The organism is Paenibacillus artemisiicola, assembly GCF_017652985.1.
In the GTDB taxonomy this organism is placed as follows: domain Bacteria; phylum Bacillota; class Bacilli; order Paenibacillales; family Paenibacillaceae; genus Paenibacillus_Z; species Paenibacillus_Z artemisiicola.
In genome coordinates, this window is sequence record NZ_JAGGDJ010000005.1 from 173,014 (window position 1) to 230,684 (window position 57,671).

Annotated in this window: 47 protein-coding genes (1 of these 47 running past the window's edge); 38 read left to right on the forward strand and 9 right to left on the reverse strand. The window is 64.4% G+C overall.

What is annotated here, in order from left to right:
* Window positions 1-138 precede the first annotated feature (138 nt).
* Both I8J29_RS10985 and I8J29_RS10990 read left to right on the forward strand, forming a co-directional pair.
* Entirely contained in the window at window positions 139-909 is a 771-nt protein-coding gene (locus I8J29_RS10985; RefSeq protein WP_208847656.1) for an ABC transporter ATP-binding protein, read from the forward strand.
* The gene (locus I8J29_RS10990; RefSeq protein WP_208847657.1) at window positions 893-2,137 is read left to right on the forward strand and encodes an ABC transporter permease; all 1,245 of its coding nucleotides are present in this window, start codon (window positions 893-895) and stop codon (window positions 2,135-2,137) included. The genes I8J29_RS10985 and I8J29_RS10990 overlap by 17 nt, the downstream gene beginning before the upstream one ends.
* A 234-nt stretch (window positions 2,138-2,371) precedes the next feature.
* On the opposite strand, the gene I8J29_RS10995 is transcribed toward I8J29_RS10990, so the two are convergent.
* On the reverse strand, window positions 2,372-3,097 hold the full coding sequence (locus I8J29_RS10995; RefSeq protein ID WP_208847658.1) for a sulfite exporter TauE/SafE family protein: 726 nt from the start codon (window positions 3,095-3,097) through the stop codon (window positions 2,372-2,374).
* Window positions 3,098-3,491: 394 nt separating this feature from the next.
* Complete coding sequence (locus I8J29_RS11000) at window positions 3,492-4,013, reverse strand: GNAT family N-acetyltransferase (protein WP_208847659.1); 522 nt, start codon at window positions 4,011-4,013, stop codon at window positions 3,492-3,494.
* Window positions 4,014-4,115: 102 nt separating this feature from the next.
* Between I8J29_RS11000 and I8J29_RS34185 the strand changes: the two genes are divergently transcribed.
* The 11 genes from I8J29_RS34185 (at window position 4,116) to I8J29_RS11050 (ending at window position 14,540) form a co-directional block, all read left to right on the forward strand.
* A complete protein-coding gene (locus tag I8J29_RS34185; protein WP_276316276.1) occupies window positions 4,116-4,247 on the forward strand; it encodes a hypothetical protein in 132 nt (43 codons plus the stop codon).
* A 53-nt stretch (window positions 4,248-4,300) separates the two neighbouring features.
* The gene (locus I8J29_RS11005) at window positions 4,301-5,179 is read left to right on the forward strand and encodes a LysR family transcriptional regulator (RefSeq protein ID WP_208847660.1); all 879 of its coding nucleotides are present in this window, start codon (window positions 4,301-4,303) and stop codon (window positions 5,177-5,179) included.
* A 254-nt stretch (window positions 5,180-5,433) separates the two neighbouring features.
* On the forward strand, window positions 5,434-6,312 hold the full coding sequence (locus I8J29_RS11010) for a transporter substrate-binding domain-containing protein (protein WP_208847661.1): 879 nt from the start codon (window positions 5,434-5,436) through the stop codon (window positions 6,310-6,312).
* Window positions 6,313-6,333: 21 nt separating this feature from the next.
* Window positions 6,334-7,119, forward strand: coding sequence for an amino acid ABC transporter permease (locus tag I8J29_RS11015; RefSeq protein WP_208847662.1), 786 nt, complete (start codon window positions 6,334-6,336; stop codon window positions 7,117-7,119).
* Window positions 7,120-7,830 carry an amino acid ABC transporter permease gene (locus I8J29_RS11020; protein ID WP_208847663.1) on the forward strand — a complete coding sequence of 237 codons (711 nt, stop codon included), beginning with the start codon at window positions 7,120-7,122 and terminating at the stop codon, window positions 7,828-7,830.
* Window positions 7,827-8,579, forward strand: coding sequence for an amino acid ABC transporter ATP-binding protein (locus I8J29_RS11025; protein ID WP_208847664.1), 753 nt, complete (start codon window positions 7,827-7,829; stop codon window positions 8,577-8,579). The genes I8J29_RS11020 and I8J29_RS11025 overlap by 4 nt, the downstream gene beginning before the upstream one ends.
* 21 nt (window positions 8,580-8,600) lie before the next feature.
* The gene (locus I8J29_RS11030; protein ID WP_208847665.1) at window positions 8,601-9,632 is read left to right on the forward strand and encodes an LLM class flavin-dependent oxidoreductase; all 1,032 of its coding nucleotides are present in this window, start codon (window positions 8,601-8,603) and stop codon (window positions 9,630-9,632) included.
* Between the two features lie 122 nt (window positions 9,633-9,754).
* Complete coding sequence (locus tag I8J29_RS11035) at window positions 9,755-10,930, forward strand: amidohydrolase (RefSeq protein ID WP_208847666.1); 1,176 nt, start codon at window positions 9,755-9,757, stop codon at window positions 10,928-10,930.
* 220 nt (window positions 10,931-11,150) lie between these two features.
* The gene (locus I8J29_RS11040) at window positions 11,151-11,630 is read left to right on the forward strand and encodes a DinB family protein (protein ID WP_208847667.1); all 480 of its coding nucleotides are present in this window, start codon (window positions 11,151-11,153) and stop codon (window positions 11,628-11,630) included.
* A gap of 42 nt (window positions 11,631-11,672) precedes the next feature.
* Window positions 11,673-13,004, forward strand: coding sequence for an LLM class flavin-dependent oxidoreductase (locus tag I8J29_RS11045; RefSeq protein ID WP_208847668.1), 1,332 nt, complete (start codon window positions 11,673-11,675; stop codon window positions 13,002-13,004).
* Between the two features lie 291 nt (window positions 13,005-13,295).
* Complete coding sequence (locus I8J29_RS11050) at window positions 13,296-14,540, forward strand: acyltransferase (protein ID WP_208847669.1); 1,245 nt, start codon at window positions 13,296-13,298, stop codon at window positions 14,538-14,540.
* Between the two features lie 270 nt (window positions 14,541-14,810).
* Here the strand turns inward: I8J29_RS11050 and I8J29_RS11055 are convergent, their stop codons facing one another.
* Window positions 14,811-16,115, reverse strand: coding sequence for an aminotransferase class I/II-fold pyridoxal phosphate-dependent enzyme (locus tag I8J29_RS11055; RefSeq protein WP_208847670.1), 1,305 nt, complete (start codon window positions 16,113-16,115; stop codon window positions 14,811-14,813).
* Between the two features lie 221 nt (window positions 16,116-16,336).
* Between I8J29_RS11055 and I8J29_RS11060 the strand changes: the two genes are divergently transcribed.
* On the forward strand, window positions 16,337-17,122 hold the full coding sequence (locus tag I8J29_RS11060) for a helix-turn-helix domain-containing protein (protein ID WP_208847671.1): 786 nt from the start codon (window positions 16,337-16,339) through the stop codon (window positions 17,120-17,122).
* Window positions 17,123-17,218: 96 nt separating this feature from the next.
* Here the strand turns inward: I8J29_RS11060 and I8J29_RS11065 are convergent, their stop codons facing one another.
* The gene (locus I8J29_RS11065; RefSeq protein ID WP_208847672.1) at window positions 17,219-17,854 is read right to left on the reverse strand and encodes a pyridoxamine 5'-phosphate oxidase family protein; all 636 of its coding nucleotides are present in this window, start codon (window positions 17,852-17,854) and stop codon (window positions 17,219-17,221) included.
* A gap of 133 nt (window positions 17,855-17,987) precedes the next feature.
* Between I8J29_RS11065 and pdxR the strand changes: the two genes are divergently transcribed.
* Entirely contained in the window at window positions 17,988-19,481 is a 1,494-nt protein-coding gene (pdxR, locus tag I8J29_RS11070) for a MocR-like pyridoxine biosynthesis transcription factor PdxR (protein WP_208847673.1), read from the forward strand.
* Between the two features lie 112 nt (window positions 19,482-19,593).
* On the opposite strand, the gene asd is transcribed toward pdxR, so the two are convergent.
* Window positions 19,594-20,382 carry an archaetidylserine decarboxylase gene (gene asd, locus I8J29_RS11075; RefSeq protein ID WP_208847674.1) on the reverse strand — a complete coding sequence of 263 codons (789 nt, stop codon included), beginning with the start codon at window positions 20,380-20,382 and terminating at the stop codon, window positions 19,594-19,596.
* A 151-nt stretch (window positions 20,383-20,533) separates the two neighbouring features.
* Between asd and I8J29_RS11080 the strand changes: the two genes are divergently transcribed.
* The 14 genes from I8J29_RS11080 (at window position 20,534) to I8J29_RS11145 (ending at window position 44,378) form a co-directional block, all read left to right on the forward strand.
* Window positions 20,534-20,827: a hypothetical protein gene (locus I8J29_RS11080; protein ID WP_208847675.1), complete on the forward strand. Its 294-nt coding sequence runs from the start codon at window positions 20,534-20,536 to the stop codon at window positions 20,825-20,827.
* A gap of 100 nt (window positions 20,828-20,927) precedes the next feature.
* Window positions 20,928-22,079, forward strand: coding sequence for a glycosyltransferase family 4 protein (locus I8J29_RS11085; RefSeq protein ID WP_208847676.1), 1,152 nt, complete (start codon window positions 20,928-20,930; stop codon window positions 22,077-22,079).
* Window positions 22,080-22,456: 377 nt separating this feature from the next.
* On the forward strand, window positions 22,457-23,383 hold the full coding sequence (locus tag I8J29_RS11090; protein WP_208847677.1) for a copper amine oxidase N-terminal domain-containing protein: 927 nt from the start codon (window positions 22,457-22,459) through the stop codon (window positions 23,381-23,383).
* Window positions 23,384-23,970: 587 nt separating this feature from the next.
* Entirely contained in the window at window positions 23,971-30,246 is a 6,276-nt protein-coding gene (locus I8J29_RS11095) for a hypothetical protein (RefSeq protein ID WP_208847678.1), read from the forward strand.
* Window positions 30,247-30,585: 339 nt separating this feature from the next.
* The gene (locus tag I8J29_RS11100) at window positions 30,586-36,429 is read left to right on the forward strand and encodes a WIAG-tail domain (RefSeq protein ID WP_208847679.1); all 5,844 of its coding nucleotides are present in this window, start codon (window positions 30,586-30,588) and stop codon (window positions 36,427-36,429) included.
* A gap of 267 nt (window positions 36,430-36,696) precedes the next feature.
* Window positions 36,697-37,983, forward strand: a complete 1,287-nt coding sequence (locus I8J29_RS11105; protein WP_208847680.1) for a glycosyltransferase family 2 protein — start codon at window positions 36,697-36,699, stop codon at window positions 37,981-37,983.
* A gap of 4 nt (window positions 37,984-37,987) precedes the next feature.
* Window positions 37,988-39,073: a glycosyltransferase family protein gene (locus tag I8J29_RS11110; protein WP_208847681.1), complete on the forward strand. Its 1,086-nt coding sequence runs from the start codon at window positions 37,988-37,990 to the stop codon at window positions 39,071-39,073.
* Entirely contained in the window at window positions 39,070-39,837 is a 768-nt protein-coding gene (locus I8J29_RS11115; protein WP_240546091.1) for a glycosyltransferase family 2 protein, read from the forward strand. The genes I8J29_RS11110 and I8J29_RS11115 overlap by 4 nt, the downstream gene beginning before the upstream one ends.
* Before the next feature lie 19 nt (window positions 39,838-39,856).
* Complete coding sequence (locus I8J29_RS11120; RefSeq protein WP_208847682.1) at window positions 39,857-40,579, forward strand: sugar phosphate nucleotidyltransferase; 723 nt, start codon at window positions 39,857-39,859, stop codon at window positions 40,577-40,579.
* Window positions 40,576-41,745, forward strand: coding sequence for a GT-D fold domain-containing protein (locus tag I8J29_RS11125; protein ID WP_240546092.1), 1,170 nt, complete (start codon window positions 40,576-40,578; stop codon window positions 41,743-41,745). The genes I8J29_RS11120 and I8J29_RS11125 overlap by 4 nt, the downstream gene beginning before the upstream one ends.
* A 26-nt stretch (window positions 41,746-41,771) precedes the next feature.
* Entirely contained in the window at window positions 41,772-43,109 is a 1,338-nt protein-coding gene (locus I8J29_RS11130) for a glycosyltransferase family 2 protein (protein ID WP_208847683.1), read from the forward strand.
* A gap of 165 nt (window positions 43,110-43,274) precedes the next feature.
* Window positions 43,275-43,562 carry a nucleoside-diphosphate sugar epimerase gene (locus tag I8J29_RS11135; RefSeq protein ID WP_208847684.1) on the forward strand — a complete coding sequence of 96 codons (288 nt, stop codon included), beginning with the start codon at window positions 43,275-43,277 and terminating at the stop codon, window positions 43,560-43,562.
* A gap of 25 nt (window positions 43,563-43,587) precedes the next feature.
* Entirely contained in the window at window positions 43,588-43,926 is a 339-nt protein-coding gene (locus I8J29_RS11140; RefSeq protein ID WP_208847685.1) for an alpha-helical endospore appendage domain-containing protein, read from the forward strand.
* On the forward strand, window positions 43,926-44,378 hold the full coding sequence (locus I8J29_RS11145) for a hypothetical protein (RefSeq protein WP_208847686.1): 453 nt from the start codon (window positions 43,926-43,928) through the stop codon (window positions 44,376-44,378). The genes I8J29_RS11140 and I8J29_RS11145 overlap by 1 nt, the downstream gene beginning before the upstream one ends.
* 298 nt (window positions 44,379-44,676) lie before the next feature.
* Here the strand turns inward: I8J29_RS11145 and I8J29_RS11150 are convergent, their stop codons facing one another.
* The 3 genes from I8J29_RS11150 to I8J29_RS11160 all read right to left on the reverse strand — a co-directional run bounded on the left by I8J29_RS11150 (window position 44,677) and on the right by I8J29_RS11160 (window position 47,052).
* Complete coding sequence (locus tag I8J29_RS11150) at window positions 44,677-45,120, reverse strand: VanZ family protein (protein WP_208847687.1); 444 nt, start codon at window positions 45,118-45,120, stop codon at window positions 44,677-44,679.
* Between the two features lie 677 nt (window positions 45,121-45,797).
* Window positions 45,798-46,379, reverse strand: a complete 582-nt coding sequence (locus I8J29_RS11155; RefSeq protein WP_208847688.1) for a metal-dependent hydrolase — start codon at window positions 46,377-46,379, stop codon at window positions 45,798-45,800.
* Window positions 46,380-46,839: 460 nt separating this feature from the next.
* Window positions 46,840-47,052, reverse strand: coding sequence for a cold-shock protein (locus tag I8J29_RS11160; RefSeq protein WP_240546093.1), 213 nt, complete (start codon window positions 47,050-47,052; stop codon window positions 46,840-46,842).
* Window positions 47,053-47,275: 223 nt separating this feature from the next.
* Here I8J29_RS11160 and I8J29_RS11165 point away from each other — a divergent pair, with 223 nt between their 5' ends.
* From I8J29_RS11165 to I8J29_RS11200, 8 genes are all read left to right on the forward strand, one after another.
* Window positions 47,276-48,367 carry a CgeB family protein gene (locus tag I8J29_RS11165; RefSeq protein WP_208847689.1) on the forward strand — a complete coding sequence of 364 codons (1,092 nt, stop codon included), beginning with the start codon at window positions 47,276-47,278 and terminating at the stop codon, window positions 48,365-48,367.
* Complete coding sequence (locus tag I8J29_RS11170) at window positions 48,361-49,545, forward strand: CgeB family protein (protein WP_240546094.1); 1,185 nt, start codon at window positions 48,361-48,363, stop codon at window positions 49,543-49,545. The genes I8J29_RS11165 and I8J29_RS11170 overlap by 7 nt, the downstream gene beginning before the upstream one ends.
* A gap of 184 nt (window positions 49,546-49,729) precedes the next feature.
* Window positions 49,730-51,253 carry a glycosyltransferase family 4 protein gene (locus tag I8J29_RS11175; protein WP_208847690.1) on the forward strand — a complete coding sequence of 508 codons (1,524 nt, stop codon included), beginning with the start codon at window positions 49,730-49,732 and terminating at the stop codon, window positions 51,251-51,253.
* Between the two features lie 41 nt (window positions 51,254-51,294).
* On the forward strand, window positions 51,295-52,392 hold the full coding sequence (wecB, locus tag I8J29_RS11180) for a non-hydrolyzing UDP-N-acetylglucosamine 2-epimerase (protein WP_208847691.1): 1,098 nt from the start codon (window positions 51,295-51,297) through the stop codon (window positions 52,390-52,392).
* A complete protein-coding gene (locus tag I8J29_RS11185) occupies window positions 52,382-53,365 on the forward strand; it encodes a polysaccharide biosynthesis protein (protein ID WP_208847692.1) in 984 nt (327 codons plus the stop codon). The genes wecB and I8J29_RS11185 overlap by 11 nt, the downstream gene beginning before the upstream one ends.
* Complete coding sequence (locus tag I8J29_RS11190) at window positions 53,362-54,195, forward strand: dTDP-4-dehydrorhamnose reductase family protein (protein ID WP_208847693.1); 834 nt, start codon at window positions 53,362-53,364, stop codon at window positions 54,193-54,195. Before I8J29_RS11185 ends, I8J29_RS11190 begins: the two co-directional genes overlap by 4 nt.
* The gene (locus tag I8J29_RS11195) at window positions 54,192-55,172 is read left to right on the forward strand and encodes an NAD-dependent epimerase/dehydratase family protein (protein WP_208847694.1); all 981 of its coding nucleotides are present in this window, start codon (window positions 54,192-54,194) and stop codon (window positions 55,170-55,172) included. Before I8J29_RS11190 ends, I8J29_RS11195 begins: the two co-directional genes overlap by 4 nt.
* A 55-nt stretch (window positions 55,173-55,227) precedes the next feature.
* A complete protein-coding gene (locus I8J29_RS11200; protein ID WP_208847695.1) occupies window positions 55,228-56,022 on the forward strand; it encodes a glycosyltransferase in 795 nt (264 codons plus the stop codon).
* An 832-nt stretch (window positions 56,023-56,854) separates the two neighbouring features.
* Here I8J29_RS11200 and I8J29_RS11205 read toward each other — a convergent pair.
* A complete protein-coding gene (locus I8J29_RS11205) occupies window positions 56,855-57,232 on the reverse strand; it encodes a VOC family protein (RefSeq protein WP_208847696.1) in 378 nt (125 codons plus the stop codon).
* 177 nt (window positions 57,233-57,409) lie between these two features.
* On the opposite strand from I8J29_RS11205, the gene I8J29_RS33750 reads away from it, so the two are divergent.
* On the forward strand, window positions 57,410-57,671 hold the 5' end (the start) of the coding sequence (locus I8J29_RS33750) for a GIY-YIG nuclease family protein (protein WP_240546095.1). It continues 1,115 nt past the right edge of the window; the window shows 262 of its 1,377 coding nt (coding positions 1-262); its start codon is at window positions 57,410-57,412; its stop codon lies off the right edge, out of view.

Here is a 57,671-nt window from a genome sequence, read left to right on the forward strand (position 1 = left end):
TACCGACCGGCCGGATTCGTTTCCGTCCGGTCTTTTTCATGGCCGGAAGGCGGGAGGGCTTCGTCCGCGACCGCGCGTTCGTTTTTCATTTCTTCGAAAATTTGGTAGTATTCAGGGTAGAACGAAGAGGTGATCGCGATGAAACCCGTATTGGAGGTCAAAGGGCTGACAGGGGGCTACAGTCCCCGCCGGCCCGTGCTGCACGATTTGAATTTCGAGGTCGCCGAGGGCGAGATGGTCGGGCTGATCGGGCTGAACGGCGCCGGCAAAAGCACGGCGATCAAGCATATTCTCGGGCTGATGCAGCCGCATCAAGGCGAGATCCGCATCGGCGGGCATACGCTCGCGGAGCAGCCGGAGCAGTACCGGCAGGCGCTGGCCTACGTGCCGGAGTCGCCGCTGCTGTTCGACGAGCTGACGGTGGAGGAGCATTTGCGCCTGACCGGCATGGCGTACGACGTCGAAGAAGCGCTGTACGAGAAGCGGACGGAAAGCCTGCTGGACGAATTTTACATGCGTCCGAAGCGGGGGGCGTTCGCGTCGCATCTGTCGAAGGGGATGCGGCAGAAGGTCATGATCATGAACGCCCTGCTCGCGCGTCCGTCGCTGTACGTCATCGACGAGCCGTTCCTCGGGCTCGATCCGCTCGGGATCCGCTCGCTGCTCGACAAGCTCGTGGAGGTCACGAAGGAAGGCTCGTCGGTGTTCATGAGCTCGCATATTTTGTCCACGGTGGAATCGTACTGCAGCCGCTTCATCGTGCTGCACCACGGCGTCGTCGTCGCGCAGGGGACGCTGGCGGACGTCTGCGAGGCGGCCGGCATGACGCGCGGCGCCGGCGCCGGCTCGCTGGAGGAAGCGTTCTACCGGCTCGTGACGGACGGGGGATCCGATGGATCGGTCCGTTGAGGCGCTGTGGCGCCGGCGGGCGGGCGCGTTCTGGCGCGAAAGCATCCCCTATTTCCGCGACATGACGCAAAGCGGGCTGCCCGGCGTGGTCATCATGCTGCTGCTCGCGGGCTTGGCCGGGTACGCGCTTCTGCTGCGCGACATGCCGGCGAATTTTCCGTTCACCCTGGTCGGGGTGATCGTCCTGACGCCGGTGCTGTGCTGGAGCCCGCTGCGCACGTGGCTGCGCGAGGCGGACATCGTGTTCCTCGTGCCGCGCGAAGCGGAGATGGGGGCGTACCTCCGCCGGTCGTTCCGCTATAACGGGCTGGCCTGCTTCGCCGCGGTGCTGCTCGTCTGCGCGGTCTACATGCCGCTCTATCTCGCCGGGCCGGCGACGACGCCGGCGCTCGTAATCGGCCTCTTCGCGCTGCTGCTCAAGCTGATGAACAGCGGCGCGGCCTGGCGGGAACGGCAGCTGGCGGGTCTCGCGGCGCGCCGGACCATCCGCGTGCTCCGCTGGGCCGCGACGGCGGTGGCCGCCGGCGCGCTGCTGCAGACGGAGCTGTGGAAGACGGCGGTCTACCTCGTCGTCGTCGGCGGGCTGTTCGCGCTGCTCTATTCGCGCCTGTCGCGCTATCCGGTGCCCTGGCTCACGCTGATCGCCGAGGAGCAGACGACCCGCCGCCGGTACATGGCCTTCTTCAGCGCGTTCGCCGACGTGCCGACGGAATCCGCCGCCGTGCGGTCGCGCCGCTACGCGTCCTGGCTGACGCGGTTCGTCCCGTACGGCAAAAGCCATGCCTTCACCTATCTGTACGCGCACACGCTCGTGCGGACGGAGCTCGGCGGCATCATCCTGCGGCTGACCGCCCTCGGCATGGTGTCCGGGATGCTGTCGGCGTACGCCGGGCTGTGGCAGGGCTGGGGCTCGGCCGCGGTCTGCCTGCTGTTCGTCTGGCTGAGCGGCATTCAGCTCGGCTCGCTGGCGCAGTCGCACAAGCACTCCGTCTGGCGGCTCGTCTATCCGCTGCCGGACCGGACGCGGCACGACGCCGTGCTGCGCGTCGACCGCGTCGCGTCGCTGATCTGCGCCGTGCTGATCTGGCTGCCGCACGGCATCCTGCTGCCGGAGCGCGGCGGCCTCGCGCCGGCGCTCGCCGCGCTGGCGGTGGCGCTCGTCTACGTGCTCGCGCTGCGCCCGCGGCGAATCCGGAAGCTGCTGACGTTCGATCCGGACGACGACTAAGGCTCCGGTGTTTGCGCCGGAGCTGCAGCGGCGCTCCGCACCGAAGCCGCGTTGTGCACGGCGCTGCCGATGTGAGGGCGGCCCTTTCGAAGCGAGAGGCTCCGGTGTTTGCTCCGGAGCTCCCGAGGCGCTCCGCGCCAAAGTCGCTCCCGACCCGAAACCTGCGCGGGATGCGCAGGCCAAGAAGCCCCGAGGCTAAGCCTCGGGGCTTCTTGGCGCGAAACGCGGCGCGGCCTATGTCAGCGCCGTCCATAGCATGGCCGCGCCGGAGCATAGGAGCAGCAGCTCCAGCACGTGCCGGAAGGAGACGGCGCTCATGCGGTTCACGAAACGCTTCGATACGAACGTGCCGAGCATGAGCGAGCTCCCGACGAGGAGGCCTTGCAGGACGACGCTCGGCGGCAGGGCGCCGAGCTCGCGGAACGTCGCCGCTTTGCTCAGGTAGAGGGCGAGCGAGCCGGCGGCTTCCGTCGCGAGGAACGCGCCCTTCGCCAGGCCGTAGGCCGTGAACGCCGGGACGCTGAGCGGCCCCGTCGAGAGGACGATGCCGGTCAGGAAGCCGATGACGGCGCCGGCGGCCGCGAGCTGCCAGAGCCGGATGCGCAGCCGGCGCTTGTCCAGCCAGCGCTTCGCCGGAATCATGGCGAGGAAGAACGCGCCGAGCCCGATATCGACGGCGTGCGCCGGCAGCGTCCACAGCGTCCGGGCGCCGAGCGCGGCGGCGGGAATGCCGGCCGCGGCGTAAGCGCCGCACGCTTTCCAATCGATCTCGCGCCGCCACGCCCATACGCGCGAGACGTTCGCCATGGTCGCCGCGACCGCCATGATCGGCACGGCCTGCTTGGGCCCGAAGGCGATGACGAGCACCGGCAGCAGCATGATGGACGAGCCCGTCCCGATAATGCCGCTGATCGCGCCCGCCGCGAGGCCGACGAGCAGTACGAACACATACGTTTCCAACCTTCAGCACTCCCGTTTCAACCGTCGGCGCCGCCGACGGTTCTTCGATATCTACGCTCTCCATCCTACCACAGGACGCTTGTCGGCGAGAGGGGAAAATCGGCGAGGCCTGTCGGGAGGCGCCTGCCGCAGACAGCGGGACGCCAACGATCGGGCGGACAGCGCCGCGAGGATGCCATGCGGGGGACAGCACCGGGATGCCAAATCGTGAGGACAGCACCGCGGCGCCAACGAATGAGCCGCAATGCTAGCATGCGGGCGGACTTCGTCGGGGCGCCAACCGTGGGCGGACGGCACGGCGCCGCCAACGCGCGAGCAAGCAAGCCGCCCCGCGAAAAAAACCGGCCAACCCGTCGATCGGTTGGCCGGCGCATCTTCGGCCCTGGCCGCCGCCTCAGAGCGTGGCGGCTTGTTGTTTCACGTTCAGCCGGTAGCCCTTGACGAGCGTCTCGCCGTTATGGATGTCGGTGTCGAAGGCGCGCTCGAAGCCGAGCCGCTCGTAGAGCCGGACCGCGGACGCCATCATGTCCGACGTGTGCAGGTTCAGCCAGTCCGCGCCCTGCCGGGCCGCCCGGGCGGCGGCTTCGCGGATGAGCGCCGTCGCGATCCCTTTGCCCCGGTGCTCGGGCGGCACGGCGATAAGGCGGATGATCGGGTTCGCAATGCCGAGCCCCGGATTGCCGTAGGCGGAAGCCGAATCGAGGAAGAGCTGCGCGGAGCCGACGATGCGGCCGTCTTCTTCCGCGACGATCCTGGCCGCGACGCCCGGATTGTCGAAGGAGGCGAGAATGGAATCGCGGTACGCCTCCCACCTCTCCGGAGACAGCGTCTCCGAATATTGCGCATACGCCTCGATGCTGACCCGGACGACCGCGTCGCGGTCCGCTTCCGCCGCATCCCGAATCGTGATTCCCATGGCGAATTCCCCCTGTTCGTTCGGCCCCGCAAGGCGCCTTGTCGTGTAACCCCTACGATACGCTTAAATCCCGAGTAACATAATGGGATATACAAAAATTCGATGCACCGATCGAAAATCCTGATCGATCTCGCCGCCGGAACGACTGCCGACCTGGAGCCTTTCTTCGTCAAGGTCCCGAAAACGCAAGCCGGAATTGACGCCCGCGAAGCAATGGGCTTAGAATACAACTAACTAATTCCAAGTTCGCGCATGCGGATAATAAGCAATGAGGAGATGATACGGCAATGAACATCGAGAATATCGAGGCCTTCGTCTACGTGAACCATTACGGGAGCTTCAATAAGGCGGCCGAAGTGCTGTTCCTGTCCCAGCCGTCCGTCACCGCCCGCATCCAGACGCTGGAGCGGGAGCTGGACTGCAAGCTCTTCGACCGGCTGGGCAAGCAGATCGCGCTGACCGAGAAGGGGAAGCAGTTTCTGCCATACGCCCAACAGATCATGCAGACGTTCCAGAAGGGCAAGCTGCATATGCAGCAGCGCAAAACGATCCCGCACGAGCTGCGGATCGGCGCGACCGTCTCCGTATCGAACTACCTCATTCCGAGCCTGCTTCCCCGGCTCAAGCAGCGTTTTCCGGAAATCCACATCAAGCTGACGACGGCGGGCACGGACGATCTCGTGAACAAGCTGATGGGCAAGGAGGTCGATCTCGCGTTCGTGCGCAAGGTGGCGCATCCGACGCTGATTTCGTACAAATTTTTCGAGGATCCCATCAAGCTGTACGTCTACGAAGGGCATCCGTTCACGCGGAAGGCGGCCGTGCCGATCGAAGAGATCAGCGGCCAGCCGCTCGTCTTCTTCGAATGCGGGTCGCTCGACTGGATGCGGGTGCACCGGGTGTTCGACAGTCTCGACCGCCAGCCGAACATCGAATACTTGGTCGACAATTCCGAGTCGGCGAAGAAGCTGGTGCTCGAGCGCGCCGGCATCTGCTTCCTGCCCGGACTGTGCGTAGAGGAGGAGGTGCGCGGGCAGCGGTTGTTCCCGATCGAGTTCGAGGAGATGAACGGCATCACGCTGCAGACCAATCTCATCACGCGGGGCGGGGAACATTCGCTGTTCGCGGAATCGCTGCTCGAGATCGGCCGGACGCTCTTCGGCTGATCGCCGGCAGGATGGATCGAGGGCACAAGCGACCGATCGAATCTCTCCATCGACGTATAGAAAATCTCTATTGAAAACCGGATTGACCGGCGGGAAGCGGAAATGATAAATTAGTTTCAACCCAATTCCGATTAAATCGATTGGAATTATAAAGTTAAGCATGGACGGCGATCTACCATACCTGTGGAGGTCCGCGAACGGCTTTATGGCCGGCATGGCCAAGGGAACTTTCAAACACGCGGAGGTAGAGGGACATGAAAAAGACATGGGTCGGCACGGCAGGATTGGCACTGGTGACGCTGGCGGTCGCGGTCGCGGGCTGCGGCTCGAAGAACGGCGCGAACGAGGCGGGCGCGAACGCGTCCGGCGGCGATAAGCAGACGGACCAAGCGGCGGCGGGCGGCGGAAATGCCGCGGCGGGCGTCAAAAAAATCATCGTCGGCACGGGCACTCAGTTTCCGAAGGTGTGCTTCCTCGACGAGAACGGCAAGCTGACCGGCTTCGACGTCGAGCTCGTGAAAGAGATCGACAAACGGCTGCCCGGCTACGCATTCGAGTTCCAAACGATGGATTTCTCCAACCTGCTGCTCAGCCTCGAGACGAAAAAGATCGACTTCGTGGCGCACGAGATGGAGCAGAACCCGGACCGGGCGGCGAAGTACCTGTTCAATAAAGAAGCCTATGCGCATTGGAAGACGAAAATTATCGTGCCGAAGGACGCCAAATCGACCTATGCCAATTTGGACGACCTGAAGGGGAAGAAAGTGCTGACGACCGCGACGAGCGCCGAAGCGACGCTGCTCGAGACGTACAATCAATCGAACGGCGACGCGATCAAGATCGTCTATACGAACGGAGCGGCCAACGATACGGTCAGCCAGCTGACGACGGGCCGCGTGGACGCGACGCTGGGCGCGGACTTCACGCTTTCCCTCATCGATCCGCAGGGCAAGCTGCAATCGGTCGGCGACGCGCTGGAGGAAGCGGACGTGCAGTTCGTGTTCCGCAAGGACGATCCGGACGAACGGAAGCTGGCCGACGCCGTGGACGGCGCGCTCAAGGAAATCAAGGCGGACGGCACGCTGAGCAAGCTGAGCGTGCAATGGCTCGGCGCCGACTACACGCAAAACTAAGGTTGGAGGAGGGAACGGAAGATGGGCGAGAAGTTCGATATCGGCTTTATCTTCACCTTTATCCCCAAGCTGGCGGGCACGCTGCAGACGACGCTGCTGATCGTGGCCGGATCGCTGCTGACGGGGCTGATCGTCGGCCTGCTCGCGGCGCTGCCCCGCCTGTACAAGGTGCCGGTGCTGCAGCGGATATCGCAGCTTTACGCTTCGTTCTTCCGCGGCACGCCGATTCTGATCCAGCTGTTCCTGTTCTATTACGGCCTGCCGGAAGCGCTGAAGCTCGTTCATCTCGACCTTAGCCGGGCACCCGTGCTGCTGTTCGTCATCCTGACCTACGGGCTGCATACCGGCGCCTACGTCTCGGAGACGATCCGCTCGGCGGTCGCCTCCGTCGACCGGGGACAGGTGGAAGCCGCGTACGCCGTCGGCATGTCGGGCTATCAGGCCTTCACCCGCATCGTAATGCCGCAGGCGCTCGCGATCGCGGTGCCGGTGCTCTCGAACGTCATCCTGGCGCTGCTGAAGGACACGTCGCTCGCCTTCTCGCTCGGCGTGATGGAGATGACGGGCAAGTCGCAGTCGCTGGCGTCGCTGACGAACCATTTCGTCGAAAGCTACATCTCGCTCGCCCTGATCTATCTCGTCATCAGCATCGTGCTGGAACGGCTGCTGCTGATCCTGGAGCGGCGCCTGCTGCGGCATGAAAGCAAACCCGCCGATTCGTCGCCGCGGCGGGAACGGGCGGGCCGTCTGCGGTGGTTTTTCGCCCGCGAGCGGCGCAACGTCCGATTCGGAGAGGAGGCACGGTAAATGAAGCTCGATCCTTCGTTCATCTGGGAGGCGTTCCTGAAGCTGCTTCCCGTCATTCCGACGACCCTGCTCATCACGGCGGTGTCGGTCCTGTGCGGCTTCGTCATCGGCACGGCGGTCGCGTTCATCCGCATCTACAAGGTGCCCGTCCTGCATCCGATCGCGGCCGCGTACGTCACGTTCATCCGCGGCACGCCGATGCTGACGCATCTGCTGATCCTCTATTTCGGGCTGCCGCTCCTCCTCGACGGCGTCAGCGCGCAGCTCGGACTCGGGTTTCGGTCGGCGTCCATCCCGATGATCGACTTCGCGTTCCTCGCCTTCTCCATCACGGCAGGCGGGTACATGTCCGAGGTCGTGCGCTCCGGTTTGCTGACCGTCAATCGCGGCCAACTCGAAGCGGCGTATGCCGTCGGCATGACGACGCCGCAGGCGATTCGCCGGATCGTGTTTCCGCAGGCGCTGGCCGCGAGCATCCCGAACTTGGCGAATTCGGCCATCGGCATGCTGCACGCGTCGACGCTCGCGTTTACCGTCTCGGTCGTGGAGCTCTTCGCGAAGGCGCAGATCGTGGCGTCGACGAACTGGAAGTTTTTCGAGGCGTATCTGGCGGCGGCCGTGATTTTCTGGGGATTGACGGTGCTCATCGAACGCGCCGCGCTGCTGCTGGAGAAACGGATCAATCAATACAATCGAGGTGGCGTCGCATGATCAAGCTGACGGGCATTACGAAATCGTTCGGCAAGCAGCAGGTGCTGCAGGGCATCGATCTGAAGGTGGAGAAGGGCGAGGTCGTCGTCATCCTGGGGCCGAGCGGCTCCGGCAAAACGACCCTGCTGCGCTGCATCAACTACCTGGAGCGTCCAGGGGACGGCCGGATCGCGATCGGCGATTTCGAAGTCGACTGCGCCCGCGCCGGCAAGAAGGACATCCACGCGCTGCGGGGCAGGACGGCGATGGTGTTCCAGCATTACAACCTGTTCCGGCACAAGACGGTGCTCGAGAACGTGATGGAAGGGCTCGTCGTCGTGCAGCGCATGCCAAAGGAGACCGCGCGCCGGCGCAGCGTCGAGGTGCTGGAGAAAGTCGGGCTCGGCGAGAAGCTGGACGCGTATCCGAGCCAGCTCTCCGGCGGCCAGCAGCAGCGGGTCGGCATCGCCCGGGCGCTCGCGCTGAACCCGGAGGTCATCCTGTTCGACGAGCCGACGTCGGCGCTCGATCCCGAGCTGGTCGGCGAAGTGCTGGCGGTCATCCGCCGCATCGCGAAGGAGGGCATTACGATGATCGTCGTCACGCACGAGATGGGCTTCGCCCGGGACGTGGCGAACCACGTCGTGTTCATGGACGGCGGCGTCATCGTCGAGGAAGGGTCGCCGAAGGAGATGTTCAACCATCCGCGCGAGGAGCGGACGAAGCAGTTTTTGAAACGGATCATGCCGGAGCCGGCCTATTCCATCTAACGTCATCAGGAGGGGAAAGCAATGGGCATTATTTTGAGCATCTTGGATCAAACGCCGATTTATCCGGGGGAGACGGCGACGGAGGCGTTCCGGCATTCGGTGGCGCTGGCGCAGCGGGCGGAGGCGCTCGGCTACCGGAGGCTGTGGGTGTCGGAGCATCACGATTCCGAGCATGTCGGCGGGTCGTCCCCGGAGGTGCTGATCTCGCATCTGCTGGCCAAGACGGAGCGGATCGCGATCGGCTCGGGCGGCATCATGCTGCAGCATTACAGTCCGTACAAAGTCGCGGAAAACTTCAACGTGCTGTCGTCGCTGGCGCCGGGCCGCGTCGATCTCGGCATCGGGCGCGCCCCGGGCGGGCTGCCGCGGTCGACGCAGGCGCTGCAGCGCGGCATTCAGGACCCCCCTTCGCTGACGGACAAAATCGTCGAGCTCGAGAAGTTCATCCACGACCGGCTGGAAGCGGACCATCCGCTCGCGGGGCTGAAGGCATCTCCATCGCCGGAGACGGCGCCGGAGCTGTACGTGCTCGGCACGAGCGTCGGCAGCGCCGAGATTGCCGCATCGCTCGGCTTGCCGTACGTGTTCTCGCAATTCATCAACGGCGACGAGGAGGTCGCGCTTGCCGCGTTCGCGGCTTACCGCGGGCAGTTCAACCGGGAGAGCGGGCGGGAGCCGCAGGCGATCTTCGCCCTGGCCGCCGTCGTCGCGGACACCGACGAGGAAGCGGAACGGCTGGCCGGCGATCATCAACTGGTCAAGATTCATCTGGCCAGCGGCAAGACGCTGACCGTCGGCACGATCGAGCAGGCGGAGGAGTACGGCAAGCAGTCGAACGAGAAGTACCGGATCGAGGTGAAGGCGCCCGAGATTACGAAGGGCGCCAAGGCAACGGTGCGCGCCAAGCTGCTCGAGCTGCAGCGGAAATTCGGCGTGGAGGAGTTCATCGTCACGACGAACGTGCCCGATTTCGGGAAGCGGCTGCGCTCGTTCGAGCTGTTGAAGGAAGCGTTCGCGGAGGTGCCGGCCGCGCCCGCGTCGGAAGCGGTATAGCCGGCGAACCGGCGCAGACCGCAGACGGGAAAGGTGCCGGCCGAAGTTCGGGAGGCGTGCGGCGCGGCTGCGGAAGCGGAAGCGATCGGGCGGCCGATGCCGATCGTAAGGAGGAACGGAACATGACGGAACCATTGATTGATTATAGTCCGAACAAACTGGAAGCCCGGCTGGTCGCGATCCGGCGCGAGCTGCACCGGAATCCGGAGCTGTCGCTGGAGGAGTACGAGACGACGGCCTCCATCCGGCGCTGGCTGGAGGACGCGGGCGTCCGGGTATTGGACTACGGCTTGCGGACCGGCGTGATCGCGGAAGTCGGCGGACTGCGGCCGGGGCAGGTCGTGGCAGTCCGCGCGGATATCGACGCGCTGCCGGTTCAGGAGGAAACCGGCCTGCCGTTCGCTTCGGCGACGCCGGGGCGGATGCACGCGTGCGGCCATGATTTTCATGCCGCGGCGGTCGTCGGCGCGGCGCTGCTGCTGAAGGCGCGCGAGTCCGAGCTGCGCGGAACGGTCCGGCTGCTGTTCCAGCCGGCCGAGGAGAAGGCCAAGGGCGCACGGCAGCTGATCGCCGCCGGCGCGCTCGCGGGCGTGAGCGCGGTGTTCGGCATGCACAACAAGCCGGACCTGCCGGTCGGCACGGTCGGCATCAAGGAAGGCCCGCTCATGGCGGCCGCGGACGGGTTCGTCGTGGAGGTCGCGGGGCGCGGCTCGCACGCGGCGGTGCCGGAAGCGGGCATCGACCCGATCGTCGCGTCCGCGCACATCATCACGGCGCTGCAGACGATCGTAAGCCGCGGCGTGGGTTCGCTGCAGAGCGCGGTCGTCAGCGTCACGAAGCTGCGCAGCGGCACCGCCTGGAACGTCATTCCGGACAAAGCGGTGCTCGACGGCACGATCCGCACGTTCGACGAAGGCGTCCGCGAGCATGTGCTGCGGCGGTTCCGCGAAGTGGTCGAAGGCGTCGCGGCGGCTTGCGGCACGACGGCGGAGATCCGCTGGGTGCAGGGGCCGCCGCCGGTGAACAACGACGCGTCGCTCGTGCCGCTCGCGCTGCGGGCCGCCGCGGACGCCGGCTTGGAGACGGTCGTGCCGACGCCGTCGCCCGCGGGCGAGGACTTCGCGTTCTACCAGCGGGAAGTGCCGGGGCTCTTCGTCTTCATGGGCACGTCGGGGAGCCGGGAATGGCATCATCCCGCGTTCGACCTCGACGAACGGGCGCTGCTGCCGAGCGCGCGGTACTTCGCCGGCTTGGCGGAGTCGGCGCTGCTGGAGCTTGGGGCGCGCGGGGAAGCGTGAGCAGGGACTATATTTTAGAAGCGCTTGTTGTTAACGGGCCGATGACCGGCTCTGGCTATGCCGAAAAACGAAGTTTATGCTTTCGTTTCGCAGCGTTTTTCTCAATGAGCTGAGATTCGCGGCTCTAGCTTCGCCGAAAAACCAAGTTTATGTTTTCGAAGCGTTTTTCTTAACGAGTCGAAATGATCGGCTCTAGTTCAAACTTGAGGAGGGCCCCACTATGACCGCCAACCCCATCGAAACGCTGTTATTCGACTATTCGGAGCTGCACAAGCAGCTGAAGGCGAAGATCGCGAATTTGACCGAAGACCAGCTCACGTGGAAAGCCGCGACGGGCGTGTGGAGCGTGACGGAGGTGCTGTCGCATCTGACGGACCACGCGATCGTCGTCGGCTTCCGGATCCGCGAGATTTTAGCGGCGTCGGAGGCGAAGCTTCCGGCCTTCAATCAGAACGCGTGGGTCGCGTCCACGCGCGCGAACGAAAGCGCAGCCTCGGAAATTCTCGCGTTTTACGACGCGTATCTGACGTATAACCTGCATCTGCTGAAGCGGCTTGCGCCGGAGGATTGGGCGAAGACGGGCTTGAACGCCAAGGGCGAAACCGTCTCGCTGCGCGACGTCGTCTGGGGCTTCGTCAAGCACGTGCTGAACCATATCGGACAAATCGAACGGATCGCGCTGGCTTACGTCGTCGTGTGATCGCGCCGCGGTCCGTCCGCGAACATGAAGGAGGAGAATACGATGAGCAACTCCCGCAAGCAATTGAAGCTCGGCGCCCTGCTGCACGGCGTCGGAGGCAATCCCGCCATGTGGCGGCACCCCGATACGCTGCCGGACGCCAGCGTCAATATCGAGCTGTACAAGAGATGGGTGCGGAAGGCCGAAGAAGGCAAGCTGGATCTGATCTTTATCGCGGACGGCTTGTACATTAACGAGAAATCGATCCCGCATTTCCAAAATCGCTTCGAGCCGCTAACGCTGCTGAGCGCGCTCGCGTCGGCGAGCACGAACATCGGACTTGTCGCCACGCTCTCGACGTCCTACAGCGAGCCGTTCACGGTCGCGCGCCAGTTCGCTTCGCTGGATATGCTGAGCGGCGGCCGCGCCGGGTGGAACATCGTGACGTCGCCGCTCGAGGGCTCGGCGCTGAACTACGGCAAGAAGGAGCATCCCGAGCATGATCTCCGCTACCGGATCGCGACGGAATATTTGCAGGTGACGCGGGGGCTGTGGGATTCCTGGGAGGACGACGCGTTCGTGCGGGATAAGGCGTCCGGCGTGTTCTTCGATCCCGCGAAGGTGCATCCGCTGAACCACGAGGGCGAGTTCTTCTCGGTGAAGGGCCCGCTCAACATCGCGCGCTCCAAGCAGGGCCAGCCGGTTATTTTCCAGGCGGGCGCTTCCGAGGTCGGCAAGAACTACGCGGCCAAGGAAGCCGACGCGATCTTCACGGGGCATGAGACCATCGAGGACGCGATCGCGTTCTATCAGGACGTGAAGTCGCGGGCGGTCGCGTTCGGCCGCTCGGCGGACGAGGTGCTCGTCTTCCCGGGCATCGGCCCGATCGTCGGCGCGACCGAGGAAGAAGCGGAGCGCAAGTATCAAGAGGTCGCGGGCCTTGTCACGATCGACACCGCGCTTAATTACCTCGGCCGGTTTTTCGAGCACCACGACTTCTCGCAATATGCGCTTGACGAACCGTTCCCGGAACTCGGCGAGCTTGGCCGCAACAGCTTTCAGAGCGGCACGGACAAGATCAAGAAGGACGCGAAGGAACGCGGCCTGACGCTGCGCCAGGTCGCGCTTCAGGCGGCGACGCCGCGCAGCACGTTCATCGGCACGCCCGAGCGCGTCGCGGACCTCCTCGAAGAATGGTTCGTGCGCGGCGCCGCCGACGGCTTCATGCTGGCCGAGGCCGTTCCGAACGGGCTGTCGGACTTCGTCGATCTCGTCGTGCCGATCCTGCAGCGGCGCGGGCTGTTCCGGACGGCGTACGAAAGCGGCACCCTCCGCGGCAATCTCGGCCTGCCGATTCCGGAGAACCGGTACGCGAAAGCGAACGCGCCGATCTAATCAGATGATCGACTACAATCGGCAAGCAAGCAGCTTCGAAGGCCGAACGGCCGCCGGAGCTGCTTGTTTGCGTTCGGCGGCATGCATGCCGCCATTCAGCGCCTTTGCAGCCTGCGCCCAGCCAGCTTTCAGCGGGCGCTCAGCCTTGCTTCACGCGCGGAAGGTAAGCCGATGAAGCGGATGAAGCGATTTTTCGGCGAGATTCCCATAATCCGCCTGCCGCTCATAGTTTCAAATCATTATTGAAACAGTATAAATAGGTAGTCCGGAAAATCGCGCTGCGAAACGGAGGTGGCTGACCTGCGAACGACAACAAGAACGATTCCCGCTGCGGAGGCGGTCCGCAAAGAGCGGCTGCCGGAGCTGGAAATGCTGCGCGGCCTCGCGATCCTCGGCGTACTGACGGTGCATGCCACGTCTTCGGCGGTGGTCGAGGTGCAAAATTCCTGGGTCCGGGAGGCGTACGTCGCGCTTAACGCGTTTTCGCTGTTTTGCGTGCCGGCGTTTATCTTTTTGACGGGATTCGTGCTCTTTTACAATTATTTCGACCGGCCGATGACGCGGTCCGGGCTCGGGGCATTTTACGGGAAGCGGCTGAAACAGCTCGTCGTGCCGTACATCTCGGTCTCGCTCGGCTACGAGCTGGCCGTATCGGCGCTGAAGCACCGGTCCTGGGAGCCGGCCGACATCCTGGGCCGGTTCGGAAAGCATTTGCTGAACGGCGGCGCCTACCCGCACTTGTATTACGTGATCATTACGATTCAGCTGTACGTGCTGTTTCCGCTCCTGCTGCTGCTGTTCCGGAAGCTGCGCCTGCCGGCCGCGTGGGCCGTGCCGCTCGGCTTCGGCGCGCAGTGGGCGTTCTATCTGCTGCACCTGAACGTCTGGCACCTCGAGGCGAAAGGCAGCTGGTCATTCACGTACTTCGCGGCCTTCCTGCTCGGCGCCTACGGGGGCATGCGGCCGGACGCGCTCAAGTCATGGCTCGGCGTCGGCGATCAAGGCCGCGGCCGCGGCGGAAAGCTGCGGTTCGGGCTGATCGCGGCGCTGTGGCTCGCCGTGTCCGCCGGCTTCCTCCGGATGCATGTCGCGTACCGGTCCGGCGGAACGGTGCCGGAGGGCTACTGGTTCGAGATCGGCTACAACCTGTTCACGCTGCTGACGACGCTCGTGCTGCTCGGAGCTTGCTTCCGGATCGTTAAAGGACGAATGGCGGGGAAACCGTCCGCCGTCCTCGCGGATCTCGGCGCGTTGTCGTTCGGCGTCTATCTCGTTCATCCGTTCTTCCTGCTGCTGTATCACCGGCATCCCCCGGCGAGCGCCACGCCGCTGGTCTATCATCTCTGGACGGCCGGAGGATTCGTCTTCGCGCTGGGCGCGTCGCTCCTCGTCCTGCTGCCGGCCCACCGCTATATCCGCGGCGCCTGGCTCGTCCTCGGCCCGGCGCCGCCCAAATTCGGCCCGAAGCCGAATGCCGAAGCCGCGCAGGAAGGGACTGCAGCTCCCGAAGTGAGGCTGAAGGAAGCGACGGAATAGCGGACTTTAATACGAAAAAGAAGCAGTCGCGAAATGCTCGCGACTGCTTCTTTTCATGCTTTCGCTTTGTTGGCGAGACTACCATACGGCGAGCCCCAAAAACCCTAGCGTAGGTTTTGCGAATGGGAACGACTTTGGTGGAACACCACGGGAGTGCCCATCGCAAAACCGGAGCCGCGCTCGTCTGCAGACCTGCGCATGCGCAGGTTTTGAGGTCGGGAGCGACTTTGGTGCGAAGCACCACGGGAGCGCCCAACCCAAAACCGGAGCTTATTGGCTCGCCACCGCTACCTCTTGCACGGCCTTATGAATCGTATCGAACAGCTCTTCGAGATGCTCTTCCTCGATGCACGAGAACGCCACGCGCAGGTCGGTTTCGCCGAGCGCGATCGTGCCGATGCCGTACGCGTCGAGCAAGCGCGTGCGCACCGCTTCCGCGTCGGTGTCCTTCAGCTTCAGGCACATGAAGTAGCCGGAGTTGAACGGGTAGTACGTCCAAACGTCGCCGTAGCGGCCGCCGTCGAGCAGCGCTTTTACTTTATTGGCGCGGCCCTTCATGATCGCGTACTTCTCTTCCTTCTGCGTCTCGAATTCCGGCGACTGCAGCGCCTTCAGCACGAACGTCTGCGACGGGTGCGGCCCGCTCGAGATCGTCGCGCGGATGATGCCGAGCGTCTTCTGCTCCAGCGCGCTCAGAATCGCTTCGGATTCCGTCGCGTACGTGATGAAGCCGACGCGGAAGCCCCAGACGTACTCTTCCTTCGTCGCGCCGTCGACCTTGATCGGCAGGATGCGCGGGTGCAGGCCCGCCAGCTGGCCGAACAGCGATTCGTGCATCGAGCCCTCGAAGAAGAGGCCGAAGTAGGCATCGTCGGTGACGACCACGACGTTGATGCCGGCTTCCGCCGCGTCCCGCAGCGCCGCCATGATCGCCTTGCCCTCTTCCGCGCCCGGCGTGTAGCCCGTCGGATTGTTCGGGAAGTTCAGCACGACGATCGCCTTGCCCTTGCTCTTCTGCGCCAGCAGCGCTTCGCGAAGGCCGTCGCTATTGAAACGGTTCTCGCCGTTGTACAGCGGATATTCCACGATGTCCGCCCCGCGGCGCACGCCGAAGGTCAGCTCGTAATTTTCCCAGTTCTTGTTCGGAATGATGACGGGGTCCCCTGCGTCCGCGAACAGGTCCGCAACGATGCTGAGGCCGTGGGTCAAGGCGTTGGTCGCGATGGGATTGCCGTACGTCTTGTTCGCGAGCGACGGGTTTTCCTTCAGCATTTTCGTCCGCCATGCCGCGCGCAGCTCGGGCTTCCCGGCCGGAGGCGCGTATTCGTACAGATCCTTCGGATTGTACGCGGACAAGGTGTCTTGAATGACCTTCAGGTGCATCGGCTGACCGTTCTCGATCGCGATGCCGATCGTTGCGTTGAATTTCTTCGCCTTCGCTTTTGCTTCCGCGGATTGGCTCAAGATGCCTTCTTTCGGAAAATAAATCGCTTTGCCGAGTGCGGACAACATGGAGAAAACGTGACCGTTCTCGCGCTCAATCGTCGCGTTCAATTGCTGGGCAAGTGGGTTCATGGACTTCATTCATCCTTCCGGGAGGTCTCGTAACGGATTTCCGGGCGGAAACCGTTTAGTCGCTATTATACCACTCTTCGCGACGGATAGGCCACGCTCGCCGCGGAAATTCGGAACATTATTTGAAAATGACAAGACCGGCTTTCGGGACGAGTTGGCAAAGGATTCGGCGGTATTGTATGATGTCTTCGACATTGTTTTCGAGGGGAGGACGTCTGCGGATGCTTCACGTGTCGCCGACTGCGTTGCAATTAAAGCCCGCCTTCGCCAAAATCGTCTGCGAGCCGGGGTGGAAGTGGCAGAAGCGCGAGAAGCCGCTCGCCAATTACGACCTGTTCTACGTCTGGAGCGGCAGCGGGGAAGTGCTGCTGAACGGCGTGCCGGTGCCCGTGGGCAAGGGAAGCTGCTTCCTGTTCCGGCCGGGCGACTTCACGAGCGCGACGCACAATCCCCAGCGGCCCTTGGTGCTGACGTACATTCATTTCGACGTCAAAGAGCCGGTGGACCTGATCCCGCAGCCGTACCGGGTGCTTCAGGAAACCGTGGACTTCGAATACCTGCTCTCCCGCTACGTCCGGTTGTTCCTCGTGAAGACGTACGCCGCCGAGGAAGAGGCGCAGCTGATCCTGAAGCAGTTGATCATCCACCTGCTCCGCGAGGACCGGGAAGGGCCGGTGGAGCGCAAGGCGAGCAACCAGCTGACGGAAGCGATCCACGAGATCGCCAACTTCATTCGCCAAAATCCCGGGGTCGCGCACCGCGTCGAGGACTTGGCCGCGCGGGCGCAGCTGTCGCCGCGGTACTTCTCCATCAAGTTCAAGGAAATGATCGGCTCCTCGGTGCAAACGTACATGATCAAGACGCGGATCGAACGGGCGCAGCATCTGCTCATGCACGCCGGGATGAACGTGACGGAGGTCGCGGACGCGCTCGGGTACCGGGATATTTTCTTCTTCAGCCGGCAGTTCAAGCAGTACACGGGCAAAAGCCCGTCGGAAATCCGGTAGGCGGTGCCTACCCGATTGGCCGGCGGGCTTTTCTGCTGCGTGGCGCGTGGCGGGGCTGCGCCGCAACCGTCGCGGCCATTGGGAACGGGAAGCGGCTCAATCGCCGAGCGTGCCTTTCGCGTGCGGGCAATACCGTTCCATCAGGGCGGCCGTCTCCGCGTCGAGGGGCAGTCCGCGCGCCGTCAGCCGATCCGTCACGGCTTCGCGGACCGGCTCCTTCAGGTTCTGCCCGAACTTGAACTTGCCGGTGACCCGATCGGGGTCGATGCGCACGACCGCCACGCCCTTCAGGCGGGGGACGTAATCGGGATCCGACGCGTCGATCGTCTTGTAGCCGCCTTCGGGCTGAATCTTCCGCATGAACGCTTCCAGCGCGGCCGCTTTCTCCGCGGGGTCCTGCACGACGGCGGCTCGTCCGTCGATCCGCACTGATTTGAAATACGCCGTCGCCGGGCACGCCATCAGCGGATCGGTGAAGTAGGACGGGATGATCGCGTATTCCTTCGCGACCATGAACGTCACGCGCGGGTCCGCCTGCAGCCGCGCCATTTTCTCTCCGATCCGGCTGCCGTGAAAGTACAGCTTGCCGCCGTCGTACACGAAGTTCAGCGGCGTCATGGACGGCGCGCCGTCCGGCCCCGCCGTGCCGAGAAAGCCGAAGCTCATCTCCGCGAGGAAGCGCTCGATTTCCTCCCGCTCGTCGTCTTTGATTTCGAATTCCGTTCTGCGCATGGGGCAGGCCTCCGTTTTCCGTAAGATAGCTCTTAGCATACCGCGCGCATTGACAATCAAAAAGATCCAATTATGATTAGTTTTATTGGACCGATTTAGAAGCCGTGAGCGGAATGGAGGCGGGCAGGACGGCATGAATCAGGATTTTCGCATTCCGTACGACCGGCATTACGAGGAGCTGGGGCGCAAGACGGAGGCGCTGTTCCAGGCGCTGCGGGAAAGCATCGTGAACGGCACGCTGCCCGGCGGGACGCGTCTGCCTTCGAGCCGCAAGCTCGCGGAGCTGTACGGCTTGTCGCGCGGGTCGGCGAACGCGGCCTACGAGATGCTGGTCGCGGAAGGCTTCGCGCGGACGGAGACGGGCAGCGGCACCTTCGTGGAGCCGCTTGCTTCCGCGCCCAGGGCCCCACGGCAAAAGGGCGCGGACGCGGCGATCGCGCTGTCGGCCTGGGGCGAGCGGCTCGTCGCCTCGCGGGACCGGTTCGGGTTCGTGGAGCGGCATCCCTTGCCGCCGCTTGGCGACGGCGCGGGGCCGATCAGCTTCCGGCTGCGGGAGACGGACGCGGAGCTGTTCCCGGCGGAGGCGTGGAAGTCCGCCCTGCATGCCGAGATTCGCGAGATGACGGCGGCGTTCCCGCGCATCGCGGCCCCGGCCGAAGGCTATCTGCCGCTGCGCGAGGCGATCGCGCACGAGCTGCGGCGGGAACGCGGCATTCGCTGCGGCGCCGAGAACGTGTGCATTACCAACGGCTCCATGCAGGCGATCGCGCTGCTGTCGATGCTGCTCGTGCGGCAGGGCCTGCCGGTCGTGGTGGAGAATCCGGGCTACGCCGGCTTCCGCCGCGCCGTGACGGCGCAGGGCGGCGCGCTACTCGCGGCCGGCGTCGACGACGACGGCATCGTGCCGGAGGACTGGGACGCGGGGCTGCTGCTCGTCACGCCGACCCGGCAGTTTCCGACCGGGGCGGTGCTGTCCGCGAAGCGCCGGGCGGCGCTGCTCGCCTGGGCGTCGCGGCGCGGCGCGGTGATCGTCGAGGACGATTACGACAGCGAGCTGCGCTGGGGCGGCCGGCCGGTCGAGCCGCTGAAGGCGCTCGACCGGGAGGAGCGGGTCGTGTACATCGGCACGTTCTCGAAGACGATGTTCGTCGATCTGCGCATCGGCTACGTCGTGCTGCCGGATGCGCTGGCAGAGCCGTTTCGGCTCGCGAAGGCGCTGCTGGAGCCGCATCCGTCCGCGCTCGTCGAGCAGCGCGCGCTGGCGCATTTTATCGGCAGCGGGGCGTACGCGAAGCATGTGCGGCGGATGAAACGGACGGTCGGGCGCCGGCTGCTGGCGTTCCGGGAAGCGGTGGAAGCGCGGCTCGCGCCGTGGTTCCGGTTCGTGCCGGCGGACGCGGGACTCCACATGTACGCGGAGTGGCGGGGCAATCCGGCGGATTATGCGCGGCTGCGGGCGATCTGCGCGGAGAGAGGCGTCGACTGGTCGTTCGGCGACAGGCTGTGGGAAGGGGACGGCGAGCGCCCCTGCACGGCGCTGTTCGGCTTCGCGCATTTGAAGGAGGCGGCCATCGCCGCGGGCGGAGCGGCGATCGAGGCGGCGTGCCGGGAGCTCGGCGGCGAATGAACGCAAAGAAGCGGCAAGCCTCGGGGCTTGCCGCTTCTTTGCGTTCATCGTTCTGACTGCGATAGAGGAGATAGTCGGATGAGCGTCCCCGCGAAGGCTGGTGCGCGCCCGTTCAGCCTTCGACCAGCGTGCCGAGCTTCTCGCCCATGCGGACCTTCAAGCCGACGACGAGATCGCTCCGCGGGACGAAGCTGTCGTCTTCCGTGAGCAGCACGACGGTGGAGCCGAATTCGAAATAGGCGAGATCGTCGCCCTTCTGCATTTTATCGCGCAGGGGCAGGACGTATTTGATGCTGCTCACGTTCAGGGCCCCGACCTTGACGATGGCCGTTTCGGCGCCGGCGTGGCGCATGTAGGTAATGAGCCGTTCGTTGCGGCTCAGCACCCGCCGCATGTGGCGCAGGCCGAACTCGTTGACGGGATAGACTTTGCCGGGCACGTGCTCGCGTTCGACGACGGTGCCCGTGACGGGCGTATGTATGCGATGGTAATCGGTCGGGCTTAAGTAGAGCACGATGAAGTAGCCGTTCTTGTAATTCTCGGTGCGCGGCGAACGGTTGAGGAGCTCCTCGATCGTGTAATCCTGGCCTTTGACGTTCAAGATCGTCCCTTGGCGAATGGGGCCGCAGCCGGTGATCAGCGCGTCGACGGGACTGACGACCGCGTCGGAGTCGGCGTCGACCGGACGGGAGCCGGGCTTCAGGCGCCTCGTGAAAAATTCGTTGAGCGTGCTATATTCGTGCAGCTGCTTCTCCGCCTCCTGCACGGCGATGCCGTACATGCGGGCGAATCTCGGTATAAAGGGCCGGCTGGCGGGCGATTGTGCGAAGCGGCCGGTTATGCGCGATATCCATTTGCGCGAGCTAAGCTCGGTCATGGATCGGAGCAGCCATTTGCTCATGCCGGTAGTTCACGTCCTCTCTCGGATAAAGGGCAGTTTCTGGTTGGTCTGCGACTAGTGTGACATATCGCGGGGTAATTATCAATAGAATCCATGCCCGCGGGTTTAAGGGCGGCGGCGTCTGCGAAAGCTGGAGATGAGGTGATGGAACATGACGTTATGGGTGCTATTGGGTACGGCTGCCGGAGGCGCGCTGCTTGCGTGGCTTCGGCTGAAATCCCGCGGGGCGCGGCGGCTGCTGGACGTGGCGGCGGTGCTCGCGTATTTGGCGTTCTTCGCGGAGGCGGCGCATGCCGTCATGCGGACGCTGCTTGACGATACGGTGTTCATGACGCAGGTGCACGAGGTGCTGCTGAGCCCGCTCTTCATGGCCGGCGGCGGGTATTTGGGGGTCTACGCGCTGAGTTTGCTGGCGGCCCGGGCTTGGACGGGGACGGATAGTTAGGCTGGCGGAAACCGGCGAAGACAGGCAGATGGCGGTTGCCGGCTTGCCTCCCTTGCGTATGCTGTAACAGCACATTACAGGAGAGGCGGTCAGTCGCGCCATGGAGAAACCCAGAGTCGCCTTCGTGACGCCGGGTACGTTTCCTCTGCCATCCCCGGGCAGCAGCTCGGTCGAGCGCGTCGTCGAGAAAATCGTCCCGCTGCTCGTTCCCCGCATCGAAGCTCATATTTACGGCCGCATCGGACGCTCCCTCGGCAAGCGGGGGCGGTTGGGCGGAGCGACCGTCGTCCGCTTCCCGGCGGCCAGCAAACAGCGCTACATCGCCTCCGTCCGGCGCGCGGTCGGCCGGCTTCGTCCCGATCTGCTTCAGGTGGAGAACCGTCCCCGCTACGTGCTCCGGCTCAAGCAGGCGCAGCCGAACAAGCGGATCTGGCTGAACCTGCATTCCAACACGTTCATTCAGGAGCGGGCGATTCCCGTGCGCACGTTGACGCAATGCTTTCACGCCGCCGAACGCATTATCGTGAACAGCGAGTTTCTGCGGGAGGATGCGGCGAAGCGCGTCCCCCAATGCGCGGATAAGCTCCGGGTCGTCTACCCCGGCGTCGACGTCGAACGGTTCCCGTCGCAGTATTCGGCCGAAGGCGCGAACCGGCGGGCGGAGCTGCGCGCGAAGCGCAAATGGACCGGACGCAGCGTCGTGCTGTTCATGGGCCGGCTGCAGCCGATCAAGGGCGTGCATCATCTGCTGAAGCTGATGCCGCAGCTGATCCAGGAGCACCCGTCGGTGCTGCTGGTCATCGTCGGCGGGGCGTTCTACGGCTCCAACCGGACGACGGCGTACGTGCGCGAGCTGCACCGCCTCGGCCGGAAGCTGCAGAACCACGTCGCTTTCGTGCCGTACGTGCCGTACTCCGAGGTGCCGAGCTGGTTTCTCGGGGCCGACGTGGCGGTCGTCCCGTCCGGCAAGCGCGAGGCGTTCGGGCTCGTGAACGTGGAGGCGATGTCCTGCGGGCTGCCGGTCGTGGCCACGCGGGCGGGCGGCATGAAAGAGATCATCGTCGACGGGACGACCGGGTTCCTGGTCGATCCCGAGAACGTCGCCGCGGAGATGCGCCTGCGGCTGCTGGAGCTGCTGCGCAACGACCCGCTGCGCCGGCAGATGGGATTGCTCAGCCGCGAGCGGGTGGAACGCTACTTCACGTGGCAGCATTCCGCGAACCGGTGGCTGCAGATGCTGACGGAGTCGTAGGCGGCGCCCCAAGGACCCAGAGGCCGTAAAAATAAGGTTGAAATTTGTCGGCGATCTGGCTAAAATAGGAAGAGATTCGAGGACGTTCGTGCCTCATATGCAGCAGGAAGCACCTGTTTGCAGGCTGGTTTATTCAGCTTGCAGGCAGGTGCTTTTTGACGTTTTCGCGCGCTGGGGAGCCACGAAAACTTAGGGGGATCTTTAAGGGGAGAGGGCTCGTCGAAATCTAGCGAAAGGTGGTAGAATATGTTAATCGGCAGGACTTTGGGCGGATGGCGCAGGTCGCTCTGCCTGAAGGTTTCGCTGATAGGAAGAAGACAAGGAAGCCGGGTGCTCCGATAGAGATGATCTGGCGGAATTAATAGGAGGGTATAGGTGTGAAGAAGAGGAGATTGGCGGTCTTGGCGGCCGCGACGGCTTTGGTTGGGAGTTTGATCGGAGGGGGAGCGGCTTCGGCGGAGAATCCGCGCATCGTATCGGTCGACATGCCGATCGAAGTGTTGTTCGATGCCAGAAAACTGGCCTCCGACGTGAAGCCAAAACTCGTAGACGGCACCGTATTGGTACCGCTGCGGGTCATTGCGGAGAAAATGGATGGTACCATCGTGTTGAACGGCAATAACATCACGGTGACCAAGGGAAAGAGTAAGATCGAGCTGACGATCGGTTCGAAAACGGCCGTGATGAATGGCAAAACAACGACGCTGCTGCAAGCGGCAACCGTTGAAAACGGCAGAACCCTTGTGCCTCTTAGAGTGATTAGCGAAGGGTTGAATGTTGCCGTTGAGTGGGATGGCATTTTGAAGTTTGTGTGGGTGGGGAGTAAGGAGGTACCCAGTTTAAAAGATGTGAAGCAAGCTGTTGATTTTAAGCCTTATCTGCCTTATTTCAAAGGCGACGAAATTTTAACTAATAGTGGATCTGGAACGTATCAAAAGACATTTGTGGTAGATTCATCTGAGTTTCCTTTTAAAGATGATGTAAATACTTATAACCGGATGGACATTGCTTTTGATCAAAACAATCATCCTTATTTACAAACTATCATCAATTCGCGTGCATCAATGCCTAGTGACTATTATTATCTTTCAAGCCAGACTCCAGCTGTTGGTTATGGTCTTACATATTTAACCAATATTCCTATTAAAGGAGTTCACTTTTATTATAACGACCTGAAAAAAATAGGTGGAAACTTAAGTAGTCTTAGTAAAATTAATTTTTTTGATATAAGGAGTTCTATTATGATTTCTAGCAATACATATGCCAAAATTATGATTAAGAACCCATGGAGGTATACGGGTTGAGTAGATATGCAAAAGTATTAGTTGCATTCATTGGAATTGTAATATTGTTTAACGCTATATTTTCAAACAATTTCCTTGAAATTGCAGTCGCGGATAATGCCAATCCGAGTATAATTCCTGTTCGTGAAAAAGTAAGCTATCCTGATGGAGCTCTCCTAAATTCAAATAAACGCTATGCGGTAGGATTTGTATACGAGGATATTTGGTCAGATTCCTCCGGTGGTAACTGGAGCCCTGATTCTCCTGGTAAAATTGGAGTAACAATAAATAACCCTTATTCTTTTTCTTTTCCTGGTAGAACTGTAAAGAACGTAAGTGTTACAACGTTTGATCCCAACTTAGATAGAGATAAAGCCTTTTTTAGAGAATCAAGGGGGCAAGATTGGGTGCAATATATTAAGTGGGTTGGTGATAATTCTTCAGTCCCCACCATGTCTTCTCTATCTGGAATTGGATCTAGCAATGTTACATATAATGTTCTACTTACTGGGGATTTAACAACTATTGACCCATATAACATAAGGGATCGTGATAACGCCTGCGGCAACTGTTCCCCCAACGTCAAGGGCTACCGGTACTTCTTCCCGGTGCTATTCACGTTCGAGCTCAACGGCTACATGGAAGTCCACCACTACACCACGGACGGCGCGAACATCGACAGCGCGTTCCCGGATCAGTCCGCGGACTTGGCCGGGAGCCCGAAGACGCTGATTCCCGCCGCGAGTCCGAGCTACGAATACGTCGGCTACAAGAAGAGCACCGTCGGGCCGCCTTCGGGCGGCAGCATCGCGACGGGCAGCCCGCCGACGGTGACGTACGACGCGACTTACGATACGTACTACCTCAACCTGTATTACGCGAAGAAGGCCGACGGACAGGCTATCGTCCGGCATGTCACCCGGGACGGGAACAGCCTGGACGGCACGATTTTCGCCGAGAAGACCGAGCCGCTCACGAGAGGGGAACCTTACTCGCCTTCACATCCGAGCGCCAGCGGGTATACGTACGCCGGCTACGTCAAATCGACAGCCGGCTCGCCGCCCTCGGCGTTCGGCAATCCTACGAGCGGCGAATACGGCATCGGCGCCTTCGACGGTTCGTTCAAAACGCTTTACTTGTACTACGTGTACGACGCGCCGCTCGCGGCCGGCGAGATCAACATTCGCCATATGGTACGGGAAGGACCGGGCGGGACGTATGCGCTCGCGAAGCAGCAGACGATTCCCGTCGCCTCGCTGCCGCACAGCGCTTCTTACAGCTACGACGCTTCCTACGGCACGTTCATCGGCAGCAATTTATCGTACGTGGCCTACTCCGCGACCGAGACGCCGAAGACCGGCCAGTCCGTCAGTCTCAATGCGACGACCAGCAAAGCCTATGTATCGTTTTTCTACGTGAAACCCCTCTCGTTCACCGGCGACTTCGACGTCTTGCCGCCCACCCTCCCCTATAAAGCTTCGTTTACGCTGCATCCCAAAAACTTTCAGCTGAAGGGCTGTACCTATCTATCCCACCGCTTCAAAATCGAACGAAACGGCACCTGGACCGGCAATCCGGTGAGCGGCCAAACGGCGGATTCGACCTTCTCGTTCGGCAATTACCCGTGGGTCATCGGCGTCGGCGTCCATGACGTCTACATGCAGATCGTCACGAGCTGCGGCACGTCGGATTGGATCGGCCCCAAGCCGCTTACCGTGACGGGACCGGAAGTCAATAGCCCGCCGACGTTCGCGATCGGCTTCGTCGATCCGGGCCAGCCTGCGAAGCCGCTGCATCAAGCGGTGGAAGGCACAACGCTCGATCTGATCTACATCAACGATCCGACCGTGCCGACCCCGAGCGATCCGGACGGCGACACGATCTATTTCATGGGTTTCGACTTTGCCGCCGGCTCGCCTTTCGTCCAGTCGATTCCGTCCAAGAGCATCGCGTTCGTCGACGGCCAGCATCACCTGAAGATGGACACGCTCGGTTACCAGTATGTGTGCGCGCAGATGCGGGACGAATGGGGAGCGACGGCCAGCGCCTGCACTTACATCGAAGTCGTGCCGAAGAATCCGGTGCCGGTCATCGATTGCCCGCCTACGGTCATCGCGAACCACCCGATCGCCGCGGGAGCGATAAACGGCAGCCGGAGCTACAGCCCGATCTCGTACCTCCAGATCGACCATAGCCGCGACGAATGGGCGAACAAGCAGACCAGTTACCCGAATCCGGGCATGACGGATATTACCGTACAAGTCTCGCTGTCCGTCTACGACGATACCGGTTTGAAGTCGCTGGCGCCGGCAACCTGCACGATTATCGTGAAGCCGGATATGCCGCCCGTCGCCAAGCTCGTCGTGCCTCCGCTCTCCGTCCGCGGCACGCAGCTCGACCTGCTGAACAAGTCGACCAGTCCGGATGCCGACGCTATCGTGACCGCGGTTTACCAATACAAGTATGACGCGAACAACAACGGCTTTGCGGACGAGGCGTGGAAGACGGTCGGCGGCACGCTGGCCAAGCTGACGTTTACCCCAACGAAGGTCGGCAAGTATCTGTTTTATGTGAAGGTGACGGAGGAATACGGGCAGTGGGACGACACGGCTTCGGATCCGCCAGCGTCGCTGACGCTCGATGTCGTGAACAACGCGCCGGAAGTGTCGTTCGCGATGGAAGGGAATAACCCGAACCCCAATCTCGATCCGTACACGCGGATCCAGCCGGTGGAGATGGTGAAGTGGCCGGTGTACGTGCCGGGCACGAACACCCTCGTCTATAACGCCAGCAACCTGTGGCGGACAAGCGCGGGCAGCATGATCGGCGGGGAAGGGCGAAACTTCGGCAGGCAGTCTGACGAGGCGTATACCTACAATGTCACGCGCTACAGTCAAACACTGTCATCGTTTCAAGCGTATCCGTTGACAAACAATGGATACGGGTCCAATGAGTTAAACCCGTGGAGATCCACGCTGCAGTCCGCCGTCGTTACCAATCTCTTAAATAAAGAGGGAAATGGCTTACTGACGTGGTACAATGATCCGCCAAAGATCCGTTCTACAAAGAAACTGTTAATCTATGACTATCACTATAGGACCAGCAGCTACAATAACGGCCATGTGACGTATTATTACGACGACGAAATTATCGCGCTCGATCCCCATAAACTCTCGCCGATCAAAGACGTTTTCGGGCAATGGGGCTCGGTTTCGCAGGCGTATACCAATGGGGATCCGAATGCGTACGTCTTGACCAATTCCAGCTTTAATAGCCGAACCGTCAATTTTTTGAGCGCCGGGACCCTGAAGACGAACATCCCCGTCATCGTGACGAGCGTGCCGGATTTCGAACTGGCGGATCAGTACCTCTACATGAAACGAAACTGGTCCTATGGCAATGGGCAAAGCGTTACGGACATCGGCGTCTTCGATGCGCGGACAGGCCAAGAACTGTCCAGCACGTTCGCGAATCCTACAATCGATCAAGGCGAACAGAATACGAGCATCGGCAACATGGACTTTTGCGGCGTTCAAGGCAGCAGCGTCGTTTTATGCAACAACACTTCGACCGCGACCGAGCGGCATTACAAGCTGACGCGCGATATGGCGCTCATGGAACTGCCGGCATGGACGCCGCCGGCACCGGTCAATCCGGCGATCAAGACGATGACTAGTCCGTCTTATACGTCGATTGCATCCATGACGGATGCAGCCGGAAATAGCTATCGTTACGAGGCCTATTACAATCAAGGGTATAATTCGGGTTATTACGATCTGAACGTCACGAAATACAACGTGGATTATACGTTAGCTTGGCGGCAGTACATCGGGGATTCCATTCGGAACGACGCAGCGGTTCAAGGGCAGCAAATCGGCACCACGCCGCAAAACTCCTTCTTAACGGCTTACTCGTATCCGGAAATAAAAAGCGGGTTTTATTTTAACCCCGCGAAGAACGAGCTCTACGCAAAAGTGTATTACGACCACACCCGGCCGGGGGACGTTCTTCCGATGCTGTATGAACGCGTGTATGTGCTGAATACCGGAACCGGCGCGGTCAAGCGCAAAGCGGACTCGCTTAATGGCGACGATCTGAGCATGTACCACTACGGCGGCAGCGATTTTGGAGCGTACACGCAATACTCAACGGATTTCGCCGGGAACCTTACGCCGAAGAGCAGGCTCAGCCAGACGGCGGACGGCTATCGGACCAGCTTGGACCGGAGCAACGGGGCGACATGCGATGCGGGCGGCGGCACCATGTATTCCATCTATGGACGAAGCAAGGTAATCGATTCGGCAGGCAATACGGCTGGCAGCGTTTTGACCGGCTGCAATTATTCCCCGTCCCCGATCTATGGCGCCTATTACATGGACGGCGTGTACGTGACGCTCTCGCAGGGCCGACCGACGACGGGCTCGGATTCCGGCACCTATTCCAATACCATGAGCATGACGGTATCGGTCGGCCCGCCGACGACGAATCCGCTTATCGTCAAGCCGTTTACGAGCGGCCAGTTCTATTCGCCGTTCTCGCTCTCGGATGATGAAGTGAAATTCAACTTCAAGATCGACGACGTGGATTACGATAATGAATGGCTGGGCTTCTCTTTCCGAATGAAGGATCGGCAGAATGGTTACGCGCTCGAGACGGACGCGAACAAGATCGAGCTGGTGAAGTACGCCGCGGGGGCGCGAACCGTACTGAAGTCGCAGTCGTACCCGCTGCTCAGCCAGAAGACGTACGCGGTGAAGCTGCAGATGAACGCAAGCCGCTTCGCGGTCTTTTTAGACAATACGCCGCTTTTTGTGGCGGACGACGACACGTACGCCGCGGGGCGCTTCGGCTATTTCTCGAACAAGTCGTTCGTGACGTTCAGCGGGCTTGCTTACAAGCCGCTCGAGCAGAGTGACGTCTGGTCCGATCAGTATGCGATATGGGATGAAGGCTCGGCTAAAGCGGAGATTCAGTACAACAACATCGCGTTCAGCGATCCGGAGAACGACCCGCCGGCAGGGGGCGTCTACGACTGGTCCGTGAAGCACACCGTACGTTTCATTCACAACCAAGGCGTCTCGACGCTGAACGGCAAGACGTTCCACAACGCGCAGCTGACCTTCGATAAGGTCGGGGATTACGTCGTTGCCTTGAAGGCGAAGGACGACCCGAATCCGGATTACCTCTGGCCCGATGACACGTTCGCCGAGTACCGTAAATCATCGAACGAATTCACACAGAAGATCACGGTTCACCGCCGACCGCTAGCGAAATTCACGCTGGCCAGCGATGCGCAGCACAAGATCCTATGGACCGATTACAGCTACGATCCGGACCGGTACTTCAGCAGCACGGATTACTCGGCCGAAGCGACCGGAATCGACTACAAGGCGACCAAAGGGATCTTGCAGAAACGGTTCTACTACGTGACGCCAAGCGGCGCCTACAAGGAGACGAAGCTGACCGCGCCGCAGGAGCTCGGAACGTACGAGGTCGGCATGGCGGTCGCCGACGAATACGGCGCCTGGTCGGATTGGTACGTCGTCCTGCTGCCGGTGACGGACTTGGCGCCGCCGAACGCGCCGCCGGTTCCGGGCTTCACGTCCGATCGGGTGAATACCTTCCGCGGCGTGCCGGTCACGTTCGATTCCGCCGCTCATGACGCCGAGGACGGCGACCGCACGAAGCTACCGCATGCCTATTATCTCTCGAACGCGGCGGCCGGCGGCGCGGAGACGTTCGCGAACGACTCGCGGACGAGCTGGACGAAGAGCTTCAGCAGCTTGGGAAGCTTCCGGGTGCGGCAGGTCGTGACGGATTCCGAAGGCGCGTCGGCGGAGTACAGCCTGCAGGTGAACGTCGTGAACCAGAAACCGGGCGCCGCGATCGGAGTCCCGGAAAGCGCCGACCAGAGCAATCCGACGAAGCTGACCGTGCTTCGGCCGGATTTTCAGTGGGACTACCGGGATGCGGACGGCGACGGCCAGGCGCAGTTCCAAGTGAAGATTTATCAATACGGCGGCGTGCCGCAGTACGATTCCGGCGTAAAATTCTCCGGCGCGGAGGACTGGGTGCCGGGCGCCGATCTGCCGGAGCATGTCAATCTATACGTCATCGTCCGCGTCTTCGACGGCTACGATTGGAGCGACTACAGCGCGCCGCGTTATTTCTACATCGAGACGAACCGTCCGCCGTCCGCGGACTTCGATTGGTCGCCGAAACCGGTTTATGAAGGCGATGCCGTGACCCTCTCGCAGACGGTCGACGACCCGGATCGGGATTCGCTCAGCGTGCAGTACGCGGTAAAGGATCCCGGCGGCGCGGAAACCGCGTATCCGTATACGCTAAGCCCGCCGTACGCATCCGCCGGCCCACGATTGAACGGGATGAAGCCCGGCACGTACGTCGTGCGAATGACGGTCTCCGACGGCAAGGCGCCGCCGGTCACGGTGACGAAGAGCATCGTCGTCCTGCCGCTGGCGGTTACGGGGCAGGTGAAGCACACGGACGAGTGGAACGAGCGGCGCATCGCGAGCAACCTGAAAGCGGGCGGGGACGCGGAGCATCCGCGTCCGTACCGGGTGTTCTGGTCGGGCGAGCGGTTTCTGCTCGGCGCCGCCACGACGGATACGTTGACGACGACGGACGCGGTCGAAGTCAAGGCGACGATGGGCGATACGACCGTAAGCCTGACGCCCCGGGATGCCGCGCGGACCTCGTGGAGCGGGGACATGTGGAAGTCCGAATTCGAACGGCTTCCGGACGGTCCGCTCACCTTTGCCTTTAAGGCCGTCTACAGCAACGGCACCGTCAAAACCGCGACGGTCACGGTCGAGATCGCCGGCAGCGTGCAGCAAACCGTCGGGGTCCACCGGCGGAATTAACGGAATCTTCACTAACGGAATCTTCATGATCGGCATTAATCTCCATTCATGAACGCTCCATCGCGCATTGCGCCGGCGACCATGCCTGCGCTTCAACCGGCCCGCATACGATCGCGAAGGGCGGCAATCCCGCCGTGCACCGCGGAAGATGACCGGCCATTACCGCTCGCTTTAACCACCGCTTCGCTGCGGGAAGAACGCTGAAAATGCCCGTTATTTTCCTCGTTCTTTCCGCCGGGAGCGGTTTTTTGCGCAGAAAATGCGTCTCGGCCATGTGACCTGCCCATGGGTGAATGCATATGCTACCTATGACTATTCAGGTGGAAGAAGGAGAGGGCTATGGCGAAGAGCAGCAAGGGTAAGAGTCCGAAAGGGCGCAAGCCGTTATTTTACGTGGATAATCCGAACGCCTCGGAGTTGAAATGGCTCGAGGAATTGAAGAAGAGCAAGCCAGCGGACAACACCGGCACCAAGCGCAGCGTTCAGGTGAACGCGGCTCCCCCGGTGCTGGAACCGCAAGTGAAGCAACCCGCCGAACCGGTTCCGGCCGAACCGGCGGAGTTGGCAACCCTTCCGCAAGAACAGCCCGAAGCGCCGGAGGCCGAGCGCATCGACGCCGTCGCCGTCGCGGAACCGATCGGACCGGCAGAGGTCCTTGAAGTCGAGGCAGAGGCGCCGGGAATGCCGGAAGAGCCGGCTGCCGATCCGCAAGAGGAAGCCGCGCTGACGCCGGAAGCGGCGCCGCAGGAACAGCCGGAGGAGGAAGCCGACGAGCCGGAAGCCGTCATTTCGCCGGAAGCGTTCGTCGAAGAGCGCCGCATGCCGCACTCGCCGCTTCCTTTCGTGCACACGGACGATATCGCGGATGACGCGGTAACGTCGGAGAAGCTGGCCGTCGGCGCCGTCGATACGAGGAGCATCAAGCTGGGCGCGGTAAAGCCGCAGTCGATCGCGGACTTCGCCGTCGAAAGCATTCATATCGCGGAGAATGCCGTGACCGCCTCCAAGATCGCCTCGGAATCCATCACGGGCGAGCATTTGGCCAAGAACGCCATTTCCGGCGCGAAGATCCGCGACCGTTCCGTCACCGGCGACAAGCTGCGCGACAGCAGCATCACGTCGGAGAAGCTGGCGGACCGGACGATCAGCGCCGATAAGCTCGCGGAAGGCTCGATCGAAGCGAAGCATCTGAAAGAGCTGGTCATCACGACGGACCTCCTCGACGATCAATCCGTCACGACGGCGAAGCTGCGAAGCGCGGCCGTCCGCACGGAAAGCATCGCGAACGAGGCGATCAGCACCTCCAAGCTCGCGGAAGGATCGGTGACCCGTTCCAAGCTGCGCGACGGCGCGGTGACGGGCGAGAAAATCAGCCTGGGGGCCGTGGAATCCGGCCATCTTCAGCCGGGCCTGCTGCTCGCGGACCACGTCGCGCCGGGCGTCCTGACGGGAAAGCACATCGCGCCGGGCGAAATCGCGTCAAGCCATCTCGTCAAAGGCGCGGTCGGCGCTAAGGAGCTGCAAGCCGAAGCGGTGACGTCCGAAGCCATCGCGCCGGAAGCCGTCGGCTCCCGGGAGCTGCAGGAAGGCGCGGTGCGGTCGCGGCATGTCGCCGCCGGCGAAATCGGGACCGAGCATCTGCAGGATCAGGCGGTCACGACCGCCAAACTGACCGACTTGTCGATCTCGACGATCAAGCTCGTCGATCAGGCGGTCACGTCCTCGAAGATCGCCGATAAAAGCATCACCTCGATGAAGCTGTCCGACGACGCGGTCCAAGGGAAGCATCTGAGCCGCCTGAGCATCAACGGCGACAAATTGGTCTACGACAGCATCGAAGAACGACATTTGAGCGAAAACTCGGTCGGCTCCAAGCAGCTGATCGACGGCGGCGTGCTGGAGAAGCATCTCGGCGAAGGCGTCGTCGCCGAAGGCAAAATCGCCAAAAACGCCGTCCGCGAAGCGCATATCGCCAAAGCGGCGGTCGGCACGCCGCAGCTGCAGGACGGAGCGGTCACGGAGCCGAAGCTGGCGGAAGGCAGCGTCTCCGGCTCGAAGCTGGCGGAGCAGGCGGTGCAGACGAAGCATGTGGCCGACGAGTCGATTACGTTCGACAAGATCGCGCCGGAAGCCGTCCGCGCGTTCCATCTGTCGGCCGGCGCGGTGACGGAGGAGTCGATCACGCCGGAATCCATCTCGTCGGAGCATCTGCAGCCGGGGCTGATCGACGCCTACCACATCCGCAAGGGCGCGGTCGAGACGAGCGCGATCCAGGACGGCGCTGTCAAAGCGGCGAAGCTGGCGAACGGCGCGGTGACGGAGCGGCATCTGGCCGCGGGGTCGGTTTACTCGCACCATTTGGCCGATCATGTGGTCAACGCGCTTAAGCTGTCCCCGGAGAGCGTGTCGACGGATAAGCTGACGGACTGGGCCGTCACGGGCGAGAAGCTCGCGGACGGCAGTGTCACGACGGCGAAGCTGGCGGGCGGCGCCGTGACGGGCGCGCAGCTGGCGGACGGCACGGTCGGCGCGCGCCACTTGGGCGAGCGCACGGTGGATGGACGCCATCTGACGGAAGGCGTCGTGCTCGAACGCCACCTGGCCGCCGGAGCGGTCGGCGGCGACGCCATCGCGCAGGGCGCCGTCACCGGCGACAAGATCGCCCAAGGCCACGTGAACGGCGCGCATTTGGCGAACGAGTCGGTCGGCAGCCGGCACTTGGCGGAGCAGTCGATCTTCGGCGCGCATCTGTCGCCGGGCTGCGTCAAAGACGTGCATCTGAGCAAAGATGCCGTCACCGAAGACAAAATCGCCGAGGGCAGCATCGCCAGCCATCACCTGCAAAATGAATCCGTCGGCTCGCGGGCCATCGAGCCCTCGGCGGTTCAAGGTCAGCACGTCGCGGCGGCGGCGATCGACGCCAACCATTTGGCGGACGGCTCCGTCGGCAGCTCGCACCTGAAAATCGACAGCGTCCTGCAGCTGCATTTGGCGCCGGAATCGGTCGGCACGGAGCAGCTCGGGGACGAATCGGTAACGGGCGGGAAGCTGGCCCAGCTCTCCGTCAGCGGGGAGCATATCCAGCTGGAGACGATCGCGGGCAAACATCTGAAGCCCGAATCCGTCCAAGGGTATCACATCCGCAAAGGCTCGATCACGCAAGCGCATCTGGCGGCGGAGTTCTATACGTTCGAGAAAGCGCCGGACGGCATCATCCACGGCAGCAAAATCAAGCGCGGCACCATCGGCGGCGAGCTGCTGGCCGACGGCGCGGTCGGCGGCGCCCATCTGACGGGCGGAGCGGTCGGCGCGAGCGCCATCGCGGGCGGAGCGGTCGGCGAGCATCACCTCCAGGCCGGCTCGGTCACGATGGGTAAAATCGCGGCGCGTTCGATCGCGAGCGCTCATCTCCTGACGGGCGCGGTCGGCAGCGACGCGATCGCGGACGGCGCGGTCGGGGCCTCGAAGCTGACGAAGGGCGCGGTGGGTACCGACGTCTTGGCCGACGGCTCGGTCGCCGGCGCGAAGCTGGCGGACGGTTCGGTCAGCGCCACGAAGCTGGCGGGCGGAGCGGTCGGCAAGCACGCTTTGGCGGACGGTTCGGTCATCGGCCCGAAGCTGGCGAAGGCCGCGGTGGATACCGATGCGCTGGCGGACGGTTCGGTAGCGGGCACGAAGCTGGCGAACGGCGCGGTGGGCACGAAGGCACTGGCCGACGGCGCGGTGAGCGCCGCGAAGCTGGCGGACGGCGCGGTCGGTGCCAAGACATTAATCGACGGCTCGGTGGTCGGCGCGAAGCTGGCGAAGGCCGCGGTGGGCACGGACGCGTTGATCGACGGCGCGGTGAGCGGCGCGAAGCTGGCGGCAGGCGCGGTGAGCGCGAAGGCGTTGGCCGACGGCGCGGTCACCGGCGCGAAGCTGGCGAAAGGCGCGGTAAGCACGGATGCGCTGCATGACGGCGCGGTGGCCGGCGCGAAGCTGGCCGAGGGCGCGATCGGCGCGAAAGCGTTGGCCGAAGGCGCGGTCACGGGCGCGAAGCTGGCGAAAGGCGCGGTGAGCGCAGACGCGCTGATCGACGGCGCGGTAACGGCCGCGAAGCTGGCGGACGGCGCGGTCGGCGCGAAGGCGTTGGCCGAAGGCGCGGTGAACGGCGCGAAGCTGGCGAAAGGCGCCGTAGGCCCGGATGCGCTGATCGACGGCGCCATAACGGCCGCGAAGCTGTCGGACGGCGCGGTCGGCGCGAAGGCGCTGGCCGAAGGCTCGGTCATGAGCGCGAAGCTGGCGAAAGGCGCGGTAGGCCCGGACGCGCTGCTCGACGGCGCGGTCGGCGGCGCCAAATTGGCGGACGGCGCGGTCGGCGCCAAAGCGTTGGCCGACGGCTCGGTCATGAGCGCGAAGCTGGCGAAAGGCGCGGTGAACACGGAGGCGATTGCGTTCGGCGCGGTGGACGGCACGAAGCTGGCGCTGGATTCGGTCGGATCCGAAGTCCTGATCGACGGCGCGGTGGACGCCACGAAGCTGGCGAACCACGCGGTGGCGGAGCGGCATCTCCAGGACGGTTCGGTGACGGCGAGCAAAATCGCGCTGAAATCGATCGGCGAAGAGCATCTCGCGCCGGGCGCGATTACCGGCCGCACGTTGGTCGACGGCACGATCGGCACGGCATCGTTGGGTGACGGCGTCGTGACGGGCGCGAAAATCGCGAACGGCGCCATCGCCGAAGGGCAGCTCCAAGCCGGCGCGGTGACAATGAGCAAGATCGCCGCGCGATCCGTAACGACGACGCATTTGATTCCCGGAGCCGTCGAAACCGGCGTGATTTGCAACGGGGCGGTCACGGCCGATAAGCTTGCGGTAGGCGCGGTTACGACCGATAAGCTCGCGCTCGGTTCGGTCACGGCCGATAAGCTCGCGGTCGGCGCGGTTGGCGGCGCCGCGATCGCGGACGGCTCGATTACCGCCGATAAACTCGCGCCGGGCGTGCTGAAGGAAACGGAAATCGACCTGCCGGACGGTGCGGTGGACGCAAGCAAGCTGGCGGACGGCGCGGTGGACGCGAGCAAGCTGGCGGACGGCGCGGTAGACGCGAGCAAGCTGGCGGACGGCGCGGTAGGCGCGAGCAAGCTGGCGGACGGCGCGGTAGACGCGAGCAAGCTGGCGAACGGCGCGGTGGACGCGAGCAAGCTGACAGATGGCGCGGTGGACGCGAGCAAGCTGGCGAACGGCGTGGTGGATGCAAGCAAACTGGCGGACGGCGTGGTGGACGCGAGCAAGTTGGCGGACGGCGCGGTGAGCGCGAGCAAGTTGGCGGAAGGCGCGGTGGACGCGAGCAAGCTGGCGGAAGGCGCGGTGGACGCGAGCAAGCTGGCAGATGGCGCGGTGGACGCGAGCAAGCTGGTGAACGGCGCGGTAGATGCAAGCAAGCTGGCGGACAGCGCGGTGGATGCAAGCAAACTGGCGAACGGCGCGGTGGATGCAAGCAAACTGGCGGACGGCGTGGTGGACGCGAGCAAGTTGGCGGACGGCGCGGTGAGCGCGAGCAAGCTGGCGGACGGAGCGGTCTACGCCGATAAGCTGGCGGACGGAGCAATCGTTGCCAGCAAGCTGGCGGACAGCGCGGTCTACGCCGATAAGCTGGCGGACGGAGCAATCGTCGCGAGCAAGCTGGCAGATGGCGCGGTCATCGCCGATAAGCTGGCAGAAGGCGCGGTAGACGCAAGCAAGCTGGCGGACGGAACGGTCAACACCGATAAGCTGGCGGACGGAGCGGTGACGGGCAGCAAGCTCGCGCCGGGCAGCATCACGGAAGCGCATTTGGCGCCTGGCTTGCTCGCCTCCCGGAAGACCGAGGACGTCAACGGCGGCACCTTGGCGGACGCCAGCGTCGGCGCGGAGAAGCTCGGCTTCTCGCCGGTCGCGACCGTGAAGCGCGCAGCCCCGGCGCTGCAGCAATTCGGGCTGGCGCCGTACAATTTCCAAGGCCAGGGCGAGCAGCTCGACATCACGATCAGCTTCGAGCAGCCGTTTCCGAACAGCGCCTACGTGTTCGTGGCGACGACCGACCAGCCGTCCTGCTACGCGGTCGTCAAGCAGAAAACGGCCGCGGCGGTGCAGCTGACCATCGTGCGCACGCGCATCAGCCCCGAACCGATCGGGCTGGCGAACTGGATCGCCATCGGTTAACGATCGCCATGAACGAACGACCCCGGTCGTTTCCTTGAACAAAAGCACCCTGCCGCGGCAGGGTGCTTTTTTGCTTTGTTCGCGTATTCTATCATTTCGCATGTATCGCTCTTTTCGGCGAGCGCACGCCGGCCGCTAGATTGCGCCTGCGGAAACGTGGGGCAACGTCAGGCAAGGCGAGCGCCTTGACGTACAACAGCCGTTCCTCTTACTCTCATTCGTCCATACACTGACTGGTAACAAGAAGATTTAGGGCAGGTGAGAGGGATGCTGCAGCCATTCGGCACGAAATCAGCGCCGTCGAAGGGAGGCGCTCCGCTATTTCCGAAAAGGGGAATTTCCGTCTCGACACCGACAGGCGCCGCGAACCGGCAAACGCCCGAGGCGACCGTGACGCAGGCTTCGCCCCAGGAACCGGCCCCCGCGCAGCCGCCGGCCGCCGCGAAAGCCGCCGTTCGGCCGCGCGGCAGGACGAAGCGGGAGCGGCGGGTTCACGCCTCCGCGCTGGCTCCGAAGCGCGCCAAGACCCGTACCGCGGCGGCTTCCGGAATCGCGAAGCGGCAGCCCCGTGCCGCGGCGAAGCGGCGCGCGTCCGCCGAAGCGAAGGCGCTCCGCGCCGGCAGCCGGGCGGCGAAACGGCAGCCCGCGGCGAAACGGCAGCCCGCGGCGAAGCGGACCGGCAGGGCGAAGCGGCCGGAGGCGGCGCCCCTGACGACGCCGTGGCCGTCGGCGACGTGGCCGGAAGCGCCTCAAGCGCAAGCGCAGCCGCCGGCCGCAAGTCTGCCGGAAGCGCAGCCGCCGGAAGCGCAGCCGCTCGGGAACGAGCCGGCCGTATCGGTCATCGTGCCGGTCATGAACGAACGGCGCACGATCGGCCGGGTCATCGATCAGGCGCGGCGCGTCCATCCGCAGACGGAGGTGATCGTCGTCGTGAACGGCTCGACGGACGGGTCGGCCGCGGTCGCGCGCGGCAAAGGCGCGCGCGTCCTCGTCTACCCGGAGCCGCTCGGCCATGACGTCGGCCGCGGCGTCGGGGCGATGGCGGCCAAGGGCAGGGCGCTGCTGTTCATCGACGGGGACATGGTCATCCCGGCGGCGCAGCTGAAGCCCTTCGTGCAAGCCGTTCTGACGGGCGAAGCGGACGTGGCGCTGAACGATTACTCGGGACCGACGAGCAAACCGGTCGTGCACAGCGTCGTGCTCGCCAAGCATGCGCTCAACGCGCTGCTGGGACGCCCCGACCTGCAGGGCACGTCCATGACGGCCGTGCCGCACGCCATCAGCCGCCGGGCGCTCGACGGCATCGGAGCCGACGCCCTGGCCGTGCCGCCGCTCGCGCACGTCAAGGCGGTCCGGCTCGGCTTCGCGGTGAAGGCGGTCAAACATATCAACGTCGGCAAGCTGAATCTCTTGCGCAAGAAGAGAGAACGCACGAATCCGCTGGAGCGGCTCATCGTCGGCGACCACTTGGAAGCGATCGACTGGCTTGCCGGCCAGTCCGACGACCGCGGCGGGTACGGCGACGCGGAGCGAAAACGCGAATTTGCGAGGTGACGACATGCAAGCGACGAGAAGAGGACGTGCAGGCGGGCGAGGAAGCGGCCGCGGCCGCAAGGGCGGCGCGAAGGCCGCGCCGAAAGCCGCCGCGCTCCCGCGCCGGACGGGCCGGAGCGGATACGCGGGGGCGCAGAGGCCCGCGTACATGGCAGGCTTCGCCGATGCCTCGGCGCTTCATAGGAGCGGCGGCGCGCCGGCCGGCCCGGACGCCAAGCTGCGGATGAACGAGCATTGGACGCGGTACTGCCAGCGGGGCGGCCGGCGCGCTCGGGGACCGGCGCAAGGCCGGGCCTACGCGGACGGCTTCGCCGACGGACTGCGCTTGCCGAGACGCGGCTGGGTGCCGGTGGCGCTGGCGAGGGCCGCTTCGGCCGTCGTGCTGGCCGGGAGCCGCGCGTCGGCCGAAGCGGTGGAGCAGCTGCTGCGCCTGCCGTTCCAGGACGTGATCGTGGTGCTCGAAAACGCCGGACCGGACGCGTTCGCGCGGCTGCGGGCTTTGCCGGACGTGACGATCGTCCATACGCGGGAACGGCTCGGCGCGGACGTGGGCCGGACGGTCGGCGCGCGGATGACACGGGCGGAGCTGGTGCTGTTCGCCGACGGGGAAGCGGCGGTGCCGGCGGAGCAGCTGGCGGTCCTGCTGGCGGAAGCCCATGCCGGCTGCGACCTGGTGCTGGCCGACGTGAGCGGGCGGCTTGGCCCGTTCCGCGGCTGGGACGACGCGGCGCGCATCCGGGCGTTCGTGAACTGGTCGCTCGGCCATCCCGAGCTGAACGCCAATTCCGTCGCCGTGCTGCCGCATGTCTGGTCGCGCGCCGGCCTGGAGCGCGTCGGCCTGCCGCAGCTCGCGGTGCCGCCGATGGCGCAGCGGGCGGCGATCGAGCTGGGGCTGCGCATCCGCTGCCGCCCGGTCGCCGCGCCGAAGCCGGGGGCCGGCGCGGATCCCGCCGGTGCCGCGGCGAAAGCGAAGCTGGCGGCGGGCGATCACATCGAGGCGCTGCGGGCCGCCATGCGCGCGAAGGGCGCGCGCCTGTCGCTGCCCGATCTTGCGCGGCGCCGGTCCGCGGCGGGAGGGAGAATGCCATGAACGGAATGAACGCCGCGTCCGGCATGACGAGCATCATCATTCCGACCTACAACGCGTTGGAGCTGGTCAAGACGGCGGTCGCGTCCATCCGGCTGTACACGGAGCCCGCGCAGACGCCGTACGAGATCGTCGTCGTCGACAACGGCTCCGCCGACGGTACGGCGCGCTGGTGCGCCGGCGAAGGGCTGACCTGCGTGTCGCTGGCCCGGAACGCCGGCTTTCCGGCCGCGTGCAATCTCGGCATGCGCGCCGCGGGCGGCGATTATTTCCTGCTGCTGAACAACGACGTGACCGTTTCGTTCGGCTGGCTGTACGGGCTGCTGCAGGCGCTGAACAGCCGCGAGGACGTCGGCATCGTCGGGCCCGTGACGAATTACGCGAGCGGCCGGCAGCAGGTCGGATACCCGTTCGAGTCGCCGGCGGATTTTCACCGCGCCGCCGCAGAGGCGCGGGTCCGCGAAGCGAACGCGTGGGAGCCGATTCTCCGCCTGGTCGGCTTCTGCATGCTGTTCCGCCGCGCGCTCTACGACCGGATCGGGGAGCTCGACGAGCGGTTCTCGCCCGGCCATTACGAGGACGACGATTACTGCTTCCGCGCCCGGATGCACGGCTTCGGCCTGCTGATGTGCCGGGACGTGTTCGTCCACCATCAGGGCAGCGCGAGCTTCAAGCGGAACGACGCCCTGGAGCTGCAGCGGCTCGTCGAGCGCAACCGGTCCCAATTCATCGCAAAATGGCAGGTCGATCCTGCGAATTTCATGTAACCGTTAGGAGGTCGTTCATTTGAAAGCTGTAATCTTGGCCGGCGGGACGGGGACGCGGCTTCGGCCGCTGACGAAGCTGCTGAACAAGCATATGCTGCCGGTGGGCAGGCTGCCGATGATTTGCTACGGCCTGAACAGTCTGCGGGCCGCGGGCATTACGGACATTTTGCTCGTGACCGGCCCGGACGCCCTCGGGGATTTCGCTTCGTTCCTCGGCGGCGGCAGGGAGTACGGCGTGTCGCTCACCTACCGGGTCCAAGAAGAAGCGGGCGGCATCGCGCAGGCGCTGGAGCTGGCGCGGCCGTTCGTCGGCGAGGACGGCAAATTCGTCGTGCTGCTGGGCGACAATCTGTTCGAGGAGCCGCTGAAGCCGCATCTCGACGCGTTCCGGGCGCAGGCGGACGGGGCGATGGTCCTGCTGAAGCGGGTGCCGGATCCCGAACGCTACGGCGTTCCCGTCTTTGACGAGGCGGGCCGCATCGCGCACATCGACGAGAAGCCGGCGGCGCCGCGGACGGACAGCTGCGTGACGGGCATTTACATGTACGACGGAACCGTCTTCGATCTCATCAAGCAGCAGACGCCTTCGCAGCGCGGCGAGCTGGAAATCACGGACGTGAACAACGCCTACGCGGCCAAAGGAAAGCTGGACTACCGGCACTTGAGCGGCTGGTGGACGGACGCGGGAACGTTCGGCTCGCTGCTCGAGGCGTCGCACAAGCTCATGGGGGATGCGCCATGAAGCGCGGGGGAGCCGCAAGGCGCGTCGTAACCGCCGCCGCCCCCGCGATGCCGGAGGCCGGCGCGCCGGAAGCGCCGCAGGCGGCCGGGGCCGCGGACGCCGCCAAGCCGGCGGCGAAGCGCTCCGCCGCGGGCAGAAGCGCGAAAGCCGCCTCCGCTTCCGCCGCGGGCGGGACCAAGGCTCGCCGGTCGGCCGGCAAGAAGCGGACAAGAACGCGCAAGGGCGCGTCAGGGAAGCGCCGCGGGCGCGGACGCGGCCGGACCGGGCGTTCGTCCGGACGCCCGGTCCGGCCGGGAGAAGCGGAGCTGCTGGCGAACGGAGGGCCGGCGCGCGAACCGTACAATGAGAACGCCTACATGGCAGGCTACGACCTGGGGCTGTACGAAGGCGGCGAGCTGCTGCTGGAGCAGGCGACGCCGATCCAGCGGCTGCTGCCCGAGATCAGCCTGCGCGACGTCATCGCGCTCGGAGCGGAGCAAATCGCGCACCGCTGCCTCCCGCTGCTCGACGTGAGCGAAGTCTACGAAGAGATGGAAGCCGCGATTCGGGAGCGCCGCCCGTGCGCGGTCGTGCGGCTCGGCGACGGCGAGCTGCTGACGCTCGCTCAGGACGCCGTGCACGACATGGAGACCATCCGGCGGGAAGGCGGTTTTCTGCCGTACGCCGGGGTGCATCCGCCGGATCTGCGAGCCCGGGACGAACTGGCCGCCGCGATTCGGCAAGCCCATATCGTCGGCGTGCCGCTGTCGCGCCGGAAGCATTTTCAGCCTCTGCTACATCCGGTGCTGCGCGCCCATCGGATTCCGCCGGAGAGCCTGCGCATGACGCATTCGGCCGTCAATTACAGCCTGCATCAGACGGGGCTGCTGGGACGGCTGCTGGCGGGCAAGCGGCTGCTCGTCGTCGGCAATTTGGCCCCGGCGCTCGGCCATGCGCTGAATCAGCGGGGTTATGCGGTCACCGGGGCGGTCAGCCCCGTGAACGGGGTCGGCGACGTCGAGCGCGTGCTGCAGGAGATCCGCGGATTCGACTTCGACCTCGCGCTCGTCTCCGCGGGCATCGCGGCGGTCATGCTGTGCACCCGGATCGCCGGGGAGCTGGGCCGCGCCGCGCTGGACTTCGGGCACATGGCGGACGGCATCGCCAAGGGCAAATACGCGCTGTAACGGCAACGACGAAAGAGAGGTACGCCATGAAAAAACAAGCGCAAGCGCGCCAGCGCCGCGTCCTTAAGGGCCTGCCCCGCAAGCGGACCGGACGGCGGACGGCCCGTTCGGGGAACCGTTTCGACGCCGGCGCGAACGCGGGCTATTCCGAGGGCGTCCGGGCCGGGCTCGAAACCTTCGGGACGGTGTTCGACGGCACGAGCATCATCATTCCGAGCTATAACCAGCTGGATTACTTAAAGAAATGCCTCGCGAGCATCAACGTGCACACGTCCGTTCCGTACGAGATCATCGTCGTGGACAACGCGTCCTCGGACGGCACGGGCGCCTACCTGCAGTCCGCCGGAGCCGGCGGCGTCGTGCGCTGCCGGGTGCTGGAGCGCAACCGGGGCTTCGCCGGCGCGGTCAACGTCGGCCTGATGATGGCGCGGGGATCGAGCCTGCTGCTGCTCAACAACGACACGATCGTCACGGAGCGGTGGCTGGACAATCTGCTCGCCTGCCTGAACAGCGACCCCGCCGTCGGCATGGTCGGGCCCGTCACCAATTACATCAGCGGCGACCAGCGCATCGAGGTGTCCTATACGGACGAGCGCGGCATCGCCGCGTTCGCGCGCCGATTCAACGTCGCCGATCCCGCGAAGTGGCAGCCGACCGACAGGCTGACGGGCTTCTGCCTGCTGTTCCGGCGCGAGCTGTTCGAGCGGACGGGGTATTTGGACGAAGGGTTCGAGATCGGGAATTTCGAGGACGACGATTACAATATCCGGGTGCGGCTGCAGGGCTACCGGCTGCTGACGGCGCGGGACACGTTCATCCATCATTTCGGCAGCGTCAGCATGAAGGCGCTCGGCGAGAAGTTTCAGGAAGTGAACGACCATAACCGGGACGTCTATACGGCGAAATGGGCCAATCCCCACGAGCTGATCCAAGCGTCCCGGCTGCCGGAAGCGGACCGGCCGGCCCAGGGCGAGACGGCGTTCTACCCGCAGGGCGTCGCGGTACGCGGCGCGACGGCGACCCGCTACTGGATCGAAGGCGGGCTGCGCCGGCCGATCGCCGGCGAGACGGGCATGCCCGTCGTCCGCCTCTCGCAGATCGACGTGCGCCGCTGGCCGCTCGGCGAGCCGATCGCCGCGGACGCGGCGGACGCGGCCTGGCTCGCGCTGCCGCCGGTCTGGGAAGACGGCGGCGCGCTCTATCTGGCCGAGAACGGCTTGCGGCGCCGGCTGCCGACCGCGCGGGCGGCGGAAGCCTGGGGTCTGCAGCTTCGCCGCGGCGAGGCGCTCGCGCCCGAGGAGCGGGCCTTGCTCGGCGAAGGGCTGCCCGTCATCGTGCCGGCCCGGGTTGCCGAGCGGCTGTAGCGCGAGGGGCAAGCGGGCAAGGCCGCGGGGGCGCATGCGCGCCCCGTTCGCGTTCCCGGCGCGTCCCGCTGTACCGCGCGGCGGAGGCCGCGCATATGCTGGTAGTGACCGAAGCGGCAGCGCGCCGAGCGGCGCGGCATGCGATAAGGCAAGGAGGACGGAGCCATGCAGCATACGTTAACGGAAATGATCGAGCATATGTCGCATTCCCACGAACAAATCTCGCGCATCCTGGAGGGCAAACGGCATGTCGCCGTCAGAATGGCGCAGCTCGTGCACGCGCTTCCCGACCAGCATCCCGGATTCGGGGGCTTCGACGAATTAATGGACAATTCCAGAGCGGTGACGGGCAGCGTCGTCGCTTATTTGAACAGCATCGCCGAGCTGCAGGAGTCGCTCGCGGCGACCTTGAGCGCGGTCATGAAGGAGTTTGCGGTCGAGGACGAAGAATAAGGCGGAGGAAGGGGAGCGAACGTTCATGAGTCGGGAATCGGCATACGCCAAAATGCTGGACGCCTCCGCCAAGGTGCAGCTGAACGTGGCGATGATCTTGGAGGCGAAGGCGCTGGAGGCCGAAAAAGTGCGCTCCTGGATGATCAACCACGTCACGCCGGACGCGTTCGGCGATCAGCAGGAGCATTTGAAGGCCGCGCTTCAGATCCACGAGCAGCTGGTCGAAGTGATCGACGGGCTGACGAAGCTGAACATGGGCATGACAAACGTGCTGAAGGCCGCGCTGCGCCACGAGGTCGACGCGGAAGGCGGGTTCGAGGGCATGCTCGGCGGCGGCTCCTTCGATATGGGAGACAAAGAATAGTGGACCGGGACCGCCTGGAGCGCGAGGCGCGCATCGCGCTGATCGGCGCGCTGTCCCGCAGCCAGACGGCCGTCGCCCGCATCTTGGAAAGCGTCGGCGACATGACCCGGCACGACCCGGCGATGGCCATGTCCATCCGGCGCAATTTGAAGTCGCTCGCCGTGATGCAGCGCACGCTATCGGAGATGGTGCGCGCCATGGAGCGCCGTCCGGCGCGGCCGGCGTCCGGCAGGAGCGCGGCGAAGCCCTGGCTGACCCGCGGCGCGGCGCTGCCGGGAGGAGCCGGGGAACCGCCGAAGCGCAAAGGAGGAAACCGAAGTGGTCGCACCAGCCGTCAGAACGAAACGGCGCACAGCGGCGGGGAAGAAACGCGCGAGCAGCGCGGCGCCGCGGCAGAAAGGCAATCGGACCAAGTCCCGCGCGGGCTCGGCCGCGGGCAAAGGCAGAGGTAAGGGCACGCCGGCGGCGCGCAGGCGCCGTCAGGCGACCCGGCGTTATAACGCGGCCTTCGACGCCGCTTACAATCAGGGGTACAACCTCGGCTTCGCCAAGGGCTTCGAGGACGGCCACCAGATTGCCTACGAGCAGCAGAACGGTTGAAATCGAAAAGCGCCCGGGGCACGGAACGTGCCCGCGGGCGCTTTTGCGATGCGGGGGAGGACAAGCCGCTCATCCTTCGCCCGCGCGAGACGCGACAAGCGGCGCGCGGCAAACCGCCGCAACGGCACACGCGGCAGAAGCAGCGACGGTTTATTTCTGGAGGCTTCTTCGGCCGCGGCGCTTGGCCGCCGGACGGTTTGGCTCGGCGAGCAGCGTCCAGGCCAGCACGATGCCCGCGCCGTCGATCAGCACGTCGAAGAGCCGGCCGTCGCGGCCGAAGAACAGCTGCAGCACTTCGGTCAGGACGGCGTAGCCGAAGGCAGGGACAAGGCCGAACCGGCTGCGGCCGAAGCCGGTCAGGATCGCCGCGAGGATGCCGAAGCCGGTAAAATGGCCGAGCTTCTGGAACAGGTACCATTTCATTTGGAAGCTGTGAATGTCGGCGAGCGGCAGCTGGAACAGCTGATGCCAGTCCGGATGCTTGTTCAGATGAAAGCTGACGGTCCGGTGTTTGATCATGCGCTGGAAGCTGTACGTGCACGTGCAGACGAACAGAAATAAGCCCCACAGGAGCGCGAAAACGTATCGAATCATGACGCACCTCGTTCGCTAACCAAGTTCGGTACATTATGGTTCAATCCGTCCGCGAAGTCAAGTCGGCGGGGCGGAGCTGCCGAGCGGCCGCGGAGGCGGTGCCGGCAGGCGCGCCGTCGCACTCGCGCGGGGAACCGCGGGTGCCGGAATGGCGAACTGCCCCGCACCGGCACAGAGGCGCGGACCGGAGCCGCCTAGCGAACGGGCTACCGCCGGCGGGGCGGCGGGTCGCCGAAGCGAAGCGGCGAAACGCAGGCGTAGATACGTAGGTGGGCAGAAGCGCAGGTGCCTCGGTCGGTGCCTCGGTGCCTCGTGTGCTGGGTTAGCATTTGCAGGGCTGAACGCTTTCGCGGCAGCCCTCCGGGCTCCGCGGCCAGGAGCGCCGCTATTTGCGCGTTTTGACGGTTCGCCGGCTTTTGGCGGACATGCGTTCCGCTATTCGTCCGAAACGATGCCGCGGGCTCGCTACGGCTAGGCAATAACGGATCTGGTGGCCGCGAAACCAGCCAAACGGCTGAATTTCGATAAATAACGGCTCTCCTGGCCGCATATCGATCGTTGCGCGATTTCTGTTCGGGCGATTTCTATTCGGCGGAGGCGTTCGCGCTGCGTCTCACCCGCGTCCGGCTTCCGCACCGCCCCGACCGGATCCGCCGGTCATTCCAGCCCGACCCGGGTCAGCCGAGCATATCGGACAACAGCGAGCCGAGCAGCAGCAGGCCCAGAACGGCGGACGACCAGTAAGGCCACGCCCTCCCCGATCCGGATCCGGCCGACTTGGAACGGGCGAGCGCGGATCGGAAGTAGAGCAGGAAACCGCCGGCGATCAACGCGCCTTCGAGCGCGGCGCTCGCCGCGGGATGCGTCCAGAGCCCGAGGCCGAGCAGCGGCAAGCCGCCCGGGTTGCCCGGCAATATCGGCAGGTCGGGACGATGGACGAGGAGGTCGAGCAGCCAATGGCTGAACACGACGAGCCCGACGACGATGCCGGAGCGCCGGCCGAGGAATCGGCCGCCGAGCCAGGCCGCGAGCACCGCGATGAGCAAGGCGCCGGCAAGCGAATGGGTATAGCCGGCATGAATGAGACTGCTGCCGTAACCGCCGCCTTCGACGACGGTATCGATCGTTTCCCGCCCGCTCAGCAGCAGCGGCACGAACGCGACGTCCAACAGCTGCGTGCCCAGCATGAGCGCCCACATCGGCGTCCGTTTATCCGCGGCTTTCACGGCAGCCGCAAGCCCGAAATGTCCAGCGAACATCAGCGCATCCCTCCCGTGCGCGAACGACCTCTCGCCATTCCCCCGACCCGGGCGTCCAGCAGCCCGCAAACAACCGTAAACAGCAGCACGAACACGATAAAACTCATGAATGAATTCCTCCGATCCAATATTATAACCATCGGTTACTAACCTATGGTTATAATATAACCGGTGGTAACTTATGTCAATAGGCTAATTACGTTATCCGATCGTCGTCGGGTCGCCAAAGAGGGTCCGGCATAGGACGATCGGGCAGATTCGGTGTTCCGGCATGGAACGAACCGGAGGCTTGCCATGCAGGTCCTTTCAACAAAAAACCAGGGAACCCCCGTCCTAGCCAAGACGGGGGTTCCCTGGTTTTTTCGGTTCTCTTCCAAAGATTTTCAAAGTCCTCCGGTGTAAACCCGCCCGCAGGCATGACATGTTCACCAATCAGCCTTTGAAAATCCCACAGCCTGTCTTATTGGAAGCCGCGTTTCGTTCCGTTCGTCAAGACCGGCAGGCTTTTGATTTCGCTCGTCATGCTGGAATGGCAGATCGGGCAGCTGGGATGTTCCCCGAACGAAAAATCGCTCCGCATCCAGCAGGAGCAATTGTCGTTGGTGCAGGTCCAGATGGACGTATCCTCCTCGGGGATCGGTTCCGCTTGCTTCTTCGAGAAATGAATGATCAAGACCTCCTTCGTTCGTGCCTTGGGCCTCTTTTAATATGTGACGGCGCTGCCAGATTTATACTTCCTTTTTTGCGGTTTCCGAACGAAGGCGCCGCGAGCGCCGAAGTACGTTCGCCTTGGGGGTCATCAGCCAATTTTGACGCGCGCGCGGACAAGTGACCATGAGCCTTGCCCGTCATTCGCATATATTGCACAGAAGAATGAACATCCAGGGGTGGGGACTGTGCAAACGAAGGAACATGGAACCGCCCGGGCGTCCCGGGCGGGCAACGCATCGGGCTACGCGGACGGTTTGCGGGACGGCGCCTGCGAGTATTTGGTCCGGCATCTGCAGCCGGCCGCGCCGCCGAAACGGGACTGCGCCGTGCTGTACGTGCCGCAGGGCTTCGAAGCGATCGACCAAGGCGTGATCGAGGCGCTGCGCCGGACCGTGCGCGAGGTGTACGTGGCGGAGGCCGCGAGAATGGCGGAGCACGCGTCGCTCGTCCGGCCGGATTGGATGCTCGTGCTGAACGGGCTGCACGTATTCCCGCCGGATCATTTGGAGCAGGTGGATGCCGTCCGTTCGCTCGGCATACGGACGGCTATTTGGTTTGCCGACGACCCGTACGTCACGGCGGACACGATGTACATCGCCCCGCGCTACGACGCGGTGCTGACGCACGAGCTGAGCACGATCCCGATGTACCGGGAACGGGGCTGCGCGAACGTGCATTACATGCCGCTCGCCGTCGACCAGGCGCGGTTCAAGCCGATGAAGGCGGAGGCGAAGTACCGCAGCGATATTTGTTTCATCGGCCAGGCGTTCTGGAACCGGGTGGAGATGTTCGACGCCATCGCGCCGTATCTGAAGACGCGGAAGGTATTCATCGCCGGCGGGCTATGGGACCGGCTGCGCAGCTACAAGGAGCTCAAACGGTTCATCCGGCCCGGCTGGCTGCCGGTCGAGGAATCGATCAAGTACTACAACGGCGCGCGCATCGTCATCAACCTGCATCGGACAACCGAGGCGGGCAAGGACAACAAGAACGTCCTCGACCTGCCGGGCCGGTCCATCAATCCCCGCACGTACGAGATCTCCGCGTGCGGCACGCTGCAGCTGACCGATACGCGGGAGGACCTGCCGCAGTATTACAGCCCCGGCGCCGAGCTCGAGACGTTCGGAAGCGCGGAGGAGCTGATTGCGAAGCTGGACCATTACTTGACGCACGAGGACGAACGGCGCGCCATCGCGCTCCGGGGGCTGCGGCGCACGCTCGCCGACCATACGTACGTCCGCCGGCTGCAGCAAATCGCGGAGGTGCTGGGATGGTAGCGGGCGCGCCGCGGATCGCCGCGCGGAAAGGCAGGCGAAGCGGCGGAATGACCGCCGCCAAACGAAGACGCCGCAGAGGCGCGCGGGCGGGGAGCGCCAAGCACCCGGGCGCCGTCGCCGGCTTCCGGTCGGGCTGGGAGCACGGGCACTGGTTCGGGCGCTGCGAGGCCGCGCTGCAGGGCATCGTCCAGCCGCCGCCGCCGCTGAAGCAGGCGCATGTCCTGTTCGTGGCGACGGGGAAGGGCTTCCCGTATTCGCCTCTCGACGTGGCGATCGCCGACTCGTTCCGGGGCCAAGTGACGCAGCTGACGATCACGGACACGAAGCAGCCCGTCGCCGACCTGGCCCTGCGCATCCGGCCGGACGTCGTCATCGTGCTCGACGGCCTGGAATTCGACGTCGCGCAGGTGGACCGCATGCGGGAAGCCGGCATCCGCACGGCGATCTGGTTCACGGACGACCCGTACTACACGGACATTACGTCCCGGCTGGCCCCGCACTACGACGTCGTCTTCACGCTGGAGCTGGTCTGCGTCGACTATTACCGGCAGCTCGGCTGCGCGAACGTGCATTATTTGCCGCTCGGGATGGACCCCGCGTCCTTCCGGCCGCGCAACCCGGAGCGCGCCCAGCGCCACGAGGTCTGCTTTATCGGTTCGGCTTATTGGGGCCGGGTCGCGATCTTCGATCAGGTGACCCGGTATCTCGCGTCCCGGGATACGCATATTTCCGGCATCTGGTGGGAGCGGCTCAAGGATTTTCGCCTCATCTCCCCCAAGATCGAGCTCGGCCGCTGGATGGGACCGCTGGAGACGGCGGGCAATTACAACGGCGCCAAGATCGTCATCAACATGCACCGCTCCCCGTTCGACGAGACGTTCAACAACAACACCGGCGGCATCGGGGCGGTCTCGCCGAACCCGCGCACGTTCGAAATCGCCGGGTGCGGTACGCTGCAGCTGACGGACGTCCGCAGCGACCTGGTCTCCTTCTACACGCCGGGCTACGACATCGTCACCTACGAATCGCCGCAGGAAATGATAGAGAAGATCGACTATTACCTGAACCACGAGGAGGAGCGGCAGCTGATCGCCATGCGCGGCATGCTCCGCACGATGCGGGACCACACGTACGGCAAGCGGATCGAGCAGCTGCTCGGGCTGCTGTTTCCGGGATAAACGGCCGTCCGGGACCGGCGCCCGGACGGCGGGGCGCCATTTTGTGCGTTTGCTGGCGGTTCAAGTGTCGTGCCGCTTCAATCGCCTTCCAAATACTATATAAAAACTAGGTTCGAAGAGTAGAGCGATCCGGGACGGAGGTGAACGCCTGCCCGTGGCCAGCGCCAACGGGCGAGGCGGCCGTTTGAAGCAAACGAAGCCGAAGATGCTGTTGTTCTCGCACATTTGCAGTCCGCAGTACGTGACGGGTGCCGAGAAGCTGTTGTTGTTCATGATCCGCGAGCTCCTGCCGGTTTACGCCTGCACGCTCGTCGTGCCGACCGAAGGCGTCATCGCCGGCCATGCCCGCAAGCTCGGCGTGCCGGTCATCGTGCAGGACATTCCGCTCGTCGTCCCGCTCTACCTGGCGCTCCCGCACCTGCACGAGGAGCTCGCCGCGAAGCTGCGGGAGCCGGCCTGGGGCGGGCTGATCCGGCTGCTGCTCCGGGAGCAGCCGCAGGTCGTCCTCGTCAACACCTGCGTCCATCCGCTGCCGGCCATCGCCGGCAAGGCGCTCGGCATCCCGGTCGTCTGGTCGGCGATGGAAGCGATCTGCGAAACGCCGCACACGGCGGCGTCGGCCGCGCTGATCGAGGCGCACGCCGACTTCGTGCTCGGCATCTCCGAGACGACGCTCGCGCCGCTGCGCACGCCGGGGCTGCTGCCGAAGACGACGCTCATTCCGCCTTCCTGGCACCAGGCGGAGCTGCAGCCGGAAGGCTGGACCCGGCATCGCGCCAACCGCCGGCGGCAATTCGGCTTCGCGGAGCACGAGCGCGTGGTCGGCTACATCTCCTCGTCCATCTTCGAGGGCAAGGGGCTCGAGCATTTCATGCAGATGGCCGTCCGGACCTCCGCCGTCCATCCGCATGCCCGGTACCTGATCGTCGGCAATCCCGTCGACGCGCCGTACTTCGAGCGATGCCTCGGCATCGCGCGGGAAGCCGGCGTGCTGGACCGGTTCCGGTGGCTCCGGTTCGAGGAGCAGGTGGCGACGGTATATCCCGCCATGGATCTCCTCGTCGTGCCGAGCCTGATGGCCGAGGGTTTCGGGATGACCGCGCTCGAGGGGATGGCGTGCGGCAAGCCGGTCGTCGTCTACGGGTCCGGCGGCCTTGCCGAGATCGGCCAGGCGACGGGTAACGCCGCCTACGTCGCGCCGACGGGCGATTACGACGGCCTCGCGGGCCGCGTGTCGTCCCTGCTCGCCGACGAAGCGCTGCTGCAGGCGGCCGGCGCGCAGAACGCCCGCGAGGCGCAGGCGGTATACGGCATCGCCGCGTACCGGGAGCGGCTGCGCCGGTTCCTCGACGTCCTGAAGCTGCAGGCGCCGCGGCTCCCGCGCACCGTCAAGGGCAGCGGCCCGGCGATCTACCTGCTCGAGCGCGCCGGCCTGCTGCGGCCGTTCCGGACGATGGCGGCGTTCGCCGCCGTCGGCTACCGGCCCGAGGACGTGCGGCTCGTGCCGGACGCCTTCCTCGCCGGCCTGCCGCTCGGCGAGCCGATCGGCGATGCGCCGCGGACGGCGCGGCGGTCGCGCAAGCATCGGCGGACCCGCCGCGGGCCGCGCGGACGCCGCGGGAGCAAGCTCCGTCGCGGCCGCCGGGCGGGGAAGGCGCGCCGCGGCAAGCCGGCCGGCGGCCGGAAGAAGCGGCGCCGCGCCTCGTAGGCGGAAAGCGGCACGCACATTACACCGAAGGAGGAAACATTTTGCGCGTCGTAACGATTTTGGGCACGCGGCCGGAGATCATCCGCCTCAGCCTCATCATTCAAAAGCTGGATGCGCTCGCCGAAAAGCACGTGCTCGTCCATACGGGGCAGAACTTCTCGCCTTCCCTCTCGGACGTGTTCTTCCGCGAGCTGGGGCTGCGGCAGCCGGATGTGCTGCTCACGGACGCGAAGCAGACGCTCGGCGGCCAGCTGTCCGTCATGTTCGCGGAGACGGAGCGGGTGCTGACGGCGCACGAGCCGGACGTGGTGCTGCTGCTCGGCGACACGAACAGCGCGCTCTGCGCGATCGTCGCCGAACGGATGGGCATTCCGGTCGTGCACATGGAAGCCGGCAACCGCTGCTACGATCTCGCGGTGCCCGAGGAGAAGAACCGCCGCGTCATCGACGCGATCTCGTCGATCAACATGCCGTATACGCCGTACAGCAAGGGCAATCTGCTGCGGGAAGGCTTCCCGAGCAACCGGATCGTGCAGACGGGCAATCCCATTCACGAGGTCATCGAGCATTACAAGCCGCGGATCGACGCGAGCGACGTGCTGGAACGGATGGGCCTCGCCCCCGGCGAGTACGTGCTCGTCACCGCGCACCGCGCGGAGAACGTGGACGCGCCGGAGCGGCTGGCCGGCATCCTGGAAGGGTTGAACCGCGTGGCGCGGCGCTTCGGCAAGCGCGTGATCTGCAGCGTCCATCCGCGGACGCGGTCCCGGATCGACGCCGGCACGGTGCAAGTCGAGATGGAGGAACGGGTGGAGTTTTACGAGCCGATGGGATTTTTCGATTTCGTCCGGCTGGAGTGGCACGCGCTGCTCGCCATCACGGACAGCGGCACGGTCCAGGAGGAATGCTGCCTCTTCGGCGTGCCGACGGTGACGATCCGGACGACGACGGAACGGCCGGAGACGGTCGACTGCGGCAGCAACGTCGTCTGCGGCCTGCAGCCGCAGCGGATCGAGGAAGCGGCGGCGGTCATGACGGCGCTGCCCGCGAAGTGGGACTGTCCGGAGGGGTACTTGGCCGGCGGCGTATCGGATAAAGTGGTTAAATTTCTGCTTGGAGGGAAATGGCATGTTTACTAATCAGCGCATTCTGGTCACCGGGGGAACGGGGTCCTGGGGTTACGAATTGATTCGCCAGCTGCTGCCTCAGCAGCCCAAACAAATCATCGTGTTCTCCCGCAACGAATCCAGCCAGGTGGCCATGAGCCGTTCGTTCGAAGATCCGCGCCTCAGCTTCTGCATCGGGGACATCCGCGACAAGGAAGCGCTCATGCGGGCGTGCGAGCGGGTGGATTACGTGTTCCATCTGGCGGCGCTGAAGCATGTGCCCGTGTGCGAGGATCAGCCGTACGAAGCGCTCAAGACGAACGTGATCGGCACCCAAAACGTCATCGAAGCCGCCATCGCGAACAACGTCAAGCGCGTCATCTACATCTCGACCGATAAGGCGGCGAACCCGTCCAATTTCTACGGCATGACGAAAGCGATCGGCGAGAAGCTCATCGTGTACGCCAACCTGCTGAATTCCGATACGACCTTCGTCTGCGTGCGCGGCGGCAACGTTCTCGGCACGAACGGCAGCGTCGTGCATCTGTTCACGAACCAGATCCGCGCGAAGCGGCAGGTGCGCATCACCGACATGCGGATGACGCGCTTCTTCCTGACGCTGCAGGACGCCATCACGCTGCTGTTCAAGGCGTCGCAAGAAAGCGTCGGCGGGGAAATCTTCGTCATGACGATGCCGACCTGCCGCATCGTCGACTTGGCCGCGGTACTGATGGAGGACATGGGCATCGACGCGGAGATGGTCGAGACCGGCACCCGCCCGGGCGAAAAAATCCACGAAATCCTGCTGACCGAGCACGAGAGCACGACGACCGTCGCTTACGACGACGAATACCTCGTCATTCTGCCGACGATCGATATTCCGGGACTGCGCCAGCATTACGGCGCGCACGCGAAAGTGGACTTCGACAGCTACTGCTCCAGCGAATCGCTGATGTCGAAGGACGAAATCCGCGCCATGCTCGTCAGAGGCGGGTTCCTGTCATGAAGCTGCTGATTATCGGGGGGAACGGAATGGCGGGTCACTTGATGATCCGCTATTTCTGGGAAACGCACCCGGAGCACGAGGTCGTCTATACGACGCGGCGGGCGGACGGCCAAGGCGGCCTCGCGCTCGACGCGTCCGACGCGGAAGCGACGGCCGCCCTCGTCCGGGCGGTCCGTCCGGACGTCATCGTCAACGCGGCGGGCGTGCTGAACCAGGACGCGGAGGCGCATCCGGTCCGGGCCTACCTCGTGAACGGCCTGCTGCCGCACTGGCTGCGCTATGCGGCGGACGACATCGGCGCGCGCGTCGTGCATATCAGCTCGGACTGCGTGTTCAGCGGCGAGCGGGGGGCGTACGCGGAGAGCGACCACCCGGACGGCACGTCGGTGTACGCGCGCTCGAAAGCGCTCGGCGAAATGACGTACGGCCGGCATCTGACGATCCGCACGTCGATCATCGGGCCGGAGATCCGGACGCAGGGCATCGGTCTGCTGAAATGGTTCATGGCGCAGAGCGGGACGGTGAAAGGATACGCGAACGTATTCTGGAACGGCGTGACGACGCTGGAGCTGGCGAAGGCGGTCGCGTACGCCTTGGAACATCCCGAGATCGGCGGCCTCGTGCACTTGACGGCGAGCGAGTCGGTCAATAAGCTGACGCTGCTGCTGCTGTTCCAGGCGGCGTTCGAGAAGGAGGACGTCCGGATCGTCTCCGACGACGCGATCCGGATCGATCGGACGCTCGTCGCGACGCGGAAGGATTGGAAATACCGGACGACGGGGTACATCCCGATGCTCGACGAGCTGTCGCAGTGGATGAAACGCGCATGAGCGGGCCGCGCCTGCTCGTGACGGGCGCGGGCGGGTTTTGCGGAGAGCATGCGTGCCGCCATTTCGCCGCGCTCGGCTGGCGCGTCGTCGCCGCGGTGCGCCGGCTGCCGGAAGCGGGGGCGCCGGAGCGGGCTTGGCTCGGTGCCGCCGAAGCCGTGCTCGCCTGCGACCTCGCCTCGCGAGCCGAGACGGAGGCGCTCGTGGCGGACGCGGAGCCGGATTACGTGCTCCATCTGGCGGGGGCCAACGCGGTCGGCGCCTCTTGGAGCGACCCCGCCGCGGTGCTGCAGAGCAACGTGATGGGCACGGTGCATTTGCTCGAAGGCGTGCGGCGGCGCGGCAAGCCGTGCCGCGTCCTGGTGGCGGGCTCCCTGCTGCGCTTCCCGACAGCCGTTCCCGGCGGGCCGGACGGTGCGGGCGGCGTCGTCGGCGCCGAGGGAGACGGGGCAAAGCCGCAGCATCCGTATGCCTTGAGCAAGACGATGCAGGTGCTCGTCGCGCGGAGCTGGGCGTCGCTGTTCGGCTTGGAGGTGCTCGTGGCGGAGCCGTCGAACCTGATCGGCCCCGGACGCTCGGGCGGCCTGTGCGGCCTGCTCGCGCGCTACGCGGCGGCCGCGGAGCGCGCGGCAGCGGAGGGCGGGCCGGCGCCGGCGCCGTTTCGCTTCTCTTCGCGGACCGAGCGCCGCGACCTGCTCGACGTGCGCGACGCCGTCGCCGCGTACGAGACGCTGCTCCGCGCCGGCGAGAGCGGCCGCGCGTATGCCGTGGCGTCCGGCGCCATGCGGACGCTCGGCGAAATCGCGGGCGTCTTCGGGGAACTGGCGCGGGTGCCGCTCCCCTGGGAATTCGGCGATTCGGACGCCGCGTCGCCCGCGCCGGCGGACCCGGCGGCGGTCGTTGCGCTCGGCTGGGCGCCGCGGCACGCGCTGCGGACGTCGCTGCGGGACGCGCTGGAGGACGCGCGGTCGCGGCGCTGAGGCCGGCGGCCGCGCTCGTCCGCGTACGGGAGATAGTTTGAAGGAGGGAACGAAGATGGGATCGAATGCCGGCAAGCCGCTCGTCACGATCGTCATTCCGTTCTATAACGATCCGTACTTGGCGGAGGCGATCGAGAGCGCGCTCGGGCAGACGTACGGCGAGACCGAGATCATCGTCGTCGACGACGGCTCGACGAAGCACCAGGAGCAGCTACGGCGATACGAGGGCCGCGTGCATTACGTCGGCAAGGCGAACGGCGGCACGGCGAGCGCGCTGAACGCCGGCTTTCGCCTCGCAAGCGGCAAGTACGTGGCGTGGCTCAGCTCCGACGACCGGTTTTACCCGGACAAAATCAAACGGCAGGTCGAGGCGATGGAGCGCACGGGCTTCCAGATCAGCCACACCGGGTTCGACGTTCTCGACGGCCGCGGCAAAATGACCGAGTTCGACGTCATTCCGCCGGGCCTCGAGCAGGGACAGTTTTACCGGGCGTTCCGGACCTCCAACCCCGTGAACGGCTGCACGGTCGTCATGACCAAGGAGCTGTTCGACCGCATCGGTCCCTTCGACGAGTCGCGCCGCTACACGCACGACCTCGACTATTGGTTCCGCGTCCTGCTCGCGGGCGTGCCGTTCCTGCTGTTGCCGGAGCCGCTCTGCGCTTATCGGCGCCACGAGGCGATGGGCACGGTGAAGCACGGCGAGGCGGTCGCGCTGGAGACGAAGGACACGTTCGCGAAGTACGCGGCGCGCTGGGAGACGTACTTGAAGCGGCTGGGCCTGTTTCCGCGGACGGCGTCGCAGCCGTCCCGGAAGCGGACGGCCGGCCAGCGCGGCGCGCAGCGCTGAGGGCGCGGGGGAAACGAAAAGCCGGGCGTCGCGAATTGCGATGCCCGGCTTTTTCGGCTGGCGGCTTATGTTTGAGTCGTTGGAAGGCGGACAGGCAGTCCGGCCGGATGCGAGACGGCGCGTTTACGCGCCCGAGAAGGCGTCCAGGTAACCTTCATCGATCCGGGGGTTGGCGCAGCTAGCGATGGGGAAGGTAATCTAGCAACCTACCTAGCCTCGAGCATGCGCGTTTCGCGACCAGGAAGGTGACCGGGTACCCTACATCCCCACAAATCCGCGCAGTCCGGGGCCAAGAAGGCGATCTAGTAACCTACCTAGCCTCGAATCTGGCCGTTTCACACCTAGGAAGGTAACCGGGTAACCTACATCGCCATAAATCCGCGCAGTTCGCGGCCAAGAAGGTGATCTAGTAACCTACCTAGCCTCGAGCATACGCGTTTCGCGACCAGGAAGGTGACCGGGTAACCTACATCGCCATAAATCCGCGCAGTCCACGGCCAAGAAGGTGATCTAGTAACCTACCTAGCCTCGGATCTGGCCGTTATCACCTAAGAAGGTGACCAGATACCCTACATCCCCATAAATCCGCGCAGTCCGCGGCCAAGAAGGTGGTCTAGCAACCTACCTAGCCTCGAGCATGCGCGTTTCGCGACCAGGAAGGTGACCGGGTACCCTACATCGCCATAAATCCGCGCAGTTCGCGGCCAAGAAGGCGATCAAGCAACCTACGTAGAAGCTGGCTTGTCCACTCGCACCATTGGGGCAATCCAGCTCCTCCCCCGCTATAGCTGCTCCCTCGACGAACCGCCCAGCTAGCGCGCCCCCGCGCTCCTCAGGCGAACAGGCTGATCAAATTGCCGTCGGGATCGGCGACGATCGCGTAGCGCTGGCCCCAAAAGGCGTCCCACGGCTCGCGGCGGCCTTCGTAGCCCCGCTCGACGATGCCGCGGTAGAGCGCGTCCACCGACGAAGCGTCCGCGCAGCGGAACGCCAGCTCGATCCGGTGGCCCGACGGCCGCTCCCAGCTGCCGTAGACGCCCCGCGCGACCTCGACCGTGTCGAAGGCGATCCGCACGCCTTCCTGCGCGATTTCGACATGCGGCTCGCGGTCCGCCGTTTCGGGGATTTCGAAGCCCAGCGCGCGGTAAAAACCCAGCGCCTTTCCCATATCCTCGACCACGATGCCGATCATATCGAGTTTTACGGTCATTTTCGATCGACTCCTTTCATTTTTGTACCAGTATACCACAGCTAAAACCAATTTCTTCCTATGAAACTCGCAGCCGTGCTTTTCAAATATTCTCCGCGAAGGTACAATGGTAGCAGAGAACACACGTTTGGAGCCGCGCGGCGTGGACCGGCGGCAAGGGGAAAGGGGCACGGACAGATGGAGCCTTCGGCGCCGTTCGCGTTCAAGGCCGGCGACTACCCGGAGAAGCCGGGCTGCTACCTGATGCGCGACGCATCGGGCCGCCTGCTGTACGTCGGCAAGTCCAAGAAGCTGAGAAGCCGGCTGCGGTCGTACTTCACGACCCGCCACGCGCGCAAGCGGCTGCGGGAGCTCGTGGCGCAAATCGCGAGCATCGAGATCATTCTCGTCAACAACGAGACGGAGAGCCTGCTGCTGGAAAACAATTTGATCAAAATCC

What these genes read in the sequence shown, in the direction of transcription:
- I8J29_RS10985 (WP_208847656.1), top strand. Translation starts at nt 139, where the DNA reads ATGAAACCCGTATTGGAGGTCAAAGGGCTGACAGGGGGCTACAGTCCC.
- I8J29_RS10990 (WP_208847657.1), top strand. Translation starts at nt 893, where the DNA reads ATGGATCGGTCCGTTGAGGCGCTGTGGCGCCGGCGGGCGGGCGCGTTC.
- I8J29_RS11000 (WP_208847659.1), bottom strand. Translation starts at nt 4,013, where the DNA reads ATGGGAATCACGATTCGGGATGCGGCGGAAGCGGACCGCGACGCGGTC.
- I8J29_RS34185 (WP_276316276.1), top strand. Translation starts at nt 4,116, where the DNA reads ATGCACCGATCGAAAATCCTGATCGATCTCGCCGCCGGAACGACTGCC.
- I8J29_RS11005 (WP_208847660.1), top strand. Translation starts at nt 4,301, where the DNA reads ATGAACATCGAGAATATCGAGGCCTTCGTCTACGTGAACCATTACGGG.
- I8J29_RS11010 (WP_208847661.1), top strand. Translation starts at nt 5,434, where the DNA reads ATGAAAAAGACATGGGTCGGCACGGCAGGATTGGCACTGGTGACGCTG.
- I8J29_RS11015 (WP_208847662.1), top strand. Translation starts at nt 6,334, where the DNA reads ATGGGCGAGAAGTTCGATATCGGCTTTATCTTCACCTTTATCCCCAAG.
- I8J29_RS11020 (WP_208847663.1), top strand. Translation starts at nt 7,120, where the DNA reads ATGAAGCTCGATCCTTCGTTCATCTGGGAGGCGTTCCTGAAGCTGCTT.
- I8J29_RS11025 (WP_208847664.1), top strand. Translation starts at nt 7,827, where the DNA reads ATGATCAAGCTGACGGGCATTACGAAATCGTTCGGCAAGCAGCAGGTG.
- I8J29_RS11030 (WP_208847665.1), top strand. Translation starts at nt 8,601, where the DNA reads ATGGGCATTATTTTGAGCATCTTGGATCAAACGCCGATTTATCCGGGG.
- I8J29_RS11035 (WP_208847666.1), top strand. Translation starts at nt 9,755, where the DNA reads ATGACGGAACCATTGATTGATTATAGTCCGAACAAACTGGAAGCCCGG.
- I8J29_RS11040 (WP_208847667.1), top strand. Translation starts at nt 11,151, where the DNA reads ATGACCGCCAACCCCATCGAAACGCTGTTATTCGACTATTCGGAGCTG.
- I8J29_RS11045 (WP_208847668.1), top strand. Translation starts at nt 11,673, where the DNA reads ATGAGCAACTCCCGCAAGCAATTGAAGCTCGGCGCCCTGCTGCACGGC.
- I8J29_RS11055 (WP_208847670.1), bottom strand. Translation starts at nt 16,115, where the DNA reads ATGAACCCACTTGCCCAGCAATTGAACGCGACGATTGAGCGCGAGAAC.
- I8J29_RS11060 (WP_208847671.1), top strand. Translation starts at nt 16,337, where the DNA reads ATGCTTCACGTGTCGCCGACTGCGTTGCAATTAAAGCCCGCCTTCGCC.
- I8J29_RS11065 (WP_208847672.1), bottom strand. Translation starts at nt 17,854, where the DNA reads ATGCGCAGAACGGAATTCGAAATCAAAGACGACGAGCGGGAGGAAATC.
- pdxR (WP_208847673.1), top strand. Translation starts at nt 17,988, where the DNA reads ATGAATCAGGATTTTCGCATTCCGTACGACCGGCATTACGAGGAGCTG.
- asd (WP_208847674.1), bottom strand. Translation starts at nt 20,382, where the DNA reads ATGAGCAAATGGCTGCTCCGATCCATGACCGAGCTTAGCTCGCGCAAA.
- I8J29_RS11080 (WP_208847675.1), top strand. Translation starts at nt 20,534, where the DNA reads ATGACGTTATGGGTGCTATTGGGTACGGCTGCCGGAGGCGCGCTGCTT.
- I8J29_RS11085 (WP_208847676.1), top strand. Translation starts at nt 20,928, where the DNA reads ATGGAGAAACCCAGAGTCGCCTTCGTGACGCCGGGTACGTTTCCTCTG.
- I8J29_RS11100 (WP_208847679.1), top strand. Translation starts at nt 30,586, where the DNA reads ATGGCGAAGAGCAGCAAGGGTAAGAGTCCGAAAGGGCGCAAGCCGTTA.
- I8J29_RS11105 (WP_208847680.1), top strand. Translation starts at nt 36,697, where the DNA reads ATGCTGCAGCCATTCGGCACGAAATCAGCGCCGTCGAAGGGAGGCGCT.
- I8J29_RS11110 (WP_208847681.1), top strand. Translation starts at nt 37,988, where the DNA reads ATGCAAGCGACGAGAAGAGGACGTGCAGGCGGGCGAGGAAGCGGCCGC.
- I8J29_RS11115 (WP_240546091.1), top strand. Translation starts at nt 39,070, where the DNA reads ATGAACGGAATGAACGCCGCGTCCGGCATGACGAGCATCATCATTCCG.
- I8J29_RS11125 (WP_240546092.1), top strand. Translation starts at nt 40,576, where the DNA reads ATGAAGCGCGGGGGAGCCGCAAGGCGCGTCGTAACCGCCGCCGCCCCC.
- I8J29_RS11130 (WP_208847683.1), top strand. Translation starts at nt 41,772, where the DNA reads ATGAAAAAACAAGCGCAAGCGCGCCAGCGCCGCGTCCTTAAGGGCCTG.
- I8J29_RS11135 (WP_208847684.1), top strand. Translation starts at nt 43,275, where the DNA reads ATGCAGCATACGTTAACGGAAATGATCGAGCATATGTCGCATTCCCAC.
- I8J29_RS11140 (WP_208847685.1), top strand. Translation starts at nt 43,588, where the DNA reads ATGAGTCGGGAATCGGCATACGCCAAAATGCTGGACGCCTCCGCCAAG.
- I8J29_RS11150 (WP_208847687.1), bottom strand. Translation starts at nt 45,120, where the DNA reads ATGATTCGATACGTTTTCGCGCTCCTGTGGGGCTTATTTCTGTTCGTC.
- I8J29_RS11155 (WP_208847688.1), bottom strand. Translation starts at nt 46,379, where the DNA reads ATGTTCGCTGGACATTTCGGGCTTGCGGCTGCCGTGAAAGCCGCGGAT.
- I8J29_RS11170 (WP_240546094.1), top strand. Translation starts at nt 48,361, where the DNA reads ATGGTAGCGGGCGCGCCGCGGATCGCCGCGCGGAAAGGCAGGCGAAGC.
- I8J29_RS11185 (WP_208847692.1), top strand. Translation starts at nt 52,382, where the DNA reads ATGTTTACTAATCAGCGCATTCTGGTCACCGGGGGAACGGGGTCCTGG.
- I8J29_RS11190 (WP_208847693.1), top strand. Translation starts at nt 53,362, where the DNA reads ATGAAGCTGCTGATTATCGGGGGGAACGGAATGGCGGGTCACTTGATG.
- I8J29_RS11195 (WP_208847694.1), top strand. Translation starts at nt 54,192, where the DNA reads ATGAGCGGGCCGCGCCTGCTCGTGACGGGCGCGGGCGGGTTTTGCGGA.
- I8J29_RS11200 (WP_208847695.1), top strand. Translation starts at nt 55,228, where the DNA reads ATGGGATCGAATGCCGGCAAGCCGCTCGTCACGATCGTCATTCCGTTC.
- I8J29_RS11205 (WP_208847696.1), bottom strand. Translation starts at nt 57,232, where the DNA reads ATGACCGTAAAACTCGATATGATCGGCATCGTGGTCGAGGATATGGGA.